The sequence below is a fragment of the Dyella halodurans genome (genome assembly GCF_026283925.1).
GTDB classification, from domain to species: domain Bacteria; phylum Pseudomonadota; class Gammaproteobacteria; order Xanthomonadales; family Rhodanobacteraceae; genus Dyella; species Dyella halodurans.
Genome location: NZ_JAPDPF010000010.1, coordinates 112,388 through 168,488 on the forward strand (window position 1 = coordinate 112,388; position 56,101 = coordinate 168,488).

Annotated in this window: 55 protein-coding genes (2 of these 55 cut by a window edge); 25 read left to right on the forward strand and 30 right to left on the reverse strand. The window is 64.0% G+C overall.

Features of this window, described 5'->3' with window-relative positions; translation table 11 throughout:
- Positions 1-44, reverse strand: partial view of an undecaprenyl-diphosphate phosphatase gene (locus tag OUZ49_RS18415; RefSeq protein WP_266152066.1) — the 5' end (the start) only. 751 nt of this gene lie to the left of the window's left edge; only the first 44 of its 795 coding nucleotides appear in the window; it begins with the start codon at positions 42-44; the stop codon falls past the left edge of the window.
- 329 nt (positions 45-373) lie between these two features.
- Here OUZ49_RS18415 and glnA point away from each other — a divergent pair, with 329 nt between their 5' ends.
- Both glnA and OUZ49_RS18425 read left to right on the forward strand, forming a co-directional pair.
- On the forward strand, positions 374-1,789 hold the full coding sequence (gene glnA, locus OUZ49_RS18420) for a type I glutamate--ammonia ligase (protein ID WP_266152067.1): 1,416 nt from the start codon (positions 374-376) through the stop codon (positions 1,787-1,789).
- Positions 1,790-1,993: 204 nt separating this feature from the next.
- Positions 1,994-2,857 (forward strand): DNA ligase, encoded by an 864-nt coding sequence (locus tag OUZ49_RS18425; RefSeq protein WP_266152068.1) that lies wholly within the window; start codon positions 1,994-1,996, stop codon positions 2,855-2,857.
- 66 nt (positions 2,858-2,923) lie between these two features.
- Here OUZ49_RS18425 and OUZ49_RS18430 read toward each other — a convergent pair whose 3' ends face one another.
- The 5 genes from OUZ49_RS18430 to OUZ49_RS18450 all read right to left on the reverse strand — a co-directional run bounded on the left by OUZ49_RS18430 (position 2,924) and on the right by OUZ49_RS18450 (position 8,252).
- Positions 2,924-4,549: a tetratricopeptide repeat-containing diguanylate cyclase gene (locus OUZ49_RS18430; protein ID WP_266152069.1), complete on the reverse strand. Its 1,626-nt coding sequence runs from the start codon at positions 4,547-4,549 to the stop codon at positions 2,924-2,926.
- 188 nt (positions 4,550-4,737) lie between these two features.
- Positions 4,738-5,016 (reverse strand): hypothetical protein, encoded by a 279-nt coding sequence (locus tag OUZ49_RS18435; protein ID WP_266152070.1) that lies wholly within the window; start codon positions 5,014-5,016, stop codon positions 4,738-4,740.
- A 198-nt stretch (positions 5,017-5,214) separates the two neighbouring features.
- Positions 5,215-6,051: an SAM-dependent methyltransferase gene (locus OUZ49_RS18440; RefSeq protein WP_266152122.1), complete on the reverse strand. Its 837-nt coding sequence runs from the start codon at positions 6,049-6,051 to the stop codon at positions 5,215-5,217.
- Between the two features lie 324 nt (positions 6,052-6,375).
- Positions 6,376-6,813, reverse strand: a complete 438-nt coding sequence (locus OUZ49_RS18445; protein ID WP_266152071.1) for a MarR family winged helix-turn-helix transcriptional regulator — start codon at positions 6,811-6,813, stop codon at positions 6,376-6,378.
- A complete protein-coding gene (locus OUZ49_RS18450) occupies positions 6,810-8,252 on the reverse strand; it encodes an MFS transporter (protein ID WP_266152072.1) in 1,443 nt (480 codons plus the stop codon). The genes OUZ49_RS18445 and OUZ49_RS18450 overlap by 4 nt, the downstream gene beginning before the upstream one ends.
- A 464-nt stretch (positions 8,253-8,716) precedes the next feature.
- Between OUZ49_RS18450 and OUZ49_RS18455 the strand changes: the two genes are divergently transcribed.
- Positions 8,717-9,043, forward strand: a complete 327-nt coding sequence (locus tag OUZ49_RS18455) for a hypothetical protein (protein WP_266152073.1) — start codon at positions 8,717-8,719, stop codon at positions 9,041-9,043.
- Between the two features lie 275 nt (positions 9,044-9,318).
- On the opposite strand, the gene OUZ49_RS18460 is transcribed toward OUZ49_RS18455, so the two are convergent.
- From OUZ49_RS18460 to OUZ49_RS18470, 3 genes are all read right to left on the reverse strand, one after another.
- The gene (locus tag OUZ49_RS18460; protein WP_266152074.1) at positions 9,319-9,837 is read right to left on the reverse strand and encodes a DUF3291 domain-containing protein; all 519 of its coding nucleotides are present in this window, start codon (positions 9,835-9,837) and stop codon (positions 9,319-9,321) included.
- 130 nt (positions 9,838-9,967) lie between these two features.
- Positions 9,968-10,129 carry a hypothetical protein gene (locus tag OUZ49_RS18465; protein ID WP_266151091.1) on the reverse strand — a complete coding sequence of 54 codons (162 nt, stop codon included), beginning with the start codon at positions 10,127-10,129 and terminating at the stop codon, positions 9,968-9,970.
- A gap of 367 nt (positions 10,130-10,496) precedes the next feature.
- Positions 10,497-11,312, reverse strand: coding sequence for a hypothetical protein (locus OUZ49_RS18470; protein WP_266152124.1), 816 nt, complete (start codon positions 11,310-11,312; stop codon positions 10,497-10,499).
- Here OUZ49_RS18470 and OUZ49_RS18475 point away from each other — a divergent pair.
- Complete coding sequence (locus OUZ49_RS18475; RefSeq protein WP_266152123.1) at positions 11,202-11,642, forward strand: tyrosine-type recombinase/integrase; 441 nt, start codon at positions 11,202-11,204, stop codon at positions 11,640-11,642. The two genes, OUZ49_RS18470 and OUZ49_RS18475, sit on opposite strands and share 111 nt — an antisense overlap.
- A gap of 35 nt (positions 11,643-11,677) precedes the next feature.
- Here the strand turns inward: OUZ49_RS18475 and OUZ49_RS18480 are convergent, their stop codons facing one another.
- Entirely contained in the window at positions 11,678-11,953 is a 276-nt protein-coding gene (locus OUZ49_RS18480; protein WP_266152075.1) for a DUF6429 family protein, read from the reverse strand.
- Positions 11,954-12,165: 212 nt separating this feature from the next.
- On the opposite strand from OUZ49_RS18480, the gene OUZ49_RS18485 reads away from it, so the two are divergent.
- Positions 12,166-12,501, forward strand: coding sequence for a ribonuclease E inhibitor RraB (locus OUZ49_RS18485; protein WP_266152076.1), 336 nt, complete (start codon positions 12,166-12,168; stop codon positions 12,499-12,501).
- A gap of 319 nt (positions 12,502-12,820) precedes the next feature.
- On the opposite strand, the gene OUZ49_RS18490 is transcribed toward OUZ49_RS18485, so the two are convergent.
- The 3 genes from OUZ49_RS18490 to OUZ49_RS18500 form a co-directional block, all read right to left on the reverse strand.
- Positions 12,821-13,165 (reverse strand): hypothetical protein, encoded by a 345-nt coding sequence (locus tag OUZ49_RS18490; RefSeq protein WP_266152077.1) that lies wholly within the window; start codon positions 13,163-13,165, stop codon positions 12,821-12,823.
- Between the two features lie 195 nt (positions 13,166-13,360).
- Complete coding sequence (locus OUZ49_RS18495) at positions 13,361-15,553, reverse strand: TIR domain-containing protein (protein WP_266152078.1); 2,193 nt, start codon at positions 15,551-15,553, stop codon at positions 13,361-13,363.
- A 723-nt stretch (positions 15,554-16,276) separates the two neighbouring features.
- Positions 16,277-17,308, reverse strand: coding sequence for an IS110 family RNA-guided transposase (locus OUZ49_RS18500; protein WP_266152079.1), 1,032 nt, complete (start codon positions 17,306-17,308; stop codon positions 16,277-16,279).
- Between the two features lie 145 nt (positions 17,309-17,453).
- Here OUZ49_RS18500 and OUZ49_RS18505 point away from each other — a divergent pair, with 145 nt between their 5' ends.
- The 4 genes from OUZ49_RS18505 (at position 17,454) to OUZ49_RS18520 (ending at position 21,293) form a co-directional block, all read left to right on the forward strand.
- Positions 17,454-17,948 (forward strand): DUF695 domain-containing protein, encoded by a 495-nt coding sequence (locus OUZ49_RS18505; protein WP_266152080.1) that lies wholly within the window; start codon positions 17,454-17,456, stop codon positions 17,946-17,948.
- A 473-nt stretch (positions 17,949-18,421) separates the two neighbouring features.
- Positions 18,422-19,432 carry a two-component system sensor histidine kinase NtrB gene (locus OUZ49_RS18510; protein ID WP_266152081.1) on the forward strand — a complete coding sequence of 337 codons (1,011 nt, stop codon included), beginning with the start codon at positions 18,422-18,424 and terminating at the stop codon, positions 19,430-19,432.
- Complete coding sequence (ntrC, locus tag OUZ49_RS18515; RefSeq protein ID WP_323134946.1) at positions 19,419-20,822, forward strand: nitrogen regulation protein NR(I); 1,404 nt, start codon at positions 19,419-19,421, stop codon at positions 20,820-20,822. Before OUZ49_RS18510 ends, ntrC begins: the two co-directional genes overlap by 14 nt.
- A 9-nt stretch (positions 20,823-20,831) precedes the next feature.
- On the forward strand, positions 20,832-21,293 hold the full coding sequence (locus OUZ49_RS18520; protein ID WP_266152083.1) for a GNAT family N-acetyltransferase: 462 nt from the start codon (positions 20,832-20,834) through the stop codon (positions 21,291-21,293).
- A gap of 5 nt (positions 21,294-21,298) precedes the next feature.
- Here OUZ49_RS18520 and OUZ49_RS18525 read toward each other — a convergent pair whose 3' ends face one another.
- Entirely contained in the window at positions 21,299-23,764 is a 2,466-nt protein-coding gene (locus tag OUZ49_RS18525; protein ID WP_266152084.1) for a sensor domain-containing protein, read from the reverse strand.
- 136 nt (positions 23,765-23,900) lie between these two features.
- Positions 23,901-25,037 (reverse strand): hypothetical protein, encoded by a 1,137-nt coding sequence (locus OUZ49_RS18530; protein WP_266152085.1) that lies wholly within the window; start codon positions 25,035-25,037, stop codon positions 23,901-23,903.
- Positions 25,038-25,155: 118 nt separating this feature from the next.
- Between OUZ49_RS18530 and OUZ49_RS18535 the strand changes: the two genes are divergently transcribed.
- Complete coding sequence (locus tag OUZ49_RS18535; RefSeq protein WP_266152086.1) at positions 25,156-26,439, forward strand: acetyl-CoA C-acetyltransferase; 1,284 nt, start codon at positions 25,156-25,158, stop codon at positions 26,437-26,439.
- A gap of 25 nt (positions 26,440-26,464) precedes the next feature.
- Positions 26,465-26,995 (forward strand): energy transducer TonB family protein, encoded by a 531-nt coding sequence (locus OUZ49_RS18540; RefSeq protein ID WP_266152087.1) that lies wholly within the window; start codon positions 26,465-26,467, stop codon positions 26,993-26,995.
- A 39-nt stretch (positions 26,996-27,034) separates the two neighbouring features.
- On the opposite strand, the gene OUZ49_RS18545 is transcribed toward OUZ49_RS18540, so the two are convergent.
- From OUZ49_RS18545 to OUZ49_RS18565, 5 genes are all read right to left on the reverse strand, one after another.
- Positions 27,035-28,906 carry a phospholipase D-like domain-containing protein gene (locus tag OUZ49_RS18545; RefSeq protein WP_266152088.1) on the reverse strand — a complete coding sequence of 624 codons (1,872 nt, stop codon included), beginning with the start codon at positions 28,904-28,906 and terminating at the stop codon, positions 27,035-27,037.
- 22 nt (positions 28,907-28,928) lie between these two features.
- Entirely contained in the window at positions 28,929-29,483 is a 555-nt protein-coding gene (locus tag OUZ49_RS18550) for a YceI family protein (RefSeq protein ID WP_266152089.1), read from the reverse strand.
- A gap of 8 nt (positions 29,484-29,491) precedes the next feature.
- Entirely contained in the window at positions 29,492-29,965 is a 474-nt protein-coding gene (locus tag OUZ49_RS18555) for a SixA phosphatase family protein (RefSeq protein ID WP_266152090.1), read from the reverse strand.
- Between the two features lie 44 nt (positions 29,966-30,009).
- On the reverse strand, positions 30,010-30,642 hold the full coding sequence (locus tag OUZ49_RS18560) for a ParA family protein (protein WP_266152091.1): 633 nt from the start codon (positions 30,640-30,642) through the stop codon (positions 30,010-30,012).
- A gap of 104 nt (positions 30,643-30,746) precedes the next feature.
- Complete coding sequence (locus tag OUZ49_RS18565) at positions 30,747-31,778, reverse strand: hypothetical protein (protein WP_266152092.1); 1,032 nt, start codon at positions 31,776-31,778, stop codon at positions 30,747-30,749.
- Between the two features lie 166 nt (positions 31,779-31,944).
- Here OUZ49_RS18565 and OUZ49_RS18570 point away from each other — a divergent pair, with 166 nt between their 5' ends.
- Positions 31,945-32,145, forward strand: coding sequence for an antitermination protein NusB (locus OUZ49_RS18570; RefSeq protein WP_266152093.1), 201 nt, complete (start codon positions 31,945-31,947; stop codon positions 32,143-32,145).
- Between the two features lie 98 nt (positions 32,146-32,243).
- Here OUZ49_RS18570 and speE read toward each other — a convergent pair whose 3' ends face one another.
- Entirely contained in the window at positions 32,244-33,098 is an 855-nt protein-coding gene (speE, locus tag OUZ49_RS18575) for a polyamine aminopropyltransferase (RefSeq protein ID WP_266152094.1), read from the reverse strand.
- 292 nt (positions 33,099-33,390) lie between these two features.
- Between speE and speA the strand changes: the two genes are divergently transcribed.
- The 5 genes from speA to OUZ49_RS18600 all read left to right on the forward strand — a co-directional run bounded on the left by speA (position 33,391) and on the right by OUZ49_RS18600 (position 39,278).
- On the forward strand, positions 33,391-35,280 hold the full coding sequence (gene speA / locus OUZ49_RS18580) for a biosynthetic arginine decarboxylase (RefSeq protein ID WP_266152095.1): 1,890 nt from the start codon (positions 33,391-33,393) through the stop codon (positions 35,278-35,280).
- A 195-nt stretch (positions 35,281-35,475) separates the two neighbouring features.
- On the forward strand, positions 35,476-36,261 hold the full coding sequence (locus OUZ49_RS18585) for a 3-hydroxybutyrate dehydrogenase (protein ID WP_266152096.1): 786 nt from the start codon (positions 35,476-35,478) through the stop codon (positions 36,259-36,261).
- 192 nt (positions 36,262-36,453) lie between these two features.
- Positions 36,454-37,194, forward strand: a complete 741-nt coding sequence (locus OUZ49_RS18590; protein WP_266152097.1) for an acetoacetate decarboxylase — start codon at positions 36,454-36,456, stop codon at positions 37,192-37,194.
- Positions 37,195-37,210: 16 nt separating this feature from the next.
- On the forward strand, positions 37,211-38,401 hold the full coding sequence (locus OUZ49_RS18595) for a DUF3734 domain-containing protein (RefSeq protein ID WP_266152098.1): 1,191 nt from the start codon (positions 37,211-37,213) through the stop codon (positions 38,399-38,401).
- 16 nt (positions 38,402-38,417) lie between these two features.
- Positions 38,418-39,278, forward strand: coding sequence for an NAD(P)-dependent oxidoreductase (locus OUZ49_RS18600; RefSeq protein WP_266152099.1), 861 nt, complete (start codon positions 38,418-38,420; stop codon positions 39,276-39,278).
- Positions 39,279-39,353: 75 nt separating this feature from the next.
- On the opposite strand, the gene OUZ49_RS18605 is transcribed toward OUZ49_RS18600, so the two are convergent.
- The 4 genes from OUZ49_RS18605 to OUZ49_RS18620 all read right to left on the reverse strand — a co-directional run bounded on the left by OUZ49_RS18605 (position 39,354) and on the right by OUZ49_RS18620 (position 43,932).
- The gene (locus OUZ49_RS18605) at positions 39,354-40,085 is read right to left on the reverse strand and encodes an SPOR domain-containing protein (RefSeq protein ID WP_266152100.1); all 732 of its coding nucleotides are present in this window, start codon (positions 40,083-40,085) and stop codon (positions 39,354-39,356) included.
- Positions 40,086-41,777: an arginine--tRNA ligase gene (gene argS, locus OUZ49_RS18610; protein ID WP_266152101.1), complete on the reverse strand. Its 1,692-nt coding sequence runs from the start codon at positions 41,775-41,777 to the stop codon at positions 40,086-40,088. It abuts the gene before it with no gap.
- Positions 41,778-42,248: 471 nt separating this feature from the next.
- A complete protein-coding gene (gene radC / locus OUZ49_RS18615) occupies positions 42,249-42,920 on the reverse strand; it encodes a RadC family protein (protein WP_266152102.1) in 672 nt (223 codons plus the stop codon).
- Positions 42,921-43,029: 109 nt separating this feature from the next.
- Positions 43,030-43,932 carry a LysR family transcriptional regulator gene (locus tag OUZ49_RS18620; protein ID WP_266152103.1) on the reverse strand — a complete coding sequence of 301 codons (903 nt, stop codon included), beginning with the start codon at positions 43,930-43,932 and terminating at the stop codon, positions 43,030-43,032.
- Positions 43,933-44,048: 116 nt separating this feature from the next.
- On the opposite strand from OUZ49_RS18620, the gene OUZ49_RS18625 reads away from it, so the two are divergent.
- The 5 genes from OUZ49_RS18625 to OUZ49_RS18645 all read left to right on the forward strand — a co-directional run bounded on the left by OUZ49_RS18625 (position 44,049) and on the right by OUZ49_RS18645 (position 49,950).
- The gene (locus OUZ49_RS18625; RefSeq protein ID WP_266152104.1) at positions 44,049-44,789 is read left to right on the forward strand and encodes an SDR family oxidoreductase; all 741 of its coding nucleotides are present in this window, start codon (positions 44,049-44,051) and stop codon (positions 44,787-44,789) included.
- Positions 44,790-44,844: 55 nt separating this feature from the next.
- Positions 44,845-45,744 (forward strand): SDR family NAD(P)-dependent oxidoreductase, encoded by a 900-nt coding sequence (locus tag OUZ49_RS18630; protein WP_266152105.1) that lies wholly within the window; start codon positions 44,845-44,847, stop codon positions 45,742-45,744.
- Between the two features lie 137 nt (positions 45,745-45,881).
- Positions 45,882-47,087 carry a bifunctional phosphopantothenoylcysteine decarboxylase/phosphopantothenate--cysteine ligase CoaBC gene (coaBC, locus tag OUZ49_RS18635; protein WP_266152106.1) on the forward strand — a complete coding sequence of 402 codons (1,206 nt, stop codon included), beginning with the start codon at positions 45,882-45,884 and terminating at the stop codon, positions 47,085-47,087.
- Positions 47,084-47,554, forward strand: a complete 471-nt coding sequence (gene dut, locus OUZ49_RS18640) for a dUTP diphosphatase (RefSeq protein WP_266152107.1) — start codon at positions 47,084-47,086, stop codon at positions 47,552-47,554. Before coaBC ends, dut begins: the two co-directional genes overlap by 4 nt.
- A gap of 68 nt (positions 47,555-47,622) precedes the next feature.
- Positions 47,623-49,950 (forward strand): phosphomannomutase/phosphoglucomutase, encoded by a 2,328-nt coding sequence (locus tag OUZ49_RS18645; protein ID WP_266152108.1) that lies wholly within the window; start codon positions 47,623-47,625, stop codon positions 49,948-49,950.
- A gap of 122 nt (positions 49,951-50,072) precedes the next feature.
- Here the strand turns inward: OUZ49_RS18645 and OUZ49_RS18650 are convergent, their stop codons facing one another.
- The 3 genes from OUZ49_RS18650 to OUZ49_RS18660 all read right to left on the reverse strand — a co-directional run bounded on the left by OUZ49_RS18650 (position 50,073) and on the right by OUZ49_RS18660 (position 52,000).
- Positions 50,073-50,720: a DUF4124 domain-containing protein gene (locus tag OUZ49_RS18650; protein WP_266152109.1), complete on the reverse strand. Its 648-nt coding sequence runs from the start codon at positions 50,718-50,720 to the stop codon at positions 50,073-50,075.
- Positions 50,721-50,831: 111 nt separating this feature from the next.
- Positions 50,832-51,479 carry an orotate phosphoribosyltransferase gene (pyrE, locus tag OUZ49_RS18655; protein WP_266152110.1) on the reverse strand — a complete coding sequence of 216 codons (648 nt, stop codon included), beginning with the start codon at positions 51,477-51,479 and terminating at the stop codon, positions 50,832-50,834.
- A gap of 23 nt (positions 51,480-51,502) precedes the next feature.
- Positions 51,503-52,000 carry a GNAT family N-acetyltransferase gene (locus OUZ49_RS18660; protein WP_266152111.1) on the reverse strand — a complete coding sequence of 166 codons (498 nt, stop codon included), beginning with the start codon at positions 51,998-52,000 and terminating at the stop codon, positions 51,503-51,505.
- 34 nt (positions 52,001-52,034) lie between these two features.
- On the opposite strand from OUZ49_RS18660, the gene OUZ49_RS18665 reads away from it, so the two are divergent.
- The 3 genes from OUZ49_RS18665 (at position 52,035) to OUZ49_RS18675 (ending at position 54,508) form a co-directional block, all read left to right on the forward strand.
- On the forward strand, positions 52,035-52,805 hold the full coding sequence (locus tag OUZ49_RS18665; RefSeq protein ID WP_266152113.1) for an exodeoxyribonuclease III: 771 nt from the start codon (positions 52,035-52,037) through the stop codon (positions 52,803-52,805).
- On the forward strand, positions 52,795-54,111 hold the full coding sequence (locus OUZ49_RS18670) for an AmpG family muropeptide MFS transporter (protein WP_266152114.1): 1,317 nt from the start codon (positions 52,795-52,797) through the stop codon (positions 54,109-54,111). Before OUZ49_RS18665 ends, OUZ49_RS18670 begins: the two co-directional genes overlap by 11 nt.
- 97 nt (positions 54,112-54,208) lie before the next feature.
- Complete coding sequence (locus OUZ49_RS18675; protein WP_266152115.1) at positions 54,209-54,508, forward strand: hypothetical protein; 300 nt, start codon at positions 54,209-54,211, stop codon at positions 54,506-54,508.
- On the opposite strand, the gene OUZ49_RS18680 is transcribed toward OUZ49_RS18675, so the two are convergent.
- Together OUZ49_RS18680 and OUZ49_RS18685 are read right to left on the reverse strand one after the other, a co-directional pair.
- Positions 54,505-55,623: an anhydro-N-acetylmuramic acid kinase gene (locus OUZ49_RS18680; RefSeq protein ID WP_266152116.1), complete on the reverse strand. Its 1,119-nt coding sequence runs from the start codon at positions 55,621-55,623 to the stop codon at positions 54,505-54,507. The genes OUZ49_RS18675 and OUZ49_RS18680 overlap by 4 nt on opposite strands.
- A gap of 13 nt (positions 55,624-55,636) precedes the next feature.
- Positions 55,637-56,101, reverse strand: the 3' end of a protein-coding gene (locus OUZ49_RS18685) for an OapA family protein (RefSeq protein WP_266152118.1). Its footprint extends 975 nt past the window's final position; 465 of the gene's 1,440 nt are visible here — the last part of the coding sequence; its start codon lies beyond the right edge, outside the window; the stop codon is at positions 55,637-55,639.

Sequence of the window (56,101 nt, forward strand, 5' to 3'; positions counted from 1 at the left end):
CCCTCGATGATGCCGAGCAGGATGACGTTGATCAGGTCACTCACGGAAAACGCACTCCGGACGGGTTGGGCGGGCGTCGGCAGCGTGCCGGCGCAAAGCGGCATAGCTTACGGGAATGCGGTGGGCTGGCGGTTGGGCGGAAGGCGGTGCAAGCTAGGTCGGTTGAGCCGGGCGCGTCACTCGCCGAGATGGCGCGTCCAGGGAAATATTGCACCATCGTGGTGCGTGTTTGCGTTTCATTATCGTGCAACGTGATCGCGCCAAGATCGTTCGTATTGACCTAAGGCATTGATCTGCCTGGAGCCATCGACTTGGCACAAGCCTTGCTCAAGACACTGTCGTTTTCTTCACCTTTAGCCCGCCGAGGTTGTCCATGTCGTCCGCCGCCCAGAAAGTTCTCGACCTGATCCAGGAACACGAGGTCGAATTCGTCGACTTCCGCTTTGCCGACATGCTCGGTAAGCACCATCACGTCACGTTCCCGGCCCATGCCATCGACGAAGGCACCTTCGAGGACGGCAAGATGTTCGACGGCTCGTCGATCACCGGCTGGAAGGGCATCAACGAGTCCGACATGATCCTGCTGCCGGATCCGGATACCGCCTATATCGATCCGTTCAGCGCGCACACCCAGATGGTGCTGCATTGCGACGTGCTCGAGCCGTCGACCATGCAGGCTTACGGCCGCGACCCGCGCTCCATCGCCAAGCGCGGCGAGGCCTACCTGAAGTCCACCGGCATCGCCGACACCGCCTTCTTCGGTCCGGAGCCGGAGTTCTTCATTTTCGATTCCGTGCGCTGGCAGAACGACATGGGTCGCGTGTTCTACGAAATCGGCTCCGAAGAAGCCGCCTGGAGCTCGCGCTACAAGTACGAGGACAACAACACCGGTCATCGCCCGGGCGTGAAGGGCGGCTACTTCCCGGTCAGCCCGGTCGACTCGCTCGGTGACCTGCGCGCCGACATGTGCAAGGTGCTGGAGTCGCTCGGCCAGGTCGTCGAAGTGCATCACCACGAAGTGGCGAATGCGGGCCAGTGCGAGATCGGCGTGAAGTTCAACACGCTGGTGCAGAAGGCCGACGAACTGATGACGATGAAGTACGTCATCAAGAACGTCGCCCACCAGAACGGCAAGACCGTCACCTTCATGCCCAAGCCGATCGTCGGCGACAACGGCAGCGGCATGCACGTGCACCAGTCGCTGGCGAAGGACGGCAACAACCTGTTTGCCGGTGACCTGTACGGCGGCCTGTCGCAGACGGCGCTGTGGTACATCGGTGGCATCTTCAAGCACGCCAAGGCCATCAACGCGTTCGCCAACTCCACCACCAACAGCTACAAGCGCCTGGTGCCGGGCTTCGAAGCGCCGGTGATGCTGGCCTACTCGGCCCGCAACCGCTCGGCCAGCTGCCGCATCCCGTACGTGTCCAGCCCGAAGGGCCGCCGCATCGAAGTGCGCTTCCCCGATCCGATGAACTCCGGCTACCTGGTGTTCACCGCGCTGATGATGGCCGGCCTCGATGGCATCATCAACAAGATCGACCCGGGCGCGCCGGCCGACAAGGACCTGTACGACCTGCCGCCGGAAGAAGAGAAGAACATCCCGCAGGTGTGCTCGAGCCTGGACGAAGCGCTGAACGCGCTCGACAAGGACCGTGACTTCCTCAAGGCCGGTGGCGTGTTCACCGACGACTTCATCGACGCCTACATCGGCGTGAAGATGCAGGAAGTGACCCGCTACCGCGCCAGCACGCATCCGCTGGAGTTCCAGATGTACTACGCGCTCTGATCGCGTAGCTCTGAGTGCAGAAAAATAACGGGCGCTTCGGCGCCCGTTTTTTTTCTGTGCGGGATGCGCCCGGTCGAAGTGAACCGGTTTCCTGGGCGGAGATCCGCTGAGGAAAGCGACATCTACTAGGGTCATGCGCTGGCTCCCCAGAGTTGGCCCGAGGCTTACCTTCGGCATCTGGAACCGGATGCACAAGGAAGCGTCATGCGACGATACGCTTGCTCACGTAACCGCCTCAGCGCGTTGCTTGTCTTGATCGGCCTTGCCGTGGGCTCGCCCGTCATGGCCGTGGATATCGCGCCGCCCATCTTGTTGGCGAACGTCTATCACGCCGGCATCGCGCTCGATGATTATTGGGTCAGCGAAAAATACGATGGCGTGCGCGGCTATTGGGATGGCGAGAAGCTCCTCACGCGAAGTGGCGCCACCATCCACGCACCCGCCTGGTTTACCGCCCGCTGGCCGAAGACGCCCATGGACGGCGAGCTTTGGGTAGGACGAGGGGAATTCGATGTGGTGTCGGCCACGATTCGCCAGCAGCCTCCCGCTGACGCTGCGTGGCGCCGGGTTCACTACATGGTCTTTGATCTGCCGGCGCATCCCGGTCCGTTTACCGAACGCATCCCGGCGTTGAAACAAGTAGTGACCGCGCTGAATGTCTCGTGGGTGCAGCCCGTGCTGCCATACAAGGTGGCCGACGAATCCGTGCTCAAGGTGCAACTTGATCGCGTGATTGAGCACGGCGGTGAAGGCTTGATGCTACACCGCGGCGCGGCGCTATACCGGGCAGGGCGCAGCGACGATCTGCTGAAGCTCAAGCCCTATGATGACGCCGAAGCACGCGTGATCGCACATCTCCCCGGCAAGGGAAAATACGCCGGCGCGCTCGGTGCTTTGCTGGTCGAAACGCCTGACGGAATGCGTTTCCGCCTGGGCTCGGGTTTCACGGACGCGCAGCGCCACAACCCGCCGCCGATCGGCAGTCTGGTGACCTATCGATATCGCGGCATGACTTCAAACGGCAAACCGCGATTTGCCACGTTCGTGCGCGTTCGCGAAAAGGAGTGAGTACGCCGCCGCGAAGCGGGCTCACTGACGCAGCGGATTCCATCGCTGTGCCGCCGTTCGCATGGGTCATAGTGTGAGAGGCAATGCCGAAGACAGACTGTTGCTTCCGGCATCGGTCATGACGCGATTGCGTCCGGCGTGCTTGGCCCGATAAAGCGCTGCATCCGCTTCCATGTAAAGCCGCTGCAGCACGTAGCCGGACGTATCGGTGCAGGCCAGGCCAAAGCTGGCGGAAAACGAGACGACCGTGCCGTTCCGGTCCACTTCGGTAGCGCCAATGGCGCTACGAATGCGCTCGGCGATCGCCATGCCCTGCTCGCGGGAGCAGTCGAGCAGCAGGATGCCGAACTCCTCGCCTCCGAGCCGGCCGAACAAGTCGATCGGGCGCAATTGCTGTTGGCAGATGGCAACGGTGCGCTTCAGCACGGCGTCGCCCATGGCGTGGCCGTGGACGTCATTGACCTGCTTGAAGTGGTCCAGATCGAGGGAGATCAGGCAGGCCTGGTCGAGTTTTTTCTCGAGCAGGTGCAAGGCGCGACCAGCCTCGCCGACAAAATGCTGATGGTTGAAGATGCCAGTCAGGCCGTCGTGATTTGACAGCTTCTTGTAGCGAAGCTGCGAGCGCTTGAGCCGGAACAGCCAGAAGACGATGGAAGTGAGCGTCACGAGCAACAGGACGATGTAGAGCCGGCTGGTTTCCACCGCCTTGGTATCGAGAGCCCGCTGCAGACGAAGAATATTGTTTTGCTTGCCCAATGCATCGGTTTCGAGCTTCTGGGTCAGCAGGTGTTGCTGCACCACCTGGTAGGCCATCGCCCTGGCGCTGGCGTCATTGAGATAGCCTTTGTCCTGGGCGACGTAGTGCTCGTAGTACGAGAGCGCGATGGCGGCATTGCCCTGCCTTTTTTCAATTTGGTAGAGCACCTCGTAGACGTCCTTGAGCCACGTGCTGATGTCGTCCGAGCTGCTCATGGCCAAAGCGGAGAGTGCCGCCTTCTTGGCGTCGCTGTCGTTACCCAGCTTCGCGTTGGCCTGTGCCAGTTCGACCTGCGCGGCAAGTACGTGGGAGTAGTAATGGTTTTCGTTGATGCCGGGAATAATCTTGTGAAGCAGGTCGAGTGCTTTACCTGGTTGACCCTCGTCCAGATAGAGGTTTCCCTTGAGCAGCCACATGGTGTCGGCAAATACAGGCTGCCCGGCAGCCAAGCAAGTGTCGATAACGCGCTGAACTTCCGGACTGGATGACGTCAGTCTGTTGCCTTCGTGGAGCGCGTTGACCTGCATGGAAAGGGGGTTGCACAGCGTCTCCCCGGGAGGAATGGTGTCCTCCATCATGCGGGCATAACTGATGGCCAGGTCGTACTGGCCAGAGAAGGCCGAGAGCTGCGACAGATTGGCCAGGACGGTGAAGCGGGCCAGCCTGTCCCTAATTTCTGGCAGGTCGAGTGCCAGCCGATTGGCCAGGGTAAAGGCCTCCTCGTAGCGGCGGTTGAGTCCCAGGTTGCTCATGAGCAAGGAGGACGCCTTGGCGACCAGGGTCATGTCACCGGAGTGATCAATGACTTCCTGAAGCGAGGCATTGGCTTTGCTGTAGTCGCCTTGGAAGGCCATTTGCCATGCGTCGAGATAGCGCAGGTGCCACTGTTGGCCTGGTGTCAGGTGGGGTCCTTCGTGGTGGATTTGCTCCAGCATGCGGACAAAGCGCGAGTGGTCGCGCGTGCGAACCTGCTCGGTCTGGTCCAGGAACTCGCCTTCATCGGGAGTCGCAGCGGTGGCGTGGGCTGTCTGCGCGAGTGCGCAGAAGGCCAGGCCCGCCAGGGCGGGCCATCGCCAATGCTTGTGCCACCCCTGCGGCACGTCGCGCTCGCCTAGGGTGCTGGCTAAAGCTTGGCGTCTTCGGGATCCTGCGCCGGATGCGGATCTTCATCGGCATCATCCAGCTCATCGTCTTCATGACCCGTCTGCGAGCTTTGGGGCGAATACATGGGCTTGTGCCCGAGCTCCTCGGCCAACCGTGAGCTGTCGCCGGATGCCACCGCAGCCGTAAGGGCTTCTGGCGCCTGTGCTTGGGCGAGCATGGATGTCAGCTCGTCGGCGGACGCGTGACGCAGCGAGGCATCACGGCCGATGGCTTCCAGCAATTCAATCGTGTCTTGCATGTGTTTTCCCCTGTTCCGTCCGTTGATCGGGCATCGGCATGACGGATCTGGCATGTCGATGCCGTGCGGCCCTCAGCTTGATAGATCTCGATGACGTGACCATCCATGCTCATTGATGGCACTGCGTGTCATCTTTGCCCATGTTTCAGCGGGCCACCCCTTTTCTGAAACATCGTTCCCCTTCAGCGTACCCTGGCCTTAGGCAAGGGCATCGACCTCGGCCTGCCTGTCCAATGCGTCCAAACGTTCCTGCATGGCCAGATTTGGCTGCAAGGTCCGTGCCGGAGGCAACACCACGGTCTCTTCGGCGGTCAATGGGGCCTCAGGCAGATCGCGCAGGGCTACGCGGATGATCCGCGGCTGCTGGATCGGCAGCGTGGCCCCGCGGTAAATGATGACTTCGTGATCCAGCGGATAGTCGCGGCTTAGCAGATCGACCAGCAGTTGTCGGTAGGCCGGCCCGGTCTTGAAGCGAGCCGTCGATCGATCGCCCACCAGGCCGACCTGCCACAGCACCAGGTAGCCGGTAGGGTCGATGCGCCGCTCAAACAGAAGCAGCTGGCTGGCCTCGAAGTGCTGGCAGCCGAAGCGGCCGGGGTCGATCCCCAGGTCGGCGTAGAGACAGTCTTCTGCGGAAATGCCCGGCTCCATGTGCGCCGCGAATCCCTCGGCCCGGGCGACCTCGATGACCTTGTGCGGCGACCAGGCAAAAATGCCGGGGTGGCCGTAGAACACGCCGCAAACGCGTTTGCCGGCACGCACCTCGGTCATCATCAGCTCGACCCATTGCCGGTAGGTCTTCATCCGCGACTTGCCCTCGCGGTAGTAGGACTGCAGGCTGCGCACGTCGGGATGCATGCGCTGCAGCCACATCTCCACCAGGCTGTCGGAAAGCCCCGCGAAGACGACGTCCGCCTGTTCGATATGGCTGCGTGCCAGCGGCGTCAGATGGGAGCCAAGGGTCATGCCCATGCCGACGCAGGCCAGGCTGCCGGCGCGGGCGTTGGTTGGAGAAAGCAGGGAGGGTGTGTTCATCGCCTGATGATAGGGCAACACCCGGGGCCGGCAACGGCGTCGCCGGTTCGAAAGCAAGCTCCGGTACGTCGCAGGAAGGATGGTGCCGCAGGACCCGGTTCGACTCCTAGGAGCCTGTTCAAAGTCTCCGTCACGGCCAAGTATTCGCACCCTTTCCTACCCGTCATCCCCGCGAAAGCGGGGATCCAGTGCCTTTGGCGCGACAAGAGGCCGAGGTAAATCGAAGCAAGTCGCTGGATCCCCGCTTTCGCGGGGATGACGGTGAGGGAGAAATGACGTTTTCGAGGCTGTTCTTCCCTCGTATCCGAGACTTTGAACAGGCTCTTAGCGCTCGCTGCTGCTTATCCGCTCCAGGATGCGACGAAGATGGGCGAGGTCGGTCTTGGAAAGTTGCTGCACGGCGGGCGGCGCGTCGTCGCGCACGGTGCGGCGCGCCGATTCGATCAGCCGCCGCCCCGCCGGCGTCAGCGACACCAGCTTCGCGCGCCGATTGTCCGGGTGGGGATGGCGCTCAACCAGGCCACGATCCTCAAGATCGTTGACGGCGACGGTGGTGGCCGGCGCATCACTGGTGCTCACCGCCAGCTGCGTCAAGGTCTTCGGCTCATCGACCAGCCGCCACAGGATGCGCACACGACTGAACGGAAGGGCGGTGGCTTCGCTGACCTTTCGACGCCACTCGCCGCGGGTTTCCCACACCAGGCCGACCAGCATCTGCCAGATGCGATCGGCCTCGCTGTCGCGGTGGGCGCGGCCCGTCATGCCGTTGCTCCGGCAGCTGCTTCCTCCAGCAAGTGCGCAGCATGGCGGGTGGTGTCACGCGCCCAGCCCGTGTTGGACAACCACGCCAGCAGCAATACGACCACGCCACCGCCAGTGATCAGCCACCAGAACGGATGCGTGGCCTCGGCGAAGCCGTCATGCACATGCGAGCCCAGGATGGTGCCCGCAAGCGCCACGCCGAGCGAGGCACCGATCTGCCGGCTGGTAGAGGCGATCGCCGCGGCAACACCCGCCTGCGCCTTGGGCATGCCGGACACGGCCGTATTGGTAATAGGCGCGTTCACCATGCCGAAACCCACGCCAAAGATCACATACGTCAGCATCAGCAACGGCAACGGGGTGGTAGCCGTCAGCTGGGTCATCATCAGCGCGCTGACCACGGTGGCTGCGCCGGAAGCCAGCAGGGACGGGCGTGTGCCGTAGATGCCGACCAGACGCCCCGAGAGCGGCGAGCAAAGAATCGTGGCCAGGGCGAGCGGCAACGTGCACAAGCCTGTGTGAAAGGCCGACAGGCCGCGCACCTCCTGCAAGTACAGCGCATTGAGAAACAGGAAGCCGGAGAACGACGAGAAGCTGCATACGGCGATCAAGGTCGCGCTGCTGAAAGGTGCACTGCGAAAGAACCGCACATCGATCAACGGTTCGTGGCGCCGAGGTTCGTAGATGAGCAAGCCGACCAGCGCCAGCGCAGCGGCGGCGAACAAGCCGATGATCGTCGTCGAGTTCCATCCGGCATGGGGACCTTCGATCACGGCGTAAGTCACCGCGGCCAGTATCACGAATACCAATAGTTGCCCGAGCGGATCGACGCGCCGCGGATGCCGTGCCCTGGATTCCGGAATGTAGCGCGCGGCCAGCAGCATGGCCGCCGCACCCACCGGCAAATTCACCCAGAAGATCGAGCGCCAGCCGATGCTTTCGGTCAGCGCGCCGCCGATCACCGGACCCAGCGCCATCGATACCCCAGCAACCGCACCCCAGATGCCGATGGCGCGAGCGCGTGCTTTTGGTTCGTGGAAGGTATTGGCAATGATCGACATGGCGACCGGATTGAGCATGGTCGCGCCCAACGCCTGCAGCATGCGAAATGCCACCAGGCCCTGGATGCCCGGGGCAACGCTGCACAGCAGCGAGCCCAGCATGAACAGGGCCATGCCCGTCTGGAACACGCGCCGACGCCCGAAGCGGTCGGCCATCGACCCGGCCAGCATCAGCAGGCTCGCCACCACCATGGTGTAGGCATCGATCACCCACTGCAGGCCCGAGATCGACGCGCCAAGATCGTGACGAATCGAGGGCAGCGCGACGTTGACGATGGTGGCGTCCATCGCAACCATCAGCAGGCTGAGGCAGCAGATACCGAGAATCAGGTGGGGATGGGTCTCAGCCCGTCCCTTGTCGACAACAGTTGTATTCATACAACTATTGTCAATTGGTAACTATCCCGCGTCAATTGACGCCTGCCAATGCATGGGGCTCGGGCTCGTTGCAAAGGGGCACACATCCCGACCATGGCCGTCTTTTTCGCGCAGCGCGAGGAACGCATCAGTGCGCGTCCTTGATCCATGTCCTGTCACGGTTCTCGCCGTTTTCCAAACACTTGCCAGTCATCGGAGTGTTTGATGCATTCACTCTGTAAGTGCAACGTCGTAGGGACTCGTGCAGGGCCATTCGGTAACGAGCGCAGCGATCGCCGCACGCAACTTTGCAGCGACCCCCTACAAATCCCACCTTGCGCATTTGCTACTTTCGCCCTGTCACCCACGCCATCCCTCCTGGGCTACGTCGGTGACCATTGCAGTGATGCAGTGAAGTAGCGCGGATCGCATGGGAGGCAACCCATACGACCCGCTGACCATCACCAACTACGAAGGAGTTGATCATGGCTGCACCAGATCATACGGCACTCGCTCGCCCGCCGAATCCCCCTGGCGGCAAATCCACCCGAACGCTCGGTCGTCCGCGTCGTTCTGCGGACACGGTCGAGAATTCGTGGCAACAGGTTGCGCTGAAGTTGACGTCCATCCAGGAGGCGATGAACGAGATCGCCGCCCTTGTCGTCGAAAGCGAAGTGGCGCGCAAGGCCCATGCCCGTGGTAGTGCCATGCGGCCCGGCCAGTGGCCGCTCGCGCAAGGTTGCGCGGAGAACCTGGTTGCTGCGATCCGACTTCTCGGCCAATACGCCGAGCTGCTCAGGCGTGAGCCCTAGGTGGAACCCCAGAGTCCGATGATCGCTCCGCGGCGTACCGCGTTATGAGCACGGCGCGCCGCACCTGGGCGAGAGTCTTCTGGGGTTCCACACATACGAACGCATTGAATGACGTCGACACCGAGTCGCTGACCTCAGGCGGAGCAGTCAGCAAGGTTTCGGCACCGCGGCGCAGTCCTCACCCTAGACATCCATATTGAACGATTGAGGCCACTGCAATCGGGGCGTGGAATCACGAAGCAGACATTCCGGATAGTTGATTTTCGCGGCATTCATCATGCCGGGCGCGGCGCCTTCATTCTCATGGGCGCGCCCATGGAGTCGAATGGCTTGCGAAACGAGAACGCAGTGGGCGTTGAGCCATGGACGTGGAGATGATCGATCCGTTCCACCGCTTCGCCCCAGTTTGGCCTGTGCTGCCCGTCGACCCACCATGCCGCATAACTTGGCCACGCGCCGGTCTCGACCCAATCCTCACGCCTGGACAAAGCCTCGCGATGTACACCGTGATAGGCGAAAGCAGCGACCGATTCGAGATCGCGCCACAAAGAGAGGGTCATGGCGAGCTGAGTAAGTGCGATCCCATCCGGAGCGCAACCGGGCGCAATGACCGGCCCCCACGAGTGCTCCCAGGTCTGCACATCCCTGATAGACCGGTCAAAGAAGCCTGCGCTGCCGTCGGCGGCAGCATAGACGTCACCGATACGATCAACGAATCCTTGAACGACGGGATCGCCGACGGGCGCCCTTAGAACCCCAAACGTGAAGAATGCAATGCGGGGATTGATGTGCATATGACAACACCTCCCAGTTGAGACCACGTTCGAAATCTGCACCCATAGGGAATTTCCCCGATCCCCCGGCGCGAGAATACAGGGTCTGCTTTGGGTCGGGAGCGGACCTTTCATCAAGCCCAATTCAACCTCACAGATGAGGCCCATCAAACAGGCATTGCCCCGTCTTTTTGTCGACCTGAATGTGCTCAGGGATGCCGGCCTGCGCGCCGCAGAACTCCATCACTTCGCTCACGTTGAACGTAGCCACGATTTGTTCGCCGGTGTCATCAACCACAATCTCTGCAGCCATTTGGCCCGGGGACGTGGAAGAAGCGAGCCCAATTTTCGCCAAGCCTTCGTTTACCGACCAGGCGCCGCCCTGGCCAGGCCGTAGGCGGCTCGCGTGTAGCGAACATCCAAAGTAGCTCCCCGATAGGCTTGGTCCAATTTCGTTCCGGAAAGAAATTTCGGTGAGCGATGATCCGTCATAGGAGAGGACAAGCTCCTGATATGCAGATTTGGCCTCAACGCGTCCTTGGAGGCAGCGCACATCGTGCGTCGCCCAAGCAGCCGTTGTCGCAAGCACCAAAGCCCCAGCCACGGCCCCGATATGCCCAAGTCGCATAGAACCCTCTCCCCCTGAAAACTTAAGGTCCGTTCCGGGTCGGTAGCGGACCTTATTTAAACTGCTCGAAGTCCACCGATTCTTTCACGAATTGCCCAGTGGCAAGCAACACGCGCTCGAGATCAGCAATCACGACCTTGTTGTTGTCTTTCGCGAACACAAAGAGCCCCCAAATGTCGTCGTCGATCTCGTAATTGCCGCCCGGATAGCTCCAGTAGGTGAAATAGCGGTCCTGCGCCAACGCAGCCAATGCAAACCGTGGGTCGTTTAGGTTGTCGGGGGGAGGCCCGATGGTTGCACCTAGTGCATCGCGCAAAATCTCTGCCACCCTCGGAAAGCCATCTTTCCGAGGGTCGTCCAGTAGCTCAATCAGGAGTTCGCTGCCGTGATAAACCGGTCGAACTCTAAATCGAATGGGATTCGACATAGTCCCTCTATCGTTCGAACCTGTGCGTCTTAATAATTCGACCAATCCATCGTCGCTCGTTAGGTCCGCTACGGGTCGGAAGCAGACGTTCTCTAGATTCCCCGGTCCGCAGTATGGCAACTCTCCAAACCGTCGGGGAGTATCGCCATGTCCATGCAGCCCAATGGCCGCCCACTGATCCCATGGAACCGCGGAAGGGTCATTGGTCAGAAGCTTCCCCTGAAGCTCCGGGACATCTTTGGGATAAGGGTCCGCCTTCAGTTGCAGCGGCGCGTCCGGGACTTGGCCCTGTTCAATCTGGCGATCGATAGCAAGCTTCGGGGCTGCGACCTGGTCGCCCTGAGGGTTTGCGACTTGGCCAGGGAAGGTGGCCTCGGCACCAGGGCCCAGATTATCCAGCGGAAGACGGGCAAAACGGTCCAGTTCGAGCTCACTGAGCAAACCCGGCGAGCCATCATGGATTGGATCAACCGAAGGTCATTGACTCGAGAGGACTACCTATTCCCAAGCCGGCAGCGGCCCGAGACTCACCTGTCTACTCGCCAATACGCCCGGATCTTAAAGCGCTGGGTGGCGAGTGCAGGACTCGAGCCATCGGACTACGGAACGCACTCCATGAGGCGAACGAAGCCTACCCTGATCTACCGCCGGACCCACAACCTGCGGGCCATCCAGCTCTTATTGGGCCACACCAAGCTTGAGAGTACCGTCCGCTATCTGGGCATCGAGGTGGAGGATGCCCTGGCGCTATCGGAGGAAACGGAAGTCTGATCTGGCGCCGAGCGGGAGCCGACAGTCCCATCACGCTAGGCGAATCCGTCTGTTCGACCAGGGTCCGAATTATCTGCGGCATCAGGTCGTACAGAGAACAGTCGCTCGGACGCTGCTTCCGCGGCCTGGAGACCCTCGTCTGTCAGGGTGATCCGCTTCCTCTTGTTGACCGGGTCCAGAATAAGCCCTTTGGCAAAGAGTCGATCCGTCACCTCCCAGTCGATGGCTTTCCACACCTTGCGGGTATCGTGTAGCGTGAGGTACAGCACGGCCAGAGCCGCGTCATCGATTTTTGTCGCATCGAGATCCATGGTGGCCTCCCGCGGGCCAAGGGGTATTCAATAGAGTACGCCCAAGGCAAAGGCCAGGAGGGCCTGACCTGCTACTGAGTCTGTAATCGATTCTCGCGGACATTGGTCAAATAGCCAGTCGTGTCTCGGGGCGGACCTTCACGAGGTCAAACTGCGTCCCAAGGCGTGGCCACGACCTTGGCACGTAGCACCGAGGACCAAGGAGCTTGCAAATGACTAATCAAGCGATCTTCCCGGACGACGAGAATGGCGCCATGCTGCGACAGATGGATGCAGACGGGGACGACCTATCGGTGCCGCGCGAGATCGCCTTCACAGTCATTTTTCCAACGGAAGATTCCGCGCTGAAGTTCGCGGTTATGCTCCTGAAGCACGAGCAGAAGGTCTCTTTCGCAGAGGGTGGAGATCAGGGCGAATTGTTCTGGCTAGTGCAAGCTCATCCGTACATGGTCCCCTCGCACGAGAACATTTCCAGCTACGAAGACTTGCTGGTGAGTGAGGCCGACGCCTTCGGGGGCCGGTTCATCGCATGGGGATGCGAAAGCTAGAATGACGAAGGGCATATCGGTGCTTGGACCGTCCGCTTTCGACCCGAAGCCGACATTCTTGATCCTGACTGGCAAGGAGAGGCGTGCGCCGCATCTGTCCGACCAGTTCAAGCTTTGGATCGACAGGGATTCCACAGAGGCTGCTCATCTCCATGGGCGTATCCATGAGACGTTCGCTATACGGGACGTGAACCCTAAAAAGCGGAAGGAATCGAAGTGAGCTTGCGAAGTTTTCCAGCACGCGAGCCGCGCATGCCGCGCGGCTCGCGCCATTGGGCTGGACTGAATTTCCAGGGTCCCATCTGTTCTCTTGCGAAAGTCAGTTGTTCTTTATCGACGGGGAACTGCCCCCACCGATAATGCGAGCGTTCGTATTGTATTGAATTCCATTCATAACCACGACAACCGTGTAGGGGTAATCGCCGGGAGCTTGATTGTTGTCAGTCACGGTAACCTTCGGCTTATCGGGGTCGTAAGTTGGGGGGGAAAAGGGGTTCGTGCCTGGAGGTGGATCGAATGTGATTGAGAAGAACGTGAACTTCTCCTTCTCAAACGGAATCCACTCAATGGTATCGTTTCCGCGGTCGACCCCTTGATGTTTGGCGGACACGACTACCTGCGGATCGCCAGTGGGGTCGCACAGCACTTGGATTTGCTTGGTCATTGCGCTATTCCTTGGTTTTGTGCCTTTTGTCGGCACGGGGTTGGAAGAACACGCTGCTTCGAATCCCCTGATTGGGCGCACCAAATTGAACTCTGTTGTGCATACGTCCATTCATCTCATTGCATCGATAATGCGCGGCGTAGTTAGCGAAGACGAACGAGTCGACTCTGTCCTTTGCCTGCTTGGCGATACGTACTAATGTTGGTCGTTCGCACTCAGCGATGCCTGTAAGCGCTGCTGAAAGGCCGGGTTGGGCGGGAAATCAATATGCTCGCGTTGCAACAACGCGAGGAGCGCCCGGTCGCGATAGCCACACTCCCATAGCACTTTGATCAGGGGTTGAGTTTCCGCTTTTTTGCCTAGCCCCAGCATCGCGTCGACTTGCAGCGCCAAAAGGCGCGGATCGCGCTGCCCGCTTCGTGCAGACTGCGCTTCCATCAAGGCCTCGTTGCGTAGTCGTTGCGCGCCGTCGGGCTCGGCCACGACTCCCGCGACTTGCAGCTTGGCGGTCACGACGGCTAACAGGGTGGATCGATCATCGGGTTGTTTGGAATACAAGAGCTCCAGAGCATTTAGGGCTGCCCGGGCCTGCGCGTTCGCCGCATCGCCATTTCCAGCCGCAAATGACTGGGCCGCTTCCTCGGTTTGTGCCTCAGCGTATTCCTGCTGCCAGCTTGTGTTGCTGGGATCTTTCCGTGTGAGTTCCCCGAAAATCTTCAGAGACCGTGCTGTCAGTTCGTTAGCCGCCAGCAGATTGCCGGTGAGCCGCTGCAGGCGAGCGAGTTGGGAGGAATACAGTGCGACCTTTTCCCAGGCACTGGTCTGGTTTGGATCACTCTTGGTCAATTCTGTGGCGATATCAATCGCCTGCTGTAAGTTCGTGATTCCCACCTGGATATCGCCGGTCAAGGCGCGCGTTCGGCCGAGGATGGCGCGTACTCGCGCCATGTTCTCGCGTTGATCATTGTCCTTCGGGTCCTGTGCGCTAAGCCGGGTCTCGGTGGCATCGTCCGCGGCGTATTCGGCGATGGACGTAGTCAGGTCGCCACTCAGCAGTGCGACCTTTCCGAGATTGTTGTGCGCCTCGCCTAAGTGCTCAGTCCAATCACTCTTGACCGCCTTGCCTGCAACCAACGTCCTGCAGTGCGCGAGCATTTTGCGATACTGGGCTTCGGCTCGATCGAGACTACCCCGGGCCTCCAGCACGTGGCCGAGGTCGTTATCGATGTTGGCCCATTGAAAGATCAGTTCCGGGTCGCTTGCTGCATGCGATGGAACGCGCCCAAGGATGCTTTCGGCAAATTCGAAACTCTGCTGTGCTTCATCGAGCTTGCCCTGAAACCAGTCATTCATTCCGATGTAAGCCCATATTTCCGAGTAGGCGACCTGCCGTGGCGTATCCTTTGGCGCGGCATCGGCGAGTGTCCCGGAGAGTTTTGCCGCCGCTCGGAACGACGTCATCGCTGCCGCCAAATGCCCCTGGTCCTGGCGAACCGTACCGATCTTCTCCATCGCTCGGGCGCGGTGTCCAAGTGACTCATCGGTGACGTCAGTGCTGGGCAGGGACTCGAAATAAGCCATGGCCTTGTCATCGACCGATTCCATGATGTCGAGACGTTGGGTCTGCTCCAGTTTGTAGTAGAGATCGCCGAGCATGAATCCGACCAGGTCCTCCGCCTGCTTTTGGCGGCGCTCTGCGGCACGGCGTGCCACGACGGCATCTATGGCGAGCAAGGTAGTGATCAGCATGATGGCGACTGCGGTCGCCGTGATGGCCGTTAAGCGACGATGGCGACGCTGCAGTTCGCGCCGCTTCAACGCATCGAAACCAACATCCAGCATGCCGGCGATCAGCTTCAGCTTGGCGTTGGTCTTTTCGTCCTTTCCCGCTCGCGCATCGGCGGCAATCGGCTCGGTGTGCTCTTGGCTCAACGCGTCGTCGGCACCCAGCCGGAAACGTAGCGCAGGCACAAAACACTCCTCGTTTTCTCGGCCAGGCCATTCGCTCGCGTTGGGTTCGCCATCGACAATCAGGCAGAAAATGCGCTCGCTGCGGCCGAGTCGCTTGAAGGCCAGTACTTCCTCGTTGACCCAGCGCGAGGCGGCCGAGCGAGGCGAGCAGATCACGATTAGGCTTTCGGATTCCCCAAGCGCTTCGTTGACCTTGCGGCCCAGATCGTTGGCGCTTGCCAGTTCATCCCGGTCGCGAAATACCGGGGCGAGGCGTTTGGGAATGACGCCCGCCGCTGTGGTCTGGCCGACCAGGCGTTTCGGGATCGCATAGGTTTCCAGCGCCTTGTGCAACCAGTCCGCCCAGGCTTTGTCCTGGTGGCTGTAACTGATGAACGCGCGATACCGGAAAGCCGGCTCCACGGAGGCCTGCGTCATGACGAACCGCACTCCCGCACGAGGTCACGCATTCCCTTGCAGGGAAGTCCCTATACCGCACCGAAGATCAAGCGCTGCCGATTGGAAGTCCAATCGCCCCTAAGGCCGAATAGCGTATCACGTAAAATGCGACCCGTTCGCCAAACTACATGTCATGGCTATTAAATGACGGCGGCCAAATGGGGCGCTCGCGTGGGGGCTCACAGGCACTGGCAACGCCGCTGCACCCAGCACTTCTTGCCGTTGCGCTCGGTCACCGGGGTGATGCCAGAGCAGCCCCAGCGCGAGCGTCAGTGGCCGGTGAGTGGTGACCACGGCTGGATCGTCGGTTAATGGCGTCGCGGACTGGATGGCCGGTACCCGTTCGGCCATGACCTTGGCGGAGCGCACGTTGTGATCGCGCGCGCTGGAGTGGTGCTGCTAGCCCTATGGTGGTCGGCCTAGAATCTGATCAAGCTCTAAGGTCTGTATATGGACTCCTCCCCGTTGCAAAGCCCCTCGTGCTCTAGCGTCCGTGTCGACTGCACACGTATATCCGGCCTCTAACTACCGCACCGCTTTGCGGTGCTGGGCCATGATGGGCTAGTCGCGCACCGGCTCCCAATTGCTTCCTCGTGCTTTTAAGCACCCAGACCTAACAGGGTTCTGCCGGCGCCGGTTCGACCGGTTCGCCATCGTGCGGTGGGCTTAGCAATCGTGGTTAGGTTGTGTGTGATCGTCTCTTCAGGCAGCCGCGAGAGCCGGTTGGTACTCGCATTGGTGGTGAAGCAGTGCCCACGCCAGGCGGGCGGTTTTGTTGGCCAACGCCACCGAGGCGACGTTGGGGTGGGCTCGTTGAGCGAGTCGCACGACCCACTGACTAAGTCGATCGTCTTTGGCGGGTGCCGTTCGCAAGGCTGAGCGGGCGCCGTGCACGAGCAAACAGCGGACATAGGCATCGCCGCGTTTGCTGATGCCCAGCAGTCGATCCTTGCCACCCGAACTGTGCTGCCGCGGCGTGAGCCCCAGCGACGCGGCCATCTGCCGACCATTGGCGAATTGCTTGGCGTCACCTACCGCCGCGATCAGCGCCGTGGCGACCAGGGGGCCGACGCCGCGCAACTGCTGGAGACGACGCGCATCCGGATCGGCTTGCGCCAGGTCGGCGATCGCGTGATCAAGTTCGAGGATACGATCATCCACGCCGCGGAGGTCGCGCCATAGGCCCTCAAGGAGTTGCCGGAAGCGCGCGCTCAACCCATTGTCGGCGTCTTCCAGCCAACAGGGCATCGCACGGCGAAGCGACGACAACTCCCTCGGCGCGACCAGGCCATACTCGGCGACAAGGCCACGGATCTGATTGCCTTTGGCCGTCCGTTGTTCCATCAGGCTGGCGCGCACGCGATGCAGCGCCTGGACATCCTGCTGCCGGATCGACTTCACGGTGACGAAGCGCATGCCGGGGCGACTCATAGCTTCGCAGATGGCTTCGGCGTCGTTGGCGTCGTTCTTGTTGCTCTTCACATAGGGCTTCACGAACTGCGGCGCGATCAGCTTCACGCGGTAACCCAGCGCTTGCAGTTGGCGCGCCCAATGGTGGGCGCCACCGCACGCCTCCATGCCGATCTCACAGCCCGGCTCGGCTACATCGCGAAGTGCCTGCACCCAGCGGTCCCGGGATAGGCGGCGGCGCCATACCGTCCGCTCGAGTCGGTCCGTGCCATGCAGCTGGAACACCTGTTTGGCGATGTCGACCCCAATGCGCGTAAGCTTCATGGCGGACTCCTCCTCACTGTGACTGGTTGTTCGCAACTCCAGTCTGGCACTCTTAGATGCCGTGGGTGGGGAGGAGTCCATCCCATTGCTTTCGACCCAAAGCGGACGTGGGAAAAGGTCTCGAATGATGCAAGTAAGAAATAGGTTGAAAAACTCCTTTTTAGTGTTTGCCTTGCTAGCGGCATGGGCGTTCTGCGCCGCGTGCTTTGCGTCGGAACTCCATTGGACGGTGACCCAGCACACGTATGAGGGTCTTCCACTTTTCACCAGATATCCCGTCGATCTGGATTACGACAGATCCAAAGCGGTGTTTCCCATCCGCATGACGGCAAGTCTCACACTTTCTAAAGTCACGGCGAACGGACTGCCGGAAGCGGCATATAACGCGAGCCTGGAATCGCTCGACAACTTCGTCGTTGAATACTTTGAGAATCGTGAGGAAGGCCAGTGTGTTCTGGTGGAGACATTCAATGGCAAGCGGCACTTCTACATTTACATCGCAGAGCAGGCAGATGTAGACGGGTTCAAGAAGGTACTTGCGGCCAGGTTTGCCGGAAGTGAGATCGAGGTTGCTACCTTTAGAGATCCGAATTGGTCCTTCATCAAGCGATATGCGGCTGAGTATCTGCAAGATCACTGAGACGGATGGACTGCATCAACTAGCCGCCGATATGTCCGCTTTCGACCCATAGCCGACATCGCCAATAGCTCAGGCGAAGGTCTGCCAGTACAAGACCGGCAACGCAGTCGGAAACGCACGCGTAGACAATCTGGCGCAGGTATTCGCCCATTAGGCTGGGCAAAGTCGCCCAAAAAGACCGCGAGTGGGCCGACGGCCCAGGCGTATAGACCCCCTGGAACGTATTTCCAGGCTTCCCGGAGGGCCTTGTGGCACGTTTTGGGCTCAAAACGCATGTCGGGAAGGGTCGGTAACACACTGATTTACAACTCACTCGCGCAAGAATTCAAAAGGCATAGTTAGTTCAAGGTCCAAACGCCAAAGTTTGTACAACCAGCACAAACTATGGGCCTGGGAACAAAAAAGGGGCGCTCAACGCGCTTCAATCCAGCCTGGGCGTTGCACCATGACGGCGCATTGTCCATGATGGTGCAATGAACGATCCGACCTCGCGTAGTTGGGCCGAGCCGCTGGCGACGGGAGTCGCCTTGGCGGATGCGCAGCTGCGCCTGCTGTGGGTCAATCCGGCGCTGGCCGAGTTGCTGGCGATTGGGCCGCGCAGCGCGGTGGGGCAGTCGCTGGCTGTGCTGCTGCATCGGCCGGAATGGATGGCGCTGGCTGAGCGCGCCCTGCTCGAGCCTTCGCCGCTGCAATTGCGTGGCATCGAGGTGCCTTCGATGCGCGGTGACGCGGGGCGCATGGACGTCTCGATGCAGCCGCTGTCCAGCGGCGAACTGCTGCTCGAAGTGCATGCGCTGGCGCCACCGGCATCGTCGGATGCGCCGCTGTCGGCCACCCTGCGAGGCTTTGCGCATGAAGTGAAGAACCCCTTGGCGGGCTTGCGCGGCGCTGCGCAATTGTTGCATCGGCGGGTGGACGACGAAGACCTGCGTTCGCTCGCAGGCCTGGTGATCGCCGAGGCCGACCGGCTGGCCGCCCTGGCGAACCGCTTGTTGCGGCACGGTGCTCCCGCGCAATTGGGGCCCGTGAATATCCATGAGCGACTGGAACGACTGGGCGATCTGTTGCTGGCCGAGCCGTCCGCACCCGCGCTGCGGCACGACTACGATCCCAGCCTGCCTGACGTTTATGGCGACGCCGATCGTCTGCTGCAGCTGCTGCTCAATCTCGTGCGCAACGCCATCGAAGCGGGCGCACAGACCATCGTGTTCCGCACGCGCGCAGAGCCTGCCGTGCGCCTGGGCGAGCGCATGGCGCGCATGTCGCTGCGGGTGGACGTGATCGACGACGGCCCGGGCGTGCCCCCGAGCTTGCGCGACACCTTGTTCGAACCCCTGGTATCGGGCCGCGCCGACGGCAGCGGTCTGGGCCTTGCGCTGGCACGCGAGATCGCGCGCGAGCACGGTGGCGAGCTGCGCTACGTGAGCCGTGTGGGTGAGACGGTGTTTTCCCTGTATCTGCCGATGGGCCATGCACATGACTGAGTCCCACCCTGAGATATGGATCGCCGACGACGACCGCGGCGTGCGCTATGTGCTGGCTGAAGCGTTGCGTGATGCAGGTCTACTCGTGCGCGAATTCAGCAGTGGCGAGGAGGTGCGCGCTGCATTACGCGAAGCGCGTCCAGCGTTGCTGTTGACCGACGTGCGCATGCCCGGCGAAGGTGGACTGGCCTTGCTCTCCGCGTTGAAGGCGCAGGGCGTGGGGCCGGTGATCGTGATGAGTGCCTACACCGACGTCGCCACCACGGCTGCTGCGTATCGTGCCGGCGCGGTGGACTATCTGGCCAAACCTTTCGACCTCGATCAGGCGGTCGCGGCCGTGCAGCGCGCCCTGGCGGATGTCCCGGCGACCGCCGCAGCACCGGTGGTCGACGTGGTGCCCGCGCATGCGCTGCTTGGCGAGAGTGCGGCGATGCGCGAGGTGTTTCGCTTGATCGGTCGTGTCGCGGCCAGCGATCTCAACGTGCTGATTACCGGCGAGACCGGCACCGGCAAGGAACTGGTGGCGCGCGCGCTGCACGAGGAAAGTGCGCGCCGCGGCAAGCCCTTCGTGGCGCTCAACACCGCCGCCATCCCCAGCGAATTGCTGGAAAGCGAGTTGTTTGGCCACGAAGCGGGTGCCTTCACCGGCGCCACGCGACGCCACGCGGGCCGTTTCGAGCAGGCCGAGGGCGGCACGCTGTTTCTCGATGAGATCGGCGACATGCCGCTGGCCTTGCAGACGCGACTGCTGCGCGTGCTGGCGGGCGGTGAGTTCTACCGCGTGGGTGGGCGCGAATTGATGCGCGGCAATGTGCGCATCGTCGCCGCCACGCACCAGGACCTGGATGGTCGCGTCGCCGCCGGCCAGTTTCGACCCGACCTCAAGCATCGCCTCGACGTGGTGCGCATCGAATTGCCTCCGCTGCGTGAGCGCCGCACCGATATTCCCCTGCTCGCGCAGCACTTCCTCGCCGCGGCGGCGCAGGAACTGAGGCTGCCACCCAAGCGCTTTTCCAAGGCTGCGCTCAAGGCGATTGCGCAACGGGATTTCCCCGGCAATGTGCGCGAGCTGGAGAACCTGTGCCGCCGTCTGGCGGTGATCGCCGCGGGAACGGAAATCCTGCCCGCCGATCTCGGCTCGTCCGCCGCCGTGCCGGCGGCTGGTGGCTGGACCGATGCGCTGCGCGAATGGGCGACCCAGGCGATTGCCGAAGGCGAGCTGGACATCCACACGCGCGCCCGCGAAGCGCTCGACCAGACGCTGTTGCAGGCCGCGCTGGCGGCGCACGATGGCCATCGTCAACACGCGGCTGCTGCGCTTGGCGTAGGCCGCAATACCCTGACCCGCAAACTGGGCGCCTCGCGCAAGCGACGCCCCACCAAACCCTGAGTGCACTGCATGACCGTCACCATTCGGCCTGCCGAACGAACCGATATTCCCTACCTGGTGCAGTGGAACGCCGCCATGGCCTGGGAAACCGAGCAAAAGGCGCTTGATCCCGTGGTCCTCGAACGCGGCGTGACCGCCGTGTTCGATGAACCGCGGCGAGGTTTCTACCTGGTTGCCGAGCACGACGGCACGCCCTCCGGCTGCCTGCTCGTCACCTATGAATGGAGCGATTGGCGCGCGGGCGATTTCTGGTGGATCCAGAGCGTGTACGTGGCGGCGGCCGCGCGACGCGCGGGCGTGTTCCGCAGCCTTTATGCAAACGTCGAGCAACGGGCGCGCGAGGCCCGGGCTGTGGGCTTGCGTCTCTACGTGGAAACGGAAAACGCGCGCGCGCAGCGCACGTATGCAGGGCTCGGCATGGATCGTTGCCATTACTTCATGTACGAAGCGGAATTCCCAGCCGCATCGTGATGACCTCAAGCCGGCAGCAGGTCCCGTCCGAAATCCTCGGCCGTTTGTGCCGAGCCGAACAGATAACCCTGCAGCAGTGAGCAGCCGGCACGGCGCAGGTGATCGGCCTGCTCGTGTGTCTCGACGCCTTCGGCCACCACGGTCTTGCCCAGTCCACGCGCCATGGCAATGATCGCGTCGGTGATGGCGGCGTTGTCGGCGTCCGTCGCGATATCGCGCACGAAGGTGCGATCGATCTTCAGGGCGTCGATGGGGAAGTACTTCAGGTACGACAAGCTGCAATAGCCGGTGCCGAAGTCATCAAGCGCGAGGCTCACGCCGACATCCTTGATCCGCTGCATCAGGCCGCGGCTCTGGTCGCCGGCCGACATCACCATGCGCTCGGTCAGCTCCAGCTCGATCAGTGAAGGCGGCACCTTGGCGTCCTTCAGCGACGCCTGCAGCACGGCATGAAAGTCCGGATGCTGGAACTGCGGCGCGGACACGTTCATCGCCACCACGATGGGTCGGCCTTGGCGATGCCATTCGCCGGCCTGGCGGCAGGCCTCGCGCATCACCCATTCGCCCAGGGGCACGATCAGGCCGGTTTCCTCGGCCACCGGGATGAACTCGTCGGGCGCGTAGACCTCGTGTCCATCGACCTGCCAGCGAAGCAAGGCCTCGGCGCCCACAATGGCGCCGCTGTGCGCATCGACCTTCGGTTGGTAGTGCAGGCGAAAGTCGCCGTGGCGCAGCGCCTTGCGCAGCTCCTGCTCGATGCGCAGGCGGGCTGCGGGACGCTCGCTCATGGACGGCGTGAAGAAGCGGTAGCTGTTGCCGCCCTGCATCTTCACTTCGTACATGGCCACGTCGGCGTTGCGCAGCATGGACTCGGCGTCATGCGCATCGTCCGGAAACACACTGATGCCGACGCTGAAATTAAGCGTCAGCTCGGCCAGCTTGCCGGCATTGGAAGCCTGCCACTCGCGCATCAGCTTCTCGCACAGCTGGCTTGCCCCGATGCGCCCATCCACGTGCGACAGCAGCACCACGAATTCATCGCCGCCCACGCGGCTGACGGTGTCTTCATTGCGCAGGCTGTTGCGCAGGTGGGCGGCGAACGCGCGCAGCAAGGTATCGCCCGCGGTATGGCCAAGCGTGTCGTTGATCTGCTTGAAGTGGTCGATGTCGATATGCAGCAGCGCCGCCTGGTCGTTACGTCGCTTCGCCGCGGCCAGCACCTGTTCCAGTCGCGACTGCAGCAGGCTGCGGTTGGGCAATCCGGTGAGCGTGTCGTGCTGGGCAAGGTGGGCCATCTTCAACGCCAGCGCGCGCGTTTCGCTCACGTCGTGGAAGACCAGCACGCCGCCGATCACGCTGCCGGCATGGTCATGGATCGATGCGGCCGAGTCTTCGATCGGCGTCTCGAAGCCATTGCGATGCAGCAGCACCGCGCCATCCTTCAGCTCGACGATGGCATCGCGCGCAATCGCGTCCAGCAACGGGTTATGCAGCGTTTCGCGCGTGCGGCTGTCGATCAGCTTGAACACCTCGCTCATCGGTTTCCCGATCGCTTCGGCATGGGTCCAACCGGTCATCGCCTCGGCGATCGGATTGAGCGAGGTCACCCGATGCTGCAGGTCGGTGGTGATGACGGCATCGCCGATCGAGCGCAGCGTGACTTCAGCCAGCTCGCGCTCGCGAAACAGCGCTTCCTCGTAGGCCTTGCGCTGGCTGATGTCCTGGATCTGCGCCACCACGTGATACGGCGAACCGTCCCAGGTGCGCACCAGCGAGACACTCAGCTGCACGTGCACGGTGTGGCCGTCACGATGGAAGTAGCGCTTTTCCAGCTGGTAGTTCTCGCGCTTGCCCTCCAGCAGTTCGCCGGCCAGCAAACGACTCGCCGCCAGGTCGTCGGTATGGGTGATGTCGATGATCGTCTTGGACAGCAGTTCGTCTTCGCTGTAACCAAGCATCTGGCACAGGGCGTCGTTCACGCGCAGCAGGTGCCCACCGGGTGCAACCAGTGCCATGCCGATCGAGGCGTGCTGAAAGGCACCAAAGAAGCGCTGCTCGCTCTCGCGCAGCTGGGTTTCCAGCGCGTGGCGCTCGGTGATGTCGATGAATACCGTGAACACGCCACGCACCTGGCCGTCCTCGTCCAGGTCAGGCTGAAAATTGCCGTGCACGTAGCAGCGCGCAGCACCGCTGAACAGCTCGCCTTCGTAAACCGACGCCTGACCAGCGAGCGCCTGGGTCAGGCAGGAACCGGCGCGCTGCATGCTCCAGGGATCGAGCACCTCGTCCACCGTGCGCCCGACCATTTGCGCGGGATCGGCGTTCAGCCACTGCTGGTGGGTGGCATTGACGAAACGGAAGCGCCGCTGGGCATCGATATAGGTAATGAGCGCGGGCGCACCTTGCACCACGTGCGCGGCCCATTGGGTCGCGCCACCGGCTGGTACGAACTCGCGATCAGTCTGCCGCATGCCAGTCGTCGCCGCGGGCGCTGCCACTGCGCCTTCAGCGCGCATCATGCGACAACTGTGGCCCGCTGTGCAGGTGTCAGCCAAGCCAGGTCAGGGGGTGTTTGTGACCTGGCTCGCGTTCCCATGCAGGGCAAGCTCAGTGCAAGCTTTCCACTGGCGCGCCGAGCTGGCCTTCCGTATCAAGCAGGATGCGACCAAGCGCGTGCAGATCCGAGGCGATGCCGTAACGGTCGGACAGGTCCGCCACCAGCGGACCCAGGGCGCGCGGATGCAACGGATAACCATGGGCCAGCACGCGTGCTCGGCCGCCATCGCCGCGTTGCGCCAGGGTCACCGCGATCACGCCCAGGCCCGGCGCTTCGTGGGCGTAGAGCGCCGGTGCGTCGTAAACGGTGTCGGCTGCGGCAAACGTCTCAAGCAGATAACCCGCGGTCGGTGCCGCCGCATCGGTACCTGGCAGCACCAGCGGCAGGCGATGGGCGTCCAGCAGGGCGGCGTACTGGCGCAGCTCGAACACGATGCCGGCAAGCTCATGCCCGCGCTGGCTGAGTTCGGTGTGCTGGCTGCGCAACCAGTCCGCCGGCGACTGCACCTCGACGCGGCCGTCGACGTAACGCATGCGCAGGCCGCGGGCGCTCAGGGCGGACTCTTCGCGATACGGCGTCAGCAGGGCAGCTTCCAGCAAGGTCCACAGCGGCGCGAGGTTGACGTGCTCGTATTGCACGCAAGTCAGCGCCAGCAGGTCATTGCGGCTCAGATAGCGGGCATGCTCCAGCTGCACGCCGAGCGTCCGCATCAGCCAGTCGGCCGTACGCTGGCCGGCCTCGCCGCGGCCGACCAGCTCGACCTCGAGCTTCTCCGACAGCTCTTCGGCCAGCGACTCGGGGGCCAGCAAGGTGATGGGCAGCAGGCGCATGGGGCCATCGGCAAAGGCCGCCTCGGGTTCCAGCGGCTGTGCCGGCATGTGGCCTTCATGGGTGCCGAAGGCCACCACGTTCTCCAGGTGACCGCGCGGTACGCGACGGGCCAGCTCGTCCAGCGTGGCCCAGACCGGGAAGCCCGGGCGCAGCAGCTCCACGGCGTCGAACAGCGCCCCGGCCACGGCGAGGCGGGCCTCGCCGATCCGGGGCACCAGCGCATGCAGGTCTTCGGCCATCAGCGCGGCCAGTTCGGCCGCCTCATCGCGGCTCAAGCTGCGGCGTGGCGGCGTATCGCCGGGGGTCAGCTCCAGCGCCAGCACGATGGGCAGGGCGACGAGTGTTTGTGCTTCCACGGCAGGCAAATCCGAACGGCAAAGAACCAAATTCTAGCATTTGCCGGTTTTTGGGCTTCCGTGCTGTGGCAGGGCGGGTTAGCCTTGATGACTCGGCTTTTTCGGACAAGTTCTGGCCATGGAAAACACGCTCAAGCGCGTCGGTGTGATCGGCGGCGTACGCATCCCGTTCTGCCGCAATAACACCGCCTACGCCGATGTCGGCAATTTCGGCATGTCGGTCAAGGTGCTTGGGTCGCTGGTAGAACGCTTTGGCCTGCACGGCGTGGAGCTTGGCGAAGTGGCCATGGGCGCGGTGATCAAGCACTCGTCCGAGTGGAACCTGGCCCGCGAAGCAGTGCTTTCCTCGGGGCTGGCCCCGACCACGCCGGGCATCACCACGGCGCGTGCCTGCGGCACCTCGCTGGACAACGCCATCATCATTGCCAACAAGATCGCCACGGGGCAGATCGAGGCGGGTATTGCCGGCGGTTCGGACACCACCAGCGATGTGCCGATCGTGCTCGGCGAACGCCTGCGCAAGCGCCTGCTGGCGGTCAACCGCGGCAAGTCCTGGCAGGACAAGCTGCGCGCCGCTACCCAGGGTTTCTCGTTCAGGGAATTCAAGCCGGCCTTCCCCGGCGTGGCCGAGCCGCGCACGGGCATGTCGATGGGCGATCACTGCGAGAAGATGGCCAAGGAATGGCATATCGCCCGCCAGGCGCAGGACCAGCTGGCGCTGGAAAGCCACCAGAAACTGGCGGCCGCTTACGAGGCGGGTTTCTTCGACGGCCTGGTGGTGCCGTTCCGCGGACTCAAGCGCGACGGCTTCCTGCGTCCGGATTCCAGCCTGGAAAAACTGGGCTCGCTGAAACCGGCGTTCGACAAGACCTCGGGTCACGGCACGCTCACGGCGGGCAATTCCACCGGCCTGTCCGATGGCGCGGCGGTGGTGTTGCTGGCCAGCGATGACTGGGCGGCCAAGCGTGGACTCTCGATCCAGGCCTATTTCCGCGACGCCGAAGTGGCGGCGGTCGATTTTGTCCACGGTGAGGGCCTGTTGATGGCGCCCACGGTGGCCGTGCCGCGCATGCTCGCGCGCCATGGACTGAGCCTGCAGGATTTCGATTACTACGAAATCCACGAAGCATTTGCGGCCCAGGTGCTGTGCACGCTGCGCGCGTGGGAAAGCGCCGATTACTGCAAACAGCGCCTCGGTCTCGAGCAGCCGCTGGGCTCGATCGATCCGGCCAAGCTCAATGTGCATGGTTCCAGCCTTGCCGCGGGCCATCCCTTTGCCGCCACCGGCGCGCGCGTGGTCGCCACGCTGGCCAAGTTGCTGGAACAGAAGGGTTCGGGCCGCGGCCTGATTTCCATCTGTACCGCCGGCGGCATGGGCGTTACCGCCATCCTGGAACGCTGAGCGGACCCGCTCCGACCCCTTTGCCGTGTTGAAACTTCGCACTACCGCCAGCCTGAGTCTCCTGGTGCTGGTCGTCGGGGTGGTCGGCACGGCATGGCTGAGCAGCCTGACCGATCGCTGGCCCGGCCCCAGCGTCCGTCGACCCTCGCATGTCGCCCGCACGCGGGCGCTGCCGCCGCGGCATGTGCGTCCCACGCACGAGGCCCGGCGTATCGTGGCAGCGGCCAAGCCGCACAAGCCGGCAGCCAAGCCCGTTCACCCGACGCCGTTGCCGGCCTTGACCCCCATCGACATGCCTGCACCTTCCGCCGCCTGGTTGGGCACGGCAGACGCAGCCAGTGGTCGCGTGGTCCTGCATCTCACGGTCGATGGCAGCGGCCGGGTCAAGCGCGCATCGATTGCCGAATCCAGTGGTCGCGCCGCGCTGGATGAGCGCGCCGTGCGCACCGTGCTGGCCTGGCGTTTTGCGGTGCCGGCTGGCCATCCCGATGGGCTCAACGGCTCCCTGGTGATGCGCTTCGACGACGCGGCGGGCCCGGTCGCGCGACTCCCCTGAGGTTCGCCGGGCAAAGTCGGTTGTCTACGACACGCCCATCTACAGCACGCCCATCGCACTCGATCCGAATGCGGTGATCAATCGCGTATAGATCAGCTTGGGCGAGGTCGCGACGTCGGGGAAGTCGCCCACCGGCGTATAGCAGCTGAAGAAGGCAGGGTCGCTTGGGCGCATCGGCGTGCAGCCGGCCTTGAGTTCGTAGCTGGTGGCGTAGCGGTAGGGCCACAGATCGAAGATGGGCAGGCTGGCGGAGATGTCGCCGATCGCCAGGCTCAGGCTGCTTTGCTGGCGACGCGCGACGACCCATGCGTTTTCCGGTTGGGTGTCGCGCAGGATGCTGTCGCGCAACTCATTGGCAAAGCGCGCGTCGTAGACGATCACGCCGGCTTCGGTGTTGTAGTGGTCCGAGCGCGGGTCGAAGTTGTGCGAGCCGACCATGGCGAAGTCGTCGTCCACCACGATGGACTTGGCATGCAGGCCGAAGCGTCGCCCTTCGCCGGTCAGCGGTGCCGGGCGATTTCGCCGGGCCTGGCTATGACTGCCTAGCAGGCCGCGTTCCGTACCGATGCGACGTCGCGCCGCCTGGCCTTGCGCGCCTTGTTCGGCCGGTGGCGGTGCATCGTCCTCGCTGGCCTCGGCATTGTCTTCGGCCGGACCGGCCGCGCGCGGCTTCATTTCGTAGATCTCGAAACCGTAGTCCTTGAGATAGCGCTTGCGGTGCTTATAGGAAATGGCATACACGGCAAACGCATCCGTCGAGGCCAGCGAATTGGTCGACACTACGATGCGCGGCGGGGTCTCGCGCTGGTGCAGTTTCGCGAAGATGTCCTGCGCGCGTTGGCTCAGCACCAGGTAAGGCGTCTGCATCACCACTTCACGCTGGGCGCCGCCAAGCAGCCGCATTACATGCGCCGTGAACTCGCGTGCGTCGTGTTGCTGTGGCTGTTCGGTCTTGGCGGGAAGATCGCTGAAATAGTCGACGCGGCCAGTGCGCAGGGTCTCGCTGACCAAGGCGTCGTCCAGCCACTCGCCATCTTCGGCTTCCTCCATCACGCGGGCCACGCGCTGCGGATGCGCGTAATGCGGGGTCGGCCAGGGCTGCGCGCCGTCGCCATCGAGAATGCGCCGGTTGACGTCGCGCAAGTGGGTCAGTGGCGTCGAGCGCTTGTGCGTCCAGAACGTTTCGAAGCTCGCTGCCATCGCCCGGGCGGCCGGACCGCCGACCATCACGTCGCGATCGACGTAGTCGAAATCGGCATCCCAGTCGAAGTAGCGATCCTGGTAGTTGCGCCCGCCAGTGATGCCGATGGCGTTGTCCACCAGCAACAGCTTGTTGTGCATGCGCTGGTTGAATTTCCGGAAACAACAGACGATGCCGGCGGTGAACTCCGCCACCGAAGTCTGCGCCTCCTGGAAGGTAGGGTTGTACAGGCGGACTTCGAGGTTCTCGTGTGCACTGGCGAGGCGATCGAGCAGGGCCGGGTCGCCGAAGGAAAACAGCTGGTCGGCCAGGATGCGGACCTTCACGCCGCGCCGTGCGGCTTTCAGCAATTCATTGAGCACCAGCTGGCCGGCATCGTCCTGATCCCAGATATAGGTCTGCACGTCGATCGACTGCGTCGCCGCGCGGATCAGGTTGAGCCGCGCCACCATCGCCGCCTCGCTGTCGTTGAGCAAGGTGACCACGTGGACCGGTTCCGCGTCGGTGGAACTGGCCAGCGCAGCGTGCGCGGCGTCGAGCAGCGGGGAATCGATGGCGCAGTGATCGGCGCGGTCGCAGTCCCGCTGGTGCTGCATGTCGGCGGCAACTATGTCCTCGGCGCGGTGGATGCGCGTAGGCGACACGCTGCATCCCGACAGGATCAGGATCGCGACAAGCAAGGTGGAAAGGGCGATCCCGCGCTGAATCATGCCGGGATGATACGGGCTGCTGTTATCTCTTGGCGTAATCCAGGCTGATCAGCATGCCCAGGTCCACACGATCCGATACCGCCGTGCGATGCCCATTCATGCCGAAGTCGCTGCGTTGGATCGTTCCACGCACGGAGATGACGCATTCTTGCGGTGCGCTTAGCGGGCAGGTCGATGGCAGCAGTTCGAAATGCGCCGGGCGCGTGATCCCACGCAACGTCAACGTGCCGCCCAGCTCGCCACCCTTTTCCAGCATGGCCAGCGAGATCGGGTCCGACACGAAGTGGATCGCAGGATAGTGCGCCACATCGAAGAATTCCGGCGCCAGCACCCAGCGGCGGAATCGATCCGAACTCATCTGGATGCTGTCGACGGCGATTTGCGCATCGACCACGGCGGTATCGTGCAGGCTGCTCAAGGTCACATCGCCGTTGATCTGTTCGAAGCGGCCGGTGACTTGAGTCAGCCACAGCAGGCGCACGCCGAAGGCGGCGTGCGAGCGGGCAGGATCAATGCGGTAATCAGCGGCAGTTACTGGCGGGGCGGCCAGCAGGACAACGGCAAAAAAAGCGAGCAAGCGCGGAATCACGGCGACCAGAAAGCATCCAGTCGAGCGTTACCTGGTTCCAGTGCGCCGCTGAGGTGCAGCACGGCCAGGCCCGCGGGTGGCATGCCGCGGAATTCGTCCGACCGACCCTCGACCAGCAGGGCGACCAGGCGTTCGATGCCAGGGTTGTGGCCGATCAACATGACGGTGCTGGCATCGCCGTGTTGGTCGAGCAGGGCAAGCAGCTCGCCGGGCGTGGCGTCGTAGATGTCGTCAGTGAACTGGGGTTCCGGTGCATGCTTCATCGCGGCCAGGGCCAGCGTGGCCGTGTCGCGGGTGCGTTCGGACGGTGAGCAAAGCACCCGGTCCGGCTTCACGCCGTGGGAGGCCAGCCATTTGCCGGCAGCCCGCGCTTCCTGCTCGCCGCGCCCGCTGAGGCGCCGGCTTTGATCGTCCCCGCCGTTTTGGGCAGGCTGGGCTTCGGCGTGGCGCAACAGGATCAGTTCGTGCATGGCTTTGACTCCAAGATCGTACGGCAGTGGCGCGGGGCTGCCATTCAGTGCTGGCGTTTGATCCAGCGCAGGAGGTGCTTCCAATCCTCCTGGTGACTCCGGACGTTTTCCGAAGCGTAATCAAAGATGCCTTTACCGAGCGCAGTGAGCAACACATAGGCCTGACTGTCGCGCAGCTGCGCCACGATCGGGAATGGCGATTGCTCGGCCAGTTGCTGCATGGCGTCCTGGCTGGCGTGCGTCCACGGCTTCAGGCGGTTGCCGACCAGGCCGACCGGCAGCTTGCCGCGCTTGATGCGATTGATCTCCCGCAAGTGCTCCAGGAAATCGAACGTGGCATGCAGGTCGAACGTTGACGGCAACACCGGCACCAACAGCACGTCGGCCTTTTCGAGATAGGGTTCGAGGTCCCGCTCCTGCGAGCCGGCTGGCGTGTCGATCAGCACGCGCTGGGTATCGGAAGGAAGTTTCTCGAGGGATCGGCGACCGCCCTCCAGCGCCAGTACGCCCGGCACGTTGTCCGGGCGCTGCGCGGCCCAGCGGAAGCCGGACTGCTGTCGGTCGGCGTCGACGATGGCGGTGTGCTTGCCATCCTGCGCCCAATGGGAAGCCAGCTGGGTCACCAGCGTGCTCTTGCCACAACCGCCTTTGCTGCTTGCTACCAGTACCGTCAGCATGATGCTGCCTCTGTGTCCAAGCTGGGGTCCAGCCTACACGAAGGGCGGGGCGGCGAGGCAAGCCTGATGCTCATGCCCGGGCCAGAGGGATGTTGAACCGGCTTTCAGCCCGCCTTGTGCGGCTCCCAGTCGGCCGGGGCATCCACGTTGATGTTGAAGTCATGCAAGGCGGTCAGCAGCAAGCTCATCTCGGTGCCACCGGAGCGCGCCAGCGTCAGCAAATGCTGGGCCAGCCCCAGGTCGCCCTGGGCGCGTGCGGACAGCTGCCCGAAGTTCTCCACCTGCCAGACCAGGTTGCGGCGGGCGCGGCGGGCGTCTTCCTGCTGGGCCGGGTCGTCCGACAGGACCTCGCGCAAATGCAGGCCGAGCGAACGGGCCAGCGGGCTGGAACTCCATTCCAGGGTCTTGCCCAGCTTGAGGCAGTCGTCCTTGATCGATTTGTCGTCCCCCGCGCCCTCGCACAACCGTGCGGTGGCCTGCAGGCCGGGCTGCGGCTGCGTGCTGGCCAGGCCAAACACCATCATCACCTGCACGCCGGAGGCGCCGGTGGCGGAAAGCGGGTTGATCACGGCGGGCGGCGGCGGCAACAGGGTGACCGTGGTAGCCAAGGCCTTCAGGCTGGCCCCGGTGTAGTCGTCGTACAGCTTGGCCGCGGCCGCCTTGGCCAGGTCCTCGCGAGCGGCCGTGCCCTTTTCGTCGTGGCTGTCGAGGCCAAGCTTCAGCAGCCACACCGCGGCGTTGTCCGGCGCCTGGGCGACCAGCCTGGCCAGGGCGTCAGGGTTCGGGCAGGCATCGGCCTTGGCGTCGCAGTCGGTCAGCCGGGTCCAGCTGATCTCCGGGCCGGCATTGGGCGCCTGGGCCGCGCGTTCGATCAGGCTGTGGAAGCTGTTGAAGTCGGGCTGGTCGGCCAAGGGCCGCGCCAGCAAGGCGCCACCCAGCAGCGGCAGGGGCTCGGCCTGGGGCGCGATGACGCTGATCAGGTCGCGCTGGAAGGCGACCAGGGCCTTGCGACGCGCGGCCTGCTGGGCCTCCGTGGACGTCGCGGAACCGCCTTTGGCGGCTGACTGGGCTGCGAAAGCCGGGTTCGCCATGGCGGCAAAGACCAGGCCGAGCGTGAGGAGGCGCCGTCCGAGCATCGTGTCATCCTTCGCAAAACGAAGCCGCCAGCATACTGCTCCCGCATTAAGCTCGCCTGATCCAGGGATAGGCCCGGGGCGGGAGAATGCCTCTGGGCTTGCTAGCATGGCCGCTTCGCAGCGTTCGGGGTGTCTCTATCATCCTGCGCAGAACAGGAGACAGGTAGTGAATGATCTTTCCATATTGGCCGATGGGCGTGCGGCGCCCTGGTTTGTCGGCTGGGGCACGCTGGCGCTGATCAATGCGGGTCTTGCCCAGGGCAAGAATCGCAGCGGCCTGCTGTGGTTTCTGCTGTCTCTGGTGATCGGACCGCTCGCGACGCTGATCCTGGTGGTCTTGCCCAAGGTGCGTTCGACGCTGTTCTGACTTTCCGTGTAGGAGCGCACCCAGTGCGCGACCGGGCGTAGCGGCGTCACCGCTTCGTTGGCTGGTCGCCCACTGGGTGGGCTCCTACATCAGAAGAATTACTCGCCCAGCGCTTCGCGCATGAATTCCGGCTGGGCCAGTGCGCCCTTGTGGATTTCGGCGTTGTAGTAGCGGGTGGGGAAGTTCTTGCTGAGGGCGCCGCGCTCGCGGAAGCCGGCGAGGTCGCCGCCCTTGCGCACCATGGTGCAGCTCCACCAGCCGGTGGGGTAGCACGGCTGCGGGAACGGCAACGTCTTCACGGCGTTGAAGCCGGCCGTACGCATGGCCGAGCGCATCGACTTGATCAGTTCCAGGTGGACCAGCGGCGATTCGCTCTGCTGCACCAGGATGCCGCCGTGGCGCAGGGCCTTGTAGCAGCTGGCGTAGAACGCGGCGTTGAACAGACCCTCGGCCGGACCCACCGGATCGGTCGAGTCGACAATGATCAGGTCCAGCGATTCCGGCTCGGCCTCGGCCATGTACTTGATGCCGTCGATGAACAGCAGCTCGGCGCGCGGGTCATGGTTGGCATCGCACAGCTCCGGGAAATACTGCTCGGCCAGGCGGGTGACGCGCTCGTCGATCTCGACCTGCACGGCCGACTCCACTTCCTCGTGCTTGAGCACTTCACGCAGGGTGCCGCAGTCGCCGCCGCCAATGATCACCACGCGCTTGGCGCGCGCATGGGTGAACAGCGCCGGGTGGGTCATCATCTCGTGGTACAGGAAGTTGTCGCGGCTGGTCAGCATCACGCAGCCGTCGATCACCATCAGGTTGCCCCAGTCGGTGGTCTGGTAGATCTCGATGGTCTGGAACGGGGTTTTCTCGGCATGAAGCAGCTTCTCCACGCGATAACCGATGGACGAGCCGGAGGCCTGGTGGGCTTCGGTGAACCAGGTGAGCTGCTGCGACATGGCGAATCCTGAGCAATCTTGAGGGGTGAAAGGCCGCAAATTGTAGCCGCAAAGGCATCCACTGGGCGCCAACGCAGGAAACCGCCGCAGGCACATTGTCACACCAGGCCGTTACAATACCCGTCCGGCCCGTCACGCGATTCCGCCAGCGGCCCGCCAAGTCAGTCCGGCCCCGCGGCGTGCGAGGCTTCCGGCCGGCTGACTTCGTGCTCTCACCGAGCAAGCGCGTCAAGGCTCGCCGCTGCGACGACATGTTCAGGGTGTCACACGCCCGTTGTACAAGGAGCCCTCCATGTCGAAGCACTGGAACATTGATGCTGCCCGCCACACCTACGCCGTCCCGCACTGGGGCGACGGCTACGTGGACGTGGATGCAGCAGGTCACATCGTCATGCGCCCCCGTGGCGCCCAAGGCCCGGCGCTGTCGCTGCCGGCCATCGTCGACCGCGCCCGCGCCGAAGGCTTGCGCCTGCCGTTGCTGGTGCGCTTTCCGGACATCCTGGCCGACCGCCTCAAGCGTTTGCAGGACGCATTTGCCAAGGCCATTGGCGAATGGAGCTATACGGGCGGCTACACGGCCGTCTATCCGATCAAGGTGAACCAGCAGCGCGGCGTGGCCGGCGAGCTGGTGGCCGCGGGTCAGCATGGCTTCGGCCTCGAAGCCGGCTCCAAGCCCGAGCTGATGGCCGTGCTGGCCATGGCCCGCCCCGGCAGCATCGTCATCTGCAACGGCTACAAGGATCGCGAATACGTGCGCTTGGCGCTGATCGGCCTCAAGCTTGGCCTGCGCGTGCACATCGTGATCGAGAAGCTGTCCGAGCTCGACCATGTCTTCAGCGAGGCCAAGGCCCTCAACGTCGAGCCGCTGCTGGGCGTGCGCGTGCGCCTGGCCTCGATCGGCGCCGGCAAGTGGCAGAACACCGGCGGCGACAAGGGCAAGTTCGGCCTCTCGCCCAGCCAGGTGCTGACCCTGGTGGAACGCCTCGAGCAGGCCGGCCTCAAGCACACCCTGAAGCTGCAGCACTTCCACATGGGCTCGCAGATTTCCAACGTGCGCGACATCGCCTCGGGCATGCGCGAGGCCACGCGTTATTTCGTGGAACTCAAGCGCATGGGCGTGCCGCTGGAAATCGTCGACGTCGGCGGTGGCCTGGGCGTGGATTACGAAGGCTCGCGTTCGCGCAGCCACAACTCCATCAACTATTCGATCGAACAGTACGCGGCGACCATCGTGCAGTCGCTGGCCGAGGCGGTGGCCGAAGAAAACCTGCCGGCGCCGCACATCATCACCGAGGCGGGCCGCGCGATGACCGCCCATCACGCCGTGATGGTGGTCAACGTGACCGAGGTCGAGCCGGTGCCCGCTGGCAACATCCCGCCAGCACACGAGGACGAGCCGGCCGTGCTGCGCCGCCTGCGCGAAACCTGGGCAGAACTCGACGCGCGTCCCGCGCTCGAGCTGTTCCACGAGGCGCAGCATCACCTCGTCGAAGGCCAGACCTTGTACGCGCTCGGCCAACTCACCCTGGACGACCGCGCGCGGCTCGACGACATGTACTACGCCATCGCCAATGCCGTGCGTCTGCGCCTGCTGCCGGCCGAGCGTTCGCATCGCCAGGCGCTGGACGAGTTGGACGAGAAGCTGGTCGACAAATACTTCGTCAATTTCTCGGTGTTCGAATCGGTACCGGATATCTGGGCGATCGAGCAGATCTTCCCGATCGCGCCGATCGCACGACTGGACGAAGAACCTACCCGCCGCGGCGTCATCGTCGATCTCACCTGCGATTCGGATGGCCGCATCGATCATTACGTCGATGCCGAGGGCGTGGACGTGAGCCTGCCGCTGCATGCCTTGAACGAGGACGAGAGCTATCGCCTCGGCATCTTCATGGTCGGTGCCTACCAGGAGACCCTGGGCGACATCCACAACCTGTTCGGCGACACCGATGCGGTGAACGTGCGCGTGAATGGTGATTCGTATGTCTTTGCGCACAAGCGTCGCGGCGACACCACCGATCTCATGCTCGATTACGTCGGCTACGACCTGGAAGTCCTGCGTCGCAGCTACCGTGAGCGCATCGCTGCCGCGGGTGTGCAAGGTGAGGCCGCCGAGCAGTTATTCGTCACACTCAACGAAGGTTTGACCGGCTATACCTATTTGTCCGAGGGCGTGCGCTGATCGACAGGCTCCTACCTCGTCATCCCTGCGTTCGCAGGAATGACGGATAGGAAAAGTCGCATTCAAGTTTCCATTCGTCGCATGGATGTGCGCCCACGAGCCGTACCAGCCTGTGTCGTCCACCACGGCCAGGCTGGCCGGCGCGCAATCTGATTCCGTTTCAGCTTTCCCCGTTCCCCATCGACAGGAGTGGTTATGGCAAGTCTCGACGGCAAGGTGGCACTCATCACTGGCGCGGCCAGTGGCCTCGGCAAGGCAATCGCCGAGTTGTATGCGAAGAACGGTGCGGCAGTCGCCATCGCCGACATCAACCAGCAGGCAGCGGACGCTACGGCGAACGAGATCAAGGCCGCCGGCGGCAAGGCGATTGGCATCGCCATGGACGTGACCGACGAGGCAGCCGTCAATGCCGGTACCGACAAGGTGGTCGCTGCGTTTGGCCATCTGGATATTCTTATTTCCAACGCTGGCGTGCAGATCATCAATCCGATCGAACAGTTCGCCTTTGCCGACTGGAAGAAAATGCTGGCCATCCATCTCGATGGCGGCTTCCTCACCACCAAGGCCGCGCTCCAGCACATGTACAAGGACGATCGCGGCGGCATCGTGATCTACATGGGCTCGGTGCATTCGCACGAAGCCTCCAAGCTGAAGTCGGCCTACGTCACCGCCAAGCACGGCTTGCTGGGCCTGGCGCGCACGCTGGCCAAAGAAGGCGCGGCGCACAATGTGCGCTCGCACGTGATCTGTCCCGGCTTCGTGCGCACGCCGCTGGTGGAGAAGCAGATTCCGGAGCAGGCCAAGGAGCTGGGTATCAGCGAGGCCGACGTGATCAAGAACGTGATGCTCAAGGACACCGTGGATGGCGTCTTCACCACGGTCGAGGACATCGCGCAGACCGCGCTGTATCTGGCTACCTTCCCCTCGGCCGCGCTGACCGGGCAATCCATCGTGGTCAGCCACGGCTGGTATATGCAGTAGCGCACCGCGCATCGCATGCGGCCCGCATGGAGGGGTCAAGAATGCGTAGCGAGGACGCCCAGCAGCCGTGCCGGCGAACCTGTCGACACGGCTGCTGCGACTGCTCCTTCGTTGCGCGTCCCTCGCCTGCGGACCAGGAGGCATGCATGCGGCTCGGCCTCCCCGACCCTCGCTTCCCCACAAGGACCGCCAGTGAAGATTGCCGACGTATTAGCGAACGCTTTTGCCATGCCGCTTACCAGCCCTGCCTTTCCGCCGGGACCGTATCGATTCGTCAACCGCGAGTTCCTCGTCGTCACCTATCGCACCGATCTGGACGCGTTGCGCGCGGTGGTACCGGAGCCGCTGGAGATCGAGCAGCCGCTGGTGAAGTACGAGTTCATCCGCATGCCCGATTCCACCGGCTTTGGCGACTACACCGAGTCGGGGCAGGTGATTCCCGTGAGCTTCCGCGGCGAGCGGGGAAGCTATGTGCACTCGATGTACCTCAACGATCACCCGCCGATTGCGGGCGGCCGCGAGTTGTGGGGCTTTCCGAAGAAACTCGCCAGCCCGGCGCTGGATACCGAGATCGACACCATCGTCGGTACCCTCGACTACGGCAAGGTGCGCGTGGCCAAGGCCACCATGGGCTTCAAGCATCGCGAGGCCGATCGCGATGCCATCCTGGCCGGCCTGGCAGCACCCAACTACCTGTTGAAGATCATCCCGCACGTGGATGGCACGCCGCGCATTTGCGAGCTGGTCCGCTACTACACCACCAACGTCACGCTCAAGGGCGCCTGGACCGGACCGGCCTCGCTGGAGCTGCATCCCCACGCGCTGGCGCCGGTGGCCGACCTGCCGGTGCTGAAGATCGAGTCGGCCCACCACTTCATTACCGACCTGACGCTCGACCTGGGCACGGTCGTGTACGACTATCTGGCCGATTGAACCGGGGTTTATCTGTATGGACGTCCGTAAAAACAAGGCAGCACTGACGGTCACCGACCAGGACCTGGCGCGAGAGCACCATCGGCAATACAAGGTCACCGCCCTGGTATTGCAGGGCGGCGGCGCGCTCGGAGCGTATCAGGCAGGGGTATACCAGTCGCTGGACGAGGCAGGCATCCATCCCAACTGGGTTGCTGGCATCTCCATCGGCGCGCTCAACGCGGCCATCATCGCCGGCAACGCGCCGGAGCACCGGGTGGAACGTTTGCGCGAGTTCTGGCAGGCCATATGTCGTCCACCGCTGTTGCCGGTGTGGCCCACGCCGCCGCTGGAGCCGGGGGCGTGGCAGCTGACCTGGCAAAACGTCCAGAGCGGTTGGGCGGCGTTTCGCGCGCTTACCGAAGGGCAGCCCGGCTTCTTCTATCCGCGGCCCTTTCCGCTGCTGCCATGGAATTCCTCGCCGGCCACGGCGAGCTGGTACGACACGGCGCCCTTGAAGCTCACGCTGGAGCGGCTGGTCGATTTCGACCGCATCAACCACAAGACTTCGATGCGTGTGTCGGTCGGCGCCGTCAATGTGCGCACCGGCAACTTCGCCTACTTCGATAACACGGAAGGCCCGCTGCGGGTCGAGCATTTCATGGCATCCGGTGCCTTGCCGCCCGGCTTTCCTGCGATCGAAATCAATGGCGAGTTTTACTGGGACGGCGGCATGGTCTCCAATACGCCGCTCTACAAGGTGCTGGCCGATTCAGCGCGCTGCGATTCGCTGATCTTCCAGGTGGACTTGTGGAGCTCGCGCGGCGAGTTGCCGCATGATTTAGCCGAAGTGACGTCGCGCACCAAGGACATCCAGTACTCCAGCCGTACCCGCCTGATTACCGAATACATGGGTATGCGGCAGCGGCAGGAGCGCGTGCTGCACGATGTGATGGCCCTGGTGCCGGAAGACCAGCGCCACCATCCTGCCTATCGCCACGCCGAGATCTACGCCAGCAGCGCCCTGGTCAACCTGTTCCACCTCATTTATCGCAACAAGCCTTACGAAGGACATTACAAAGACTACGAGTTCAGCATCGACAGCATGCGCCAGCATTGGGATGCTGGCATGGATGATATGCAATGCACCCTGGCCGAGCCGACCTGGTTCGAACGGCCGAGTGCCGAACATCCTTTCATTACCCACGACGTCCACTGCGAAGATTGATCAATCAGGAACCACCATGAGTCTCAAGGCAGCATTTATCGGGCTCGGCGCCATGGGCACGCCGATGGCAGGGCATCTGAAGGCCAAGGGCCTACTGCACGCCGTGTCGAGTCGCACCAAGGCCAACGCCGAAGCCGTAGCAAAGGAACTCGGCGTAGCGGCGCCGCCGCTGGCCGAGCTGGCGGCGCAATGCGACGTGATCGCCCTGTGCGTCACCGCGGACGCCGACGTGCTCGGCACGATCGACGCACTGGCGCCGCATCTGAAGAACGGCGCGATCGTGGTGGACCACTCCACCGTCGCACCGGATACCGCCAAGCAGGCGGCGGCGCGTTTGTCCGCGGTCGGCGCGCACTTCCTCGATGCGCCGGTTTCCGGCGGCGTGGAAGGCGCCAGGAACGGCAAGCTGTCGGTGATGGTGGGCGGTGATGCCGACGTGCTCGAACGCGCGCGCCCGGTACTGGAAGCCTATGCGCTACGTATCACGCATCTGGGTGCCGTCGGTGCCGGCCAGGCGACCAAGGCCGTGAACCAGGTGCTGGTGGCGGGCATCGCGCAAGGCGTGTGCGAAGGTCTCGCCCTCGGCGAGGCGCTGGGCCTCGATCCCGAACGCCTGTTGCCGACGCTTGGCGCTGGCGCGGCCGGCAACTGGTTCCTCGAAAAGCGTGGCGCCACCATGCTGCGCGACGAATTCAGCGTGGGCTTCAAATTGGGCCTGCTGCACAAGGATCTGGGCATCGTGCGCCGGATTGCCGAAAGTGCAGGCACCAGCCGCAACGTGATCGAGCGTTCGCTCGCCGACTATGCCGAGCTGATGAGCCAGGGCTATGGTGACGACGATATCTCGGCGCTGATTCGCCTGAAGCGCAAGGGCTGAGTCCAGCCAGCACGACATAAAAAAGGCCGTGTCGTGAGACACGGCCTTTTCTGTTGCGCTGCGTGCGAGGTGGCCTTACTTGCCTTCCTTCAACGCAATCGCATTGATGCCGGCCGAAGCGAGGCGCTGCTTGGCCGTCTCCAGTTCGGTGGCCGAATGGAACGGGCCCAGGCGCACGCGGTTGTAGGTCTGCCCGTTGACGCTGACGGACGCGACATTGGCGACGAAACCCTGCATGGCGAGCTTGGCCTTGAGCGTCTCGGCGTCGGCCGGGCTCGGGAAGGCGCCGACCTGCAACAAATAACCTCCCGCACCCGCTGCCGGGGGCGGTGCTTTCACGGCGGCCTCGGGGGCGGCCGTGACCGCCTCGGCGACCGCTACCGGTGCATTGGCCGGCTTCTGCACGCTGGCCTGCTGCTGGGCAGCGCTCTGGGCCGCCTGCTGGGCCTGCTGTTTCTGCTGCTGCTCGGCCTTGGCCTGGGCGCTGATCACCGCGTCGGGAATACGAACTTCCTTTTCCGACAGCACCGAGTAGAAGTCGTACTGCGGCTTTTTCGGCGCCGGGGCGTTGTCGGTGGCCGAGGTGGATTCCGAGGCCGCGGCACCGGCGTCGCTGCCGCGCTGGGCGGTGGCCTGGGGATTCGGCTGCGGGCCCTCGTTGGGGCGCGGCGCCATCGGCAGATGACCACTTGCCACGAACATCAGCACGGCACCGATCAGGATGCCGATGACGGCCCAACCCCAGCCCGGCATGCCACCGCTGTTATTGCGGACGGCCTGCCGACCTTTGCCCTTGCGTGCTGCCATTTACATCTTCTCCGGGGCGCTGAGGCCCAGCAAATCAAGACCGTTTCGAATGACCTGGCGCGTGGTGACGGCGAGCGTAATGCGCGCGTTGCGCAGTTCCGCATCATCCACGATCCATTTGTGCTCGTGATAGTAACTATGCAGGGCGCCCGCGAGCTCGCGCAGATATTGCGCGATCAGGTGCGGTTCCAGATTGCCGGCGGCGGCTTCCACCACTTCGGGGTAGCGCGACAGCTCGGTGAACAGCGCCTGTTCGTGTTCGCTGTCCAGCCGCCCGAGCTGCTTGATGCCCGCCACCGTGTCGAGCGCGGGCAGGCCGCGCTCGGCCAGTTCTTCCAGCACGCGGCAGACGCGGGCATGGGCGTACTGGATGTAGTAGACCGGGTTGTCGTTGCTCTGCGAGCGCGCCAGGTCGATGTCGAACACCAGCTGCGAGTCGGCCTTGCGCGAGATGAGGAAGTAGCGCGTGGCGTCGCGGCCGGCTTCCTCGATCAGGTCGCGTAGGGTGAGGTAGCTGCCGGCGCGCTTGGACAGCTTCACTTCCTCGCCGCCGCGCATCACCGTCACCATCTGGTACAGCACGTAATGCGGCCAGCCCTTGGGGATGCCCATATCCAGCGCCTGCAGGCCGGCCTTCACGCGGGCCAGCGAGCCATGGTGATCCGAGCCGAGCACGGTCACGGCGTTCTCGTAGCCGCGCTGCCACTTGGTCAGGTGATAGGCCACGTCCGGCACGAAGTACGTGTAGGTGCCGTCGGACTTGCGCATGACGCGGTCTTTGTCGTCATTGAAGTCGGTCGAGCGCAGCCACAGCGCGCCACCTTCCTCGTAGGTGTGACCGTGGGCGACCAGCTCGCGCACGGTTTCTTCCACCTTGCCGTCGGTGTAGAGCGAGGATTCCAGGAAGTACACGTCGAAGCCCACGCCGAAGGCCTTGAGATCAAGGTCCTGCTCATGGCGCAGCGCGGCCACGGCGAACTGGCGAATCGCCTCGAGATTCTCGGGATCCCGGGCGCCCGTCACGCTGTGGCCGTCGGCCATCACCGACTCGCCGGCGAGATACGCCTTGGCCACGTCGGCGATGTAGTCGCCACGGTAACCGTCCTCCGGCCAGCCGGCATCGTCCGGGGTGAGGCCGCGCGCACGCGCCTGGGTGGAGACGGCCAGGTTCTGGATCTGCACGCCGGCGTCGTTGTAGTAGAACTCGCGCTTCACCTTCCAGCCGGTGGCTTCGAGCAGGCGGCTCAGGCAGTCGCCCAGCACCGCGTTGCGACCGTGACCGACGTGCAGCGGGCCGGTGGGGTTGGCCGAGACAAACTCGACGCCCACGGTCTTGCCGCCGCCGCTGGTGCTGCGGCCATAGGCGTCGCCCTCGCCCAGGATGCGACCGAGTTCGTCGTGATAGGCGCCAGGTGCGAGGAAGAAGTTGATAAAGCCCGGGCCGGCGATCTCCACCTTGTCCACCAAGGTATTGGCGGGCAGGGCCGCGACCAGCTTCTCGGCCAGCTCGCGCGGCTTGGCGCGTGCCGGCTTGGCCAGCAGCATGGCGGCATTGGCGGCGAAATCGCCGTGCTCGCGGCTGCGGGCGCGCTCGATCACGAAGTTCGGCACTTCGAGGTCCGCGGGCAGGGTGGCATCGTTCTGCAGGGTATGGATAGCCTGCAGCAGCAGTTCGCGCAGCTGTTCTTTCACGGCATTAGTCGGGCGACGGTGGAACGGTCAATCCTATCAGACCCGCGTCGCCGGGGCCGGTCCCGCAAGGGTTTTGCGGCATGCTGCGCTGCGGGCAGGCAACCTGTGGATAAGTCTGTGAGGAAGATTGCAGCGCGCACCGGCGATGCCCCCTATTTCCCGGCTGAAATCACCGTGTAATGAAAAATAATAAATCATTTCATACGGTTGAGAGACACATGTGAGGGGTTTGGCAGCAGTGGACCGGAAAGGGCCGTCCGCGGCCAAATGTGCATAAGTTGCGGAGCGCAGCCTGTAGGCAGATAGCCAAGCCCCCGTCATGGGTCTGTCATGCGGCACTGCCACACTGATCCTGTTCCCGCTGACACCTCCCCGTTGGTGGGCACAGGGAGATTGCCGTTCCTCTCCTTTCTCCCCACAAGACGGCTACACGGCGCGGCCTCCCCCGCGCCGTTGTTCTTTTTGACGCCGTCAAAGCAGGCCGAGGGCCGCCATGGATGCCGGTTCGCCGCTGCCGATCACCAGATGATCGAGTACCCGCACGTCGACCAGTTGCAGCGCATCGCGCAGTTCGCGGGTGATTGCGCGGTCGGCGGCGCTCGGTTCGGCCACGCCCGAAGGGTGGTTGTGCGCAAAGATCACCGCGGACGCGTTGTGCCGCAGGCAGGCGCGGACGACTTCGCGGGGATGCACGCTGGCACCATCGATGGTGCCGCGGAACAGCTCCTCGAACGCCAGCACGCGGTGCCGGTTATCGAGATAGAGGCAGCCAAACACTTCGTAAGGCAGGTGGCGCAGGCGGGCGCGCAGGTAGTTGCCGCTGTCACTTGGGTTGCCAAGGCTGGGGCGCTCGGCCAGTTGTTCGGCCAGTGAGCGGCGCGCCAGTTCAAGCGCGGCCACAAGACGTGCCCGCTTGGCCGGGCCAATGCCGCGCAGTTGAACCGCGCTGCCGGGGTCACCGAGCAAGGCACTGAGACCGCCACTGTTGCCCAGCATCTCTCGCCCCAGGGCGATGGCGTCCGTGCCTGGGACTCCGCTACCTAGCAGCACCGCGATCAATTCGGCATCGGACAAGGCATCACAGCCGCGCGTCAGCAGCTTCTCGCGGGGCCGTTCCTGGGCTGGCCATTCACGAATGCTCATGCCGGCAGACTGATGACAGTGCCCAGCACAGCCCATCGGGGGCGCGCGGCGCCGCGTGTCGGCGGGACCGCCGAGGTCGAGTGGGCGCTGGCTGGCGGGCAAGCGGCTCTCAGGTGGTCAGCGGCAGGCGCGCCGCAAACTCGGCGGCGAGCCAGTCGACGAACACCCGCACCCGTGGCGACAGCTGCCGGTTCTGGGGATAGAGCAGATAGACCGGTGACGACGCGGGCGGAAAGGCCGGCAGGACATCGACGAGGGTGCCGTTGGCGAAGTCCTGCTGCAGGCGGTAACGCGGCACCTGGATCAGACCCAGGCCCAGTCGCGCCATGGCGACATAGGTCTCCGCAGCCACGACGCTGGTGGTGACCGGCAGGGTGAGCTGGCGTAGCGCCCCGTTCACCTGGAACTCCAGTGGGATCACGCTGCCGGTGGCGGACGAGACGAAGCCGATCATGCGATGGCCCTCGAGATCGTCGGGCGACCGCGGCATGCCGTGGCGCTCAAGATACGCAGGACTGGCGCAGGTAGCCTCCTCCAGCAGGGCAACCTGCCGGCCGACCATGCTGCTGTCCGCTGGCTTGCCGACACGCAAGACGCAGTCGACGCCCTCGCGCACCAGGTCGACATAGCGGTCGCCTTCGCCGATGCGCAGTTCGATACCGGGGTAGCGTGCAAGGAAGGCGGGCAGGCCGGGCAGCATGAAGTGACGCGCGAGCGTGCCTTGTACATCGATGCGCAAAAGGCCGCTGGGCTTGGCGCCGGTGAAGGCGGCTTCAGCCTCTTCGATCTCGGCGAGGATGGCCAGGCAGCGCTGGTAGTAGGCCTCGCCGTCCAGGGTGGGTCGCACTTGTCGCGTGGTGCGCTCCAGCAGCCGCGCGCCCAGGCGCGCCTCCAGGCGCTTGACCACCTCGGTGACGGTGGAGCGCGGCAGCGCCAGGTCCTGCGCCGCCAGCGTGAAGCTGCGTCGTTCCACGATCCGCGCAAACAAGCGCATGGCATCGACCTTGTCCATGGTTTGTTCCCGTTGTCCGAATAATGAAGGCGGATTTCAGTGGATTATCCGCCAAACAGAAAAGTCCATCCTCTCACCACCGACACATCGTCGGCCCCCTTCAGAGGATGTTCCCCATGTCTGCCAACACTCCCAAAGTCGCCCTGGTCACCGGTGGTTCCCGCGGTATCGGCGCCGCGATTGCTGAACGACTGGCCCGCGATGGCTTTATCGTGGTCATCAACTACGCTGGCGAAGTGGCCGCTGCCGAGGCGCTGGCCCGCAAGATCGAGGCAGCCGGCGGCCGTGCGCTGACGGCGCAGGCGGATATCGCCGACCCGGCAGCCGTGCGCCGCCTGTTCGACGCGGCCGAGGCGGCCTTTGGCCAGGTCGACGTGCTGGTCAACAACGCCGGCATGATGCAGCTCGCTGCGGTGGCCGATACCGACGACGACGTGTTCGACCGCACCATCGCGGTGAACCTCAAAGGCACGTTCAACACCTTGCGCGAAGCCGGCAAGCGCCTTGCCCACGGTGGCCGCATCATCAATTTCTCCACCAGCATCGTGGGCACCTACCTGCCTACGTATGGCGTCTACGCCGCCACCAAGGCAGCGGTGGAAGCGCTGACGCACGTCATGTCGAAAGAGCTGCGCGGTCGCAACATCACCGTCAATGCGGTGGCGCCGGGCCCGACCGCCACTGACCTGTTCCTCAAGGGCAAGTCGCCCGAACTGGTCGCCCAGATGGCCAAGGCGGCCCCGCTAGAACGCCTGGGCCAACCCGACGACATCGCCAACGTGGTGGCCTTCCTCGCCGGTCCCGATGGCAGCTGGGTGAACGGCCAGGTACTGCGTGCCAATGGCGGCCTCATCTGAATCTTTCTATCTGGCGCCGCCCCAGGGGCGACGCCCTTTCCAGGGACACATCACCATGAAAAACATCATTGTCATCACGGGTGCGTCGAGTGGCTTTGGCTTGATGAGCGCACGCGCGCTGGCGGATGCCGGTCACACGGTCTATGCGGGCATGCGCGAAACGGCCGGACGCAACGCCGGGCGCGTGGCCGAGGTGCAGCAATACGCGCATCAACACGGCATCGATCTGCGCGCCATGGAGATGGATGTGGCTGCGCAGGCGTCGGTCGATGCCGCGATTGCCCGGATCGTGGCCGAACACGGCCGCCTCGACGTGGTCGTGCACAACGCCGGCCATATGTCGTACGGGCCGGCCGAGGCGTTCACGCCCGAGCAGTTCGCCGAACTTTATGACGTGAATGTGTTGAGCACCCAGCGCGTGAATCGCGCCGCGTTGCCACAACTGCGCAAACAGGGGCGCGGGCTGGTGGTCTGGGTGTCGTCCAGCAGCGTTCGCGGTGGCACGCCGCCCTATCTGGCGCCGTACTTCGCCGCCAAGGCGGGCATGGATTCGCTGGCGGTGAGCTATGCCGGCGAGCTGGCGCGCTGGGGCATCGAGACCTCCATTGTCGTACCCGGTGCCTTCACCCAGGGCACCAACCATTTCGCGCATGCCGGCGCGCCGGCCGACACGGACGTGGCGCAAGCCTATGCCGATGGCCCCACCGCCGACTTTGGCGAGGTCGCCTTCAAGGGCCTGGCCGCACTGGAGCCGGCCGATGCCGATCCACAAGCGGTGGCGGATGCCATGGTCGCCGTCGTCAATGCGCCATTCGGCAAACGGCCGTTCCGCGTGCATATCGATCCGTCGCAGGACGGCGCGGAAATCGTCAACGGCGTGGCCGATCGGGTCAGGGCCGAACTGCTCCGCCGCATCGGGCTGGAAGACATCCTCAGGCCACATGCCGTGGCGTGAGGTCAGGAGCCGGTGGGCATCCGCTTCACCGGCTTTCACCCGCCGCGTCAGACCATGGTTTCCGCGGCGTAGTGTCACCGAGAGAACCTGACGATTCCGGTAAGCTACGCCCCTAACCGGTTGTCAGGTCACACACCATGAGTCTTGCCCAACGCCGCATCCTGCTGGGCGTATCCGGCGGCATTGCTGCCTACAAGTCGTGCGAGCTGGTCCGCCGGCTGCGTGATCTCGGCGCCGAGGTCCGCGTGGTGATGACCGAGGGGGCGACCCACTTCGTCAGCGCCACCACCTTCCAGGCTCTTTCCGGCCAGCCCGTTCGCGTGAGCCTGTGGGATGCCGAGGCCGAAGCGGCCATGGGTCATATCGAGCTGGCGCGTTGGGCCGAGCGCATCCTGATCGCGCCAGCCAGCGCCGACCTGGTCGCCCGTCTCGCCCACGGCATGGCCGACGATCTACTCACTACGGTGTGCCTGGCCAGCGCTGCGCCCGTCTACCTGGCCCCGGCGATGAACCAGCAGATGTGGGCGCATCCGGCGGTGCAGGCCAATATCGAGACCTTGCGCCAGCGCGGCGTGCGCTTGCTGGGACCTGCCTCGGGCGACCAGGCCTGCGGCGATATCGGCTCGGGTCGCATGCTGGAGCCGATGGAGCTGCGCGCCGCGATGGTGGCGTCGTTCGGCGATGCCGCGTTGCGCGGCCTGAAAGTCGTGGTGAGTGCCGGCCCGACCTACGAAGACATCGACCCGGTACGTTTCATCGGCAACCGCAGTTCCGGGCAAATGGGCTTTGCGATCGCCGAGGCTGCCGTCCAGGCGGGTGCTGACGTCACCCTGGTGGCGGGTCCGGTGAGTCTGCCCACGCCGCAGGGCGTGACACGCCGCATCGACGTGCGTAGCGCCGCGCAGATGCGCGATGCGGTGGTGGCCGCATCCGCTCAAGCGGACATCTATATCGGCGCCGCCGCGGTGGGTGATTACCGCCCCGCGAGCGTGGCCAACCAGAAGATCAAGAAGCACGACGGTGCGGCGCTGGTCCTCCATCTCGCCGAGAATCCGGACATTCTCGCCAGCCTGGCCGCACAAACCGTGCGCCCCTTCTTGGTTGGATTCGCTGCCGAGACGCATGATGTGGAGCAGTACGCGCGCGACAAACTGCAGCGCAAAGGATTGGACATGATTGCCGCCAACCAGGTCGGTGGCGGCCTCGGCTTCGAGGCTGCCGACAACGCATTGACCCTCTATTGGCCTGAAGGTGTCGCCGAACTGGGGCGTACCTCCAAGACGGAGCTGGCACATCAGCTGGTGGCCAAGGTGGCCGAGCGCTACCGGGCGGTGCGCGCATGAGGGGTGGGCAAGGGGTTGATGTCGAGCTGAAAATTCTCGATCCGCGCCTGGGCGATGTCATTCCGCTACCGGAGCCGGCGACGGTCGGCAGCGCGGGGATGGACTTGCGTGCCGCCATCGAGGCGCCACTGACCCTGCTGCCGGGCGAGAGCGCCCTGGTGCCGAGTGGCATGGCGATTCATATCGGCGATCCGGGCTGGTGCGCCTTGATCGTGCCGCGCTCGGGCCTGGGCCATAAACATGGCCTGGTGATGGGCAACCTGGTCGGCGTGATCGATGCCGACTACCAGGGCCCGCTGATGATTTCGTGCTGGAACCGCGGCACGCAGCCGTACACCATCGCCGTAGGTGATCGCATCGCCCAGTTGTTGCTGGTGCCGGTGGGGCAGGCACGCTTGAACGTGGTGCAGGAGTTTGCGCCGTCGCAGCGGGGCGAGGGCGGTTTCGGTTCGACCGGAGTTAACTAGGCCTGCCATCCGGGTGCCGAGGGCGCCTGTGATGTCGAGTGGCCAGACAACCTGCTTGGGGACAGGGTATGGCAACAATCAGCACGCGCGGGCGATCATTCGCCGGAACCATCGAGTGGCAGCGCTTGCTGCCGCTGGCGCTGGGCACCTTACTGCTGCTGATCGGACTGTTCTGCCTGTGGCAGACCTGGCTGATCGCGGGCGAGAGCAGTGCCATCGAACGGGTTCACGCCGCCCAGAAGCAGGTGGCCGAGTTGCTGGCCGCCGAGATCGCCAGCGAGCGCGGCCGGGTCCAGGCGGTGATCGACGCTGCCGACACCGCCGGCCTGACGGCCGACCCTGCCGAGGCGGGCGCCATCCTGCGTCAGCAGATCCCGCAGGCGCTGGCGCTGAATGTCTATAGCGGCGGTCTCGACGAAGTCATCCACGCCAACTACCGCGTGTTCGGCTACGGCAAGGCCGCGCAGTTGATGGCGGCGCAAACCGCTGACGGCGTAACCCTGGCGCAGACCGTTGCCGGAGGTCAGGGCGAACGACACCTAACCCTGGTGCTGCCGGTCGGCCAGCCCCGGCATCCACAGGCCTGGGTCTGGGTGGAACTGCCATTCGGGTCCCTGCAGCAGCGTTTCGAGTCCATTCCGCCAGCAGGCGGCAGACTGGAGCTCCGGCAAGGCGACGATCGCGGCGATTTGCGCTTGTTGTGGTCGGGCGACCCGTCGGCAGAGCGCGAGCCCAACCGCAGTGAACCGATCGCCGGCAGCACGCTAAGCGTGGTGGCTGCGTTGCCGGGCGCGTACATCGTGCTGCCGAAGGTGTGGCCGCTGACGGCCTTGCTCGGCCTGCTCGCCCTCGGCGGCGGGTCCTATCTGTTCTGGCTGCGCAGCCACCCGCGCCGCCAGCGTGGCATGCAAGTTGAGGAACCTGTTTTGTCCGACATGATTGAATCCACCCCGGAGCCGGCGAAGCTCGATGCGCCCCGCGCCGCCAAGTCCGAGCCAGCAGCACCCGTCAAGGTGACGGTCGATCCCACGATTTTCCGCGCGTATGACGTGCGCGGTGTCGTGGGCACCTCGCTGACCAAGGACGTGGCTCGCCTGCTCGGTCAGGCGATCGGCACGGTAATGCGTGAGAAGAGTCTGGCGGAAATCGTGGTGGGTCGCGACGGTCGCCTTTCCGGCCCGGAACTGGCTGGCGCCCTGTCGGATGGACTGCGCATGGCCGGCATCGATGTGATCGATATCGGCGCCGTGCCGACGCCGGTGGTCTATTACGCCGCCTACCGTTTCAACACGGGCTCCGGCGTGGCGGTGACCGGCAGCCACAACCCGCCGGACTACAACGGCTTCAAGATCGTCGTGGGAGGGGAGACGCTGTCCGAAGGCGCCATCCAGGATCTTTACCGTCGAATCGCCGCGAACGCGCTCGCCCGCGATGGCAAGGGCAATTTGCGCCATGTCGATGTGCTGCCTGACTACATCGAGCGGATTACCTCCGATGTGCAGGCCGAGCGCCGCCTGAAGATCGTGGTCGACAGCGGCAATGGCATCGCGGGCGCCGTCGCACCCCAGGTCCTCGAAGGCATCGGTTGCGATGTGATTCCGCTTTACTGCGACGTCGACGGCACCTTCCCGAACCACCACCCCGATCCGTCCGATCCGCACAATCTGGAAGACCTGATCTTCGCGGTGAAGGAGACGGGCGCCGACCTGGGCGTGGCCTTCGACGGCGATGGCGATCGCCTGGGCGTGGTCACCAAGGGAGGCGAAATCATCTTCCCCGATCGCACGCTGATGCTGTTCGCGCGCGATGTGCTGTCGCGCCAGCCCGGCGCCACCGTCATCTACGACGTCAAGTGCACCGGCCACCTGAAGGGCGAAATCCTCGACGCCGGCGGCAGCCCGCTGATGTGGCGCACCGGCCACTCGCTGATCAAGGCCAAGATGCGCGAGACCGGCGCCGAACTGGCCGGCGAAATGAGCGGCCACTTCTTCTTCAAGGAGCGCTGGTACGGCTTCGACGACGGTATCTACGCGGGCGCGCGTCTGCTTGAGATTCTTTCCGGCGATCCGGAAGAGCGTACGCCCGAGGAAATCTTCGCCACTTGTCCGAAGGGTGTCTCCACGCCCGAACTCAAGGTGGAGATGACCGAGGGCGAGCACTACCGCTTCATCGAGAAGTTTCGCCAGCGCGCGACGTTTGGCGACGCCACGCTTACCACCATCGACGGGGTGCGGGCCGACTGGCAGGATGGCTGGGGCCTGGTTCGCCCGTCCAACACCACGCCGATCCTGGTGCTGCGTTTCGACGCGGATAACGCGGCTGCGCTGGCGCGCATCCAGAACGTGTTCCGTCAGCAATTGCTGGCCGTGGACCCGTCGCTGAAGCTGCCGTTCTAGCGAGGGGCTGGGGGCGAGTAGCGAGGGCGCCAAAACCGGCTATCGAGGCAAGCCGCCGGGCCAGTTCAAGAGCGCCTCAGTAGGCGGCTTTCGCCCCCCGCTACTCTTCCCCAACCCCCGCTTTAGCCTTGCGGCTTGTCGTGCGCTGCCTTCACTTCACGGTAGTGCTGAAGATCCTGCGCATTCTTCTGCTCCGCGGCGTCACGGGCGTTCTGCTGGCGCTCGAGCGTATTGCGCTGGCCCGCCACGATATTGCGCTGCTTGCTGATGCCATCGTTGAGGGACTTCGGCACCGGTTGCTTGGCGCGTTCCAGATCGCCGGCGCGCGTCAGCAGGTCCGCCAGCGCCTTTTCCTGGCTACGCAGGTTGACGCGCGTGGTGTTGATCTGCTGATCGATGTTGCCCAGGCTCTGCTGTTGCGAATCCTTGTAGGCATCTTCGGTCGGATAGGCCGCGAGCATTTGCGAGTCCGTGCGGGTGCGCTCTGCCGCCGCATGCTGCTGGGCGGCCTGCTGGTCGGCCAGCTGCTGGGCAGCGGCGCGCTCTTCCGGAGTGAGCTGGCGATCGACGTGCTGGATCACCAGGCCGCGATCATTCACCAGGTCGTAGCCGTACTTCAGGGCATCGGATGAGAGGCTGTCGCTGTAATGCGGCAGGCCGCTGCCATCACGCCAGCGATAGCGGATGCCGCCATGGCTGCTGCTTTGTGCCTGCGCGTGCAGGCCGGTTGCCAGCGCGAGCATCGCGATGGCAAAAACTGTTTTACGCATGAAGTTCCCCCTTGTCGGCGGAAGTATAGCCGGCGGACGGTACCGGCCATGACCTTGCCATGCCGCCTCGATCACCGGTGTGACTAACGTCGCCAACGTGCTGCACCACGGTCAGCCGTTGACGCCGTAGCGCTCGCGATACGACACCAGCCGCGCATGCTCCGTGGCCAGCTCAGGGCGCTCGCCGGCATAAGCCAGCACATCGCCAAGGCTGGTGATGGCGATGACCGGGATGCCGAATTCGGCGGTGACTTCCTGCGCGGCAGACAGTTCACCCTGGCCGCGCTCCTGGCGATCCAGTGCGATCAGCACGCCGGCCGGCGTGGCGCCCTGGGCGCGGATGAGCGCCAGCGATTCGCGTACGGCCGTGCCGGCCGTCATCACGTCGTCGACGATCAGCACCCGACCCTTGAGCGGTGCACCGACCAGCACGCCACCCTCGCCGTGGTCCTTGGCTTCCTTGCGGTTATAGGCCCAGGGCAGGTCGCGGCCGTGCTGATCGGCCAGCGCGATGGCCGTGGCAGCGGCCAGCGCAATGCCCTTGTAGGCCGGGCCAAACAGCATGTCGACGGCGATACCCGAGTTCACCACCGCCGCCGCGTATGCGCGACCGAGCTGGGCCAGCGCGGCACCGGAATCGATCCGGCCCATATTGAAGAAGTAAGGACTCTGGCGCCCGGACTTGAGCGTGAAATCGCCGAAGCGCAGCACCTCGCGCTGCAGGGTGAGGTCGATGAAATCACGCTGGTAGTCGTGCACGGCAGGGTTCTCTCGATAAGGTGTCAGACGGAAAGGGCGCGCACCAGCAGGTGCTGCGGCCCGGAACGGCCGCCATGGTACAACTCGCCGGTATCCACAAAGCCGGCGCGGCGATAAAGCGCGATGCCCACGGTGTTGCGCACGTTCACGGTGAGCACGAGATCGCGCGCCTGCGGATGCCGCAGGGCAAGGTCGCCCAACAGGGCGGCCAGCACGGGCGCGCCCAGGCCCCGTCCCTGCCATTGGCGGTCGATGAAAAAGGAGCGCAGGCCCAGGGTAGGGCGGGCGAAGTCCCCGCCAGTGATGCAGCGCGCCTGCGTTTCAATGCGGTAGAAGCCGATCGGCGTGTCGCCGTGCAGTATCGTCATGGGTTCGCTGCTGGGGCAGCTGTCGGCATCGGCCAGCAGGCTGGCGATATCGCCCACGAAATCGCGCTGCGGCTCATGCACGCGCAGGCGCAGCAGCGCCGGTCGGTGCGAGGCCTCCACGGGGGCTACACGGATATCGGGCTCGTTATGCATGGTTGGTATGATGGCGCATCACCTAGGAGCCCGCATGCGCATCATCAGTCTCAACGCCAATGGCATCCGTTCGGCCGCCAACAAGGGTGTGTTCGAGTGGTTGCGCAAGCAGAACGCGGACGTGGTCTGCCTGCAGGAGACCAAGGCGCAGGAAGACCAGCTCAGTGATCCGATGTTCCGCCCCGATGGCCACCATTGCTTCTATCGGGATGCCACCAGCAAGAAGGGCTATAGCGGCGTGGCGATCTACGCCAAGCGTGAGCCGGACAAGGTGTTGACCGAGTTGGGCTGGGACGAGTTCGATAACGAGGGCCGCTACATCGAGGCGCGTTTTGGCAAGCTCTCCGTGGTGTCGCTGTATTTTCCGTCGGGTTCTTCCGGCGATGAACGCCAGCAGTTCAAGTTCAAGGCGATGGAGTGGATCACGCCGATCTTCGACAAGTGGCTCAAGAGCGGCCGCGATTACGTCATCAGCGGCGACTGGAACATCGTCCACACCAAGAACGACATCAAGAACTGGTCGTCCAACCAGAAGAACTCGGGCTGCCTGCCCGAAGAGCGTGCGTGGCTCGATCTGCTGTTCCAGCAGCGCGGCTGGGTGGACAGTTTCCGCGCCATCAAGCCGGACGCGGTGGAATACACCTGGTGGTCCAATCGTGGCCAGGCTCGTGCGAACAACGTGGGGTGGCGGATCGACTACCAGGTCGTGTCGCCATCACTGCGCGCACGGCTGAAGGACTGCTCGATCTATCGCGACGAGCGCTTCTCGGACCACGCACCCTATACGGTCGACTATGCCGAATAAGGCCGTTGCGGCCGGCAAGTCGGCCAAGGTATCGGTGTGGCACGCGTTCACGCAGCCCGCCGCCTGGACGATGTTCCTGCTCGGTTTTTCCTCCGGCCTGCCGTTCCTGCTGGTGGCTGGCACCTTGGCTTATTGGCTCAAGGAAAGGGGCATCGAGCTCAAGGACATCACCATGATCGCCAGCGCGGGGATGACCTATGCCTTCAAATTCCTGTGGGCACCGCTGCTGGATCACTGGCGCCTGCCTGGCTTCGGCCACCTGGGTCAGCGCCGCGGTTGGCTATTGCTCGCCCAGCTAGGTGTCGTCGCGGGCCTGATCGGCATGGCCTTGCTGACGCCGTCTCAGCTCGCGCCATTCGTGGCGGCGACGCTGGTGGTGGCCTTCTTTGGCGCCACCCAGGACATCGCCGTCGATGCCTACCGCATCGAGATCGCTCCCGTGGCCGAACAGGGCGCACTCGTAGCCACCTATGCCTTGGGCTATCGCATCGCCTTGATTGTGGCTGGTGCGGTGGCACTGATCCTGGCCGACCATATGGCCTGGCAGAGGGTCTATCTGATCCTGGCGGCCGCGATGATCGTGCCGATAGCCACCACCTTGTGGGCCGTGGAGCCGCAAGTTACCCGCGTGAGGCCCCACAGTTGGGGCGCGGCCATGCGCGAAAGCGTCATCGAGCCCTTCGCCGACTTCTTCCGCCGCTACGGCTGGCACCTGGCGGGCGTGACGCTGCTTTTCATCCTGCTGTTCAAGATCCCCGAGCAGGCCACCATTGGTGGAGTGATGAGCCCATTCTATCGCGACATGGGTTTCACCAAGACACAGATCGGCACCATTACCAAGATCTACGGCATCTGGATCGGTATTCTCGGCGCCTTCGTCGGCGGCGCCGCCGTGGCTCGCTGGGGCGCCTGGCGCACGCTTGGCGTGTCGATCGTGCTGGCCGGCATCAGTAACCTGCTTTATTTATGGTTGATCGATCATCCCGGCAACCTGCTGGTGCTCACCTTGGTGATCTCCAGCGACAACTTCACCCTGGGCGTGCTGGGACCACCCACCGTGGCCTTCCTGTCGTCGCTGGTCAACCGCCAGCACACGGCTACCCAGTACGCCCTGCTGAGCTCGATGGTGAACCTGCCGGGCAAGTTGCTGGGCTTCTTCGCGGGCGGCATTGCGGAAGCCACCGGCTACGGGAGCTTTTTCATCCTGACCGTGGTGTCGGTGCTGCCGGCCGGCCTGTTGTTCCTGTACCTGTGGCGTTGGTTCGGCCGACCCGACCCGGCCGGCGAGACCGGCGAAGCCAACTAGGGCGCGACAGATAAATCAGCCGATCGATCGATATTCCGGAGCATTTTTCTGTGCCAAGATAATCAGCACAGGGGGCTTGTGACCGGGAGAGAAGTCCGTGCCGGACCTCGTCATACGCCATATCGACAATTCCATGGCCGAGCGCATCAAGGCGTTGGCCAAGGAGCGGCAGTGGTCGATCAATGACGTCGTGCTCTATGCACTACGGCATGGCCTTGGCATGGCCTCGACCAACCTGTTCGCCGAGACCATGCTCGACCCGGGTGATCTCACCACCCTGAATGGCCAATGGGATGCCAAGGAGCGGGCCGCCTTCATGGAGGCCATGCAGGCACTCTCGCGCGCACCGGCCACCCAGCTGGCGCCCGGCAACCTTACGCTGGGCGATAGCGACTAACGCGGAGCCGGGTAGATGGCGCCGAGCACGCGGGGACCGCGCGCGCCGGTGACGGCAGGCAGGTTTCCAGGCAGGCCAAGCAAGCGTTGGCGCGCCAGCCAGGCAAATGCCGTCGCTTCCAGATAGTCCGGATCGATGCCGTGCTCGGCCGTACTCGAGAGCGAGCGTGGAGCCAGCCCCTCGCCCAGTCGTCGCATCAATACCGCGTTGTGCACGCCGCCGCCGCAGGCGAGTACGTCGACCGCGTCCGCGGCATGGCGCGTAATGGCGTCTGCCACGCTGCGTGCGGACAGCTCCAACAAGGTGGCCTGTACATCGGCGGCTGGCAGCGAGTCCACCCGCGGGTGTGTTTCCAGCCACGCCAAGTGGAAATGCTCGCGCCCGGTGCTCTTGGGCGGTGGCAGTGCGAAATACGGATCGCTCAGCAAACTGGCCAGCAGCGTCTCGTCCACCCGACCGGTAGCGGCAAAGCCGCCGTTCGCATCGAACGGCACACCGAGGTGACGCAGGCACCAGGCATCCATCAAGCCATTCGCCGGGCCGGTGTCGAAGCCAACGACGCTGCCGTCAGCGCCAAGCACGGTGATATTGGCGATGCCGCCAAGATTCAGCACGACGCGAGTGCGGCCCGTCTGCGCCAGCAGCATGGCGTGGACGGCGGGGAGCAACGGCGCACCCTGGCCACCCGCGGCCACGTCGGCCCGGCGGAAATCGGCGACCACGTCGATGCCGCAACGCTCGGCAATCACCGAGGGGTCGCCCACCTGCAGGGTGAACGGGTGCTCGCCGGAAGGGCGGTGGCGCAGGGTCTGTCCATGCGAGCCGAGTGCGCGCACGCCGGATCGAACGCCTGGATTGCGCGCCAACAGTTGTTCCGCTGCTTCAGCGAAGCATTGCCCGATGGCCACGTCGAGGCGGCCGTAGGCATCCAGGTCGAGACGCGTTTCATCCTGCGCCACGGCAAGAATGCGCACGCGCAGCGCATCCGGCCACGGATGCGTCAGCGCATCCAGCAAGTGGGGCGTGTCGTTTTCGAAGCGGACCAGCGCGGCGTCAATGCCGTCGGCGCTGGTGCCCGAGATCAGGCCGAGATAAAGCGCCGAGGCATCGTTCACGCGTAGTCGTTGCTCAGTCGTCGTTGCGCTTGTTGCCGCCGGCGCGGGCCAGCTTGATGTTCGCGTCCAGGGTCTTCAGGCGCGCCAGCTGCGGCTGCACCACCTGGGCCTTGAACTTTGCCAGCTGTGCGCCCGGCAAGGGCTCGGGCTTGGGCAGGGTCACCTTCTGCGGATCGCGCTGCACATTGTTGACGCGGAATTCGTAGTGCAGATGCGGACCGGTGGCGAGGCCCGTCATGCCGACATAACCGATCACCGAACCCTGGCTCACGTGCTGGCCGACCCTTTCGTCGGCAAACTTGGACATGTGGCCATAGGCGGTGCTGATGCTGCCGTTGTGCTGGATGATCACGAAGTTGCCGTAGCCATTCATCCAGCCCTTGAACTTGACCACGCCGTCGCCGGCGGCATGGATCGGCGTGCCGGTCGGCGCCGCATAGTCCACGCCCTGGTGCGCGCGCATCAGACCAAGAATCGG

Bases quoted from the DNA above. Each gene is read 5' to 3' on its own strand.
- glnA (WP_266152067.1), top strand. From the start codon at position 374: ATGTCGTCCGCCGCCCAGAAAGTTCTCGACCTGATCCAGGAACACGAG.
- OUZ49_RS18425 (WP_266152068.1), top strand. From the start codon at position 1,994: ATGCGACGATACGCTTGCTCACGTAACCGCCTCAGCGCGTTGCTTGTC.
- OUZ49_RS18430 (WP_266152069.1), bottom strand. From the start codon at position 4,549: ATGCTGGAGCAAATCCACCACGAAGGACCCCACCTGACACCAGGCCAA.
- OUZ49_RS18435 (WP_266152070.1), bottom strand. From the start codon at position 5,016: ATGCAAGACACGATTGAATTGCTGGAAGCCATCGGCCGTGATGCCTCG.
- OUZ49_RS18440 (WP_266152122.1), bottom strand. From the start codon at position 6,051: ATGAACACACCCTCCCTGCTTTCTCCAACCAACGCCCGCGCCGGCAGC.
- OUZ49_RS18445 (WP_266152071.1), bottom strand. From the start codon at position 6,813: ATGACGGGCCGCGCCCACCGCGACAGCGAGGCCGATCGCATCTGGCAG.
- OUZ49_RS18450 (WP_266152072.1), bottom strand. From the start codon at position 8,252: ATGAATACAACTGTTGTCGACAAGGGACGGGCTGAGACCCATCCCCAC.
- OUZ49_RS18455 (WP_266152073.1), top strand. From the start codon at position 8,717: ATGGCTGCACCAGATCATACGGCACTCGCTCGCCCGCCGAATCCCCCT.
- OUZ49_RS18460 (WP_266152074.1), bottom strand. From the start codon at position 9,837: ATGCACATCAATCCCCGCATTGCATTCTTCACGTTTGGGGTTCTAAGG.
- OUZ49_RS18465 (WP_266151091.1), bottom strand. From the start codon at position 10,129: ATGGCTGCAGAGATTGTGGTTGATGACACCGGCGAACAAATCGTGGCT.
- OUZ49_RS18480 (WP_266152075.1), bottom strand. From the start codon at position 11,953: ATGGATCTCGATGCGACAAAAATCGATGACGCGGCTCTGGCCGTGCTG.
- OUZ49_RS18485 (WP_266152076.1), top strand. From the start codon at position 12,166: ATGACTAATCAAGCGATCTTCCCGGACGACGAGAATGGCGCCATGCTG.
- OUZ49_RS18490 (WP_266152077.1), bottom strand. From the start codon at position 13,165: ATGACCAAGCAAATCCAAGTGCTGTGCGACCCCACTGGCGATCCGCAG.
- OUZ49_RS18495 (WP_266152078.1), bottom strand. From the start codon at position 15,553: ATGACGCAGGCCTCCGTGGAGCCGGCTTTCCGGTATCGCGCGTTCATC.
- OUZ49_RS18500 (WP_266152079.1), bottom strand. From the start codon at position 17,308: ATGAAGCTTACGCGCATTGGGGTCGACATCGCCAAACAGGTGTTCCAG.
- OUZ49_RS18510 (WP_266152081.1), top strand. From the start codon at position 18,422: ATGAACGATCCGACCTCGCGTAGTTGGGCCGAGCCGCTGGCGACGGGA.
- ntrC (WP_323134946.1), top strand. From the start codon at position 19,419: ATGCACATGACTGAGTCCCACCCTGAGATATGGATCGCCGACGACGAC.
- OUZ49_RS18520 (WP_266152083.1), top strand. From the start codon at position 20,832: ATGACCGTCACCATTCGGCCTGCCGAACGAACCGATATTCCCTACCTG.
- OUZ49_RS18525 (WP_266152084.1), bottom strand. From the start codon at position 23,764: ATGCGGCAGACTGATCGCGAGTTCGTACCAGCCGGTGGCGCGACCCAA.
- OUZ49_RS18535 (WP_266152086.1), top strand. From the start codon at position 25,156: ATGGAAAACACGCTCAAGCGCGTCGGTGTGATCGGCGGCGTACGCATC.
- OUZ49_RS18545 (WP_266152088.1), bottom strand. From the start codon at position 28,906: ATGATTCAGCGCGGGATCGCCCTTTCCACCTTGCTTGTCGCGATCCTG.
- OUZ49_RS18555 (WP_266152090.1), bottom strand. From the start codon at position 29,965: ATGCACGAACTGATCCTGTTGCGCCACGCCGAAGCCCAGCCTGCCCAA.
- OUZ49_RS18560 (WP_266152091.1), bottom strand. From the start codon at position 30,642: ATGCTGACGGTACTGGTAGCAAGCAGCAAAGGCGGTTGTGGCAAGAGC.
- OUZ49_RS18565 (WP_266152092.1), bottom strand. From the start codon at position 31,778: ATGCTCGGACGGCGCCTCCTCACGCTCGGCCTGGTCTTTGCCGCCATG.
- speE (WP_266152094.1), bottom strand. From the start codon at position 33,098: ATGTCGCAGCAGCTCACCTGGTTCACCGAAGCCCACCAGGCCTCCGGC.
- speA (WP_266152095.1), top strand. From the start codon at position 33,391: ATGTCGAAGCACTGGAACATTGATGCTGCCCGCCACACCTACGCCGTC.
- OUZ49_RS18585 (WP_266152096.1), top strand. From the start codon at position 35,476: ATGGCAAGTCTCGACGGCAAGGTGGCACTCATCACTGGCGCGGCCAGT.
- OUZ49_RS18595 (WP_266152098.1), top strand. From the start codon at position 37,211: ATGGACGTCCGTAAAAACAAGGCAGCACTGACGGTCACCGACCAGGAC.
- OUZ49_RS18600 (WP_266152099.1), top strand. From the start codon at position 38,418: ATGAGTCTCAAGGCAGCATTTATCGGGCTCGGCGCCATGGGCACGCCG.
- OUZ49_RS18605 (WP_266152100.1), bottom strand. From the start codon at position 40,085: ATGGCAGCACGCAAGGGCAAAGGTCGGCAGGCCGTCCGCAATAACAGC.
- radC (WP_266152102.1), bottom strand. From the start codon at position 42,920: ATGAGCATTCGTGAATGGCCAGCCCAGGAACGGCCCCGCGAGAAGCTG.
- OUZ49_RS18620 (WP_266152103.1), bottom strand. From the start codon at position 43,932: ATGGACAAGGTCGATGCCATGCGCTTGTTTGCGCGGATCGTGGAACGA.
- OUZ49_RS18625 (WP_266152104.1), top strand. From the start codon at position 44,049: ATGTCTGCCAACACTCCCAAAGTCGCCCTGGTCACCGGTGGTTCCCGC.
- OUZ49_RS18630 (WP_266152105.1), top strand. From the start codon at position 44,845: ATGAAAAACATCATTGTCATCACGGGTGCGTCGAGTGGCTTTGGCTTG.
- coaBC (WP_266152106.1), top strand. From the start codon at position 45,882: ATGAGTCTTGCCCAACGCCGCATCCTGCTGGGCGTATCCGGCGGCATT.
- dut (WP_266152107.1), top strand. From the start codon at position 47,084: ATGAGGGGTGGGCAAGGGGTTGATGTCGAGCTGAAAATTCTCGATCCG.
- OUZ49_RS18645 (WP_266152108.1), top strand. From the start codon at position 47,623: ATGGCAACAATCAGCACGCGCGGGCGATCATTCGCCGGAACCATCGAG.
- OUZ49_RS18650 (WP_266152109.1), bottom strand. From the start codon at position 50,720: ATGCGTAAAACAGTTTTTGCCATCGCGATGCTCGCGCTGGCAACCGGC.
- OUZ49_RS18660 (WP_266152111.1), bottom strand. From the start codon at position 52,000: ATGCATAACGAGCCCGATATCCGTGTAGCCCCCGTGGAGGCCTCGCAC.
- OUZ49_RS18665 (WP_266152113.1), top strand. From the start codon at position 52,035: ATGCGCATCATCAGTCTCAACGCCAATGGCATCCGTTCGGCCGCCAAC.
- OUZ49_RS18670 (WP_266152114.1), top strand. From the start codon at position 52,795: ATGCCGAATAAGGCCGTTGCGGCCGGCAAGTCGGCCAAGGTATCGGTG.